The following is a 55,250-nucleotide window of genomic DNA, read 5'->3' as shown; positions in this document are numbered from 1 at the left end:
TTTCTGCCAGAAGATCCCTTCGGGGTCCCTGAGAGGAAAGGCCCGGCCATGACCGCCGTCACGACCACGAACCCCGTCCTGCGCGTCGCCCCCGCGCCGCCCGCCGAGGCCGCCGCGTACTTCCGCGCGAGCCTCGCCTTCCACACCGACGTGTCCGACGTCGCCGCCGCGCTCGCGGGCGGCGGCGACCCGGGGTTCGTCCTCGTGGACATCCGCTCCACCGCCTCCTGGGACCAGGGCCACGTCCCCGGCGCCGTCCACCTGCCCACCGACCTCGTCCCCGAGCAGGCGCGCCGGTTCCTCGACCCGGCGGTGCCGGTCGTGACGTACTGCTGGGGCCCCGCCTGCAACGGCGCCACGCGCGCCGCCCTCGCCCTCGCCGAACTCGGCTACCGGGTCAAGGAGATGCTCGGCGGCTTCGAGTACTGGGCTCGGGAGGGCTTCGCGTACGAGACGGCGGACGGCACCGAGCATCCCGCGGCCGACCCCCTGACCGTCCCCGTGGACGCGGCCGACTGCGGCTGCTGAACCGCGTGCAGGTGCCGGCCGGCGTGCCCGCCGCGCTCGACACCGCCGAGTGGGAGCCCGAGGTGTCCTGGCGCGTGCCCGGCCCCGTGCTCCGGCCGAGGTCCGCCCCGGGCCGGAGACCTGGCTGGACTTCGTACGACTGCGGCGGCTCGCGGTCCGGTGGCCGGCCCGGAGGGTCCCGTGGTGGCGGAGTGATATCCGAGTGCGGCGTGGCGGCCGGGCGGCCATCATGGGTGCCCATGCCACGACTTCCGCACCCCGCACCCGAGGAACTGCGCCGCGACCCCCTGCCCCTGCGCGGGCGGACGGCCCTCGTCACCGGCGCCAGCCGGCGCGGCGGCATCGGCCACGCGGTGGCCCGGCGGCTCGCCGCGTACGGGGCGAGCGTCTACCTGCACCATCACGTCCCGCACGACGCCGCGATGCCCTGGGGCGCCGACCGGACCGAGGACGTGGTCGCCTCCGTGCGCTCGGCGCTCGGCGACCCGGAGGCCACCGTGCTCGCGGGTCCCGGCGACCTCGGGGATCCTGCCGCCCCCGGCGAGCTGATCGCCACCGCCGCCGAAGCGCTCGGCGGGCGGCTGGACATCCTCGTCGCCAACCACGCCCTCAGCGGCGGCGACGGCACCCTCGACACGATCGACGCCGCCATGCTCGACGCGCACTGGCGGGTCGACACCCGCTCGGTCCTGCTGCTCGTCCAGGCGTACGCCCGGCTGCGCGCCGCGCTGCCGCCCCGCACGCCCGGCGGACGCGTCGTGATGATGACCTCCGGGCAGGACATCGCCGGCGGCATGCCCGGCGAGATCGCGTACGCGCTGCAGAAGGGCGCGCTCGCCTCCATCACACGCTCCCTGTCGACGGCCCTCGCCGAGCACGCGGTCACCGTGAACGCCGTCAACCCCGGGCCCGTGGACACCGACTACATGACCGGCGCCGACTACGACGCCGTCGCCGCGCTCTTCCCCGCCGGACGGTGGGGCATGCCCGACGACCCGGCCCGCCTCGTCGCGTGGCTGGCCACGGACGAGGCGGAGTGGATCACCGGCCAGGTCGTCGACTCGGAGGGCGGGTTCAGGCGGTGACCCCGCCTCAGAGCCGGGACAGCTCGTCCACCAGGTCGTCCAGGCCCAGCGAGCCCTGGGAGAGGGCCGCCATGTGCCAGGCCTTGGCGTCGAAGGCGTCACCGTGCCGCCTGCGGGCGTTCTCCCGGCCCAGCAGCCACGCCCGCTCACCGAGCTTGTAGCCGATCGCCTGGCCCGGGATGGTGAGGTACCGGGTCAGCTCGCTCTCCACGAAGTCCGCCGGACGGCTGCTGTGCGCGCCGAAGAACTCCTGCGCCAGTTCGGGCGTCCAGCGCTCGCCCGGGTGGAACGGCGAGTCCGCCGGGATCTCCAGCTCCAGGTGCATGCCGATGTCCACGATGACCCGGGCGGCCCGCATCATCTGCGCGTCCAGGTAGCCGAGCCGCTCCTCCGCGTCGGTGAGGAAGCCCAGCTCGTCCATCAGCCGCTCCGCGTACAGCGCCCAGCCCTCGGCGTTGGCGCTGACCATGCCGACCGACGCCTGGTAGCGCGAGAGGTCCTCGGCGACGTGCGCCCACTGGGCGAGCTGGAGGTGATGGCCCGGGACGCCCTCGTGGTACCAGGTCGACACCAGGTCGTAGACCGGGAAGCGGGTCAGGCCCATCGTCGGAAGCCAGGTGCGGCCGGGGCGGGAGAAGTCCTCCGACGGGGGCGTGTAGTAGGGGGCCGCCGCGCTGCCGGGCGGAGCGATCCGCGACTCCACCTTCCGCACCCGCTCGGCGAGTTCGAAGTGCGTGCCGTCCAGCGCCTCGATCGCCCGGTCCATCAGGCCCTGGAGCCAGTCGCGGACCTCGTCCACGCCCTCGATGTGCTTGCCGTGCTCGTCCAGGTGCGCCAGCGCCACCCACGGCGTCTCGGCGCCCGGCAGGATCTTCTCCGCCTCCTGCCGCATCTCGGCGAGCAGGCGGTGGTACTCGGCCCAGCCGTACGCGTACGCCTCGTCCAGGTCCAGGTCCGTGCCGTTGTAGTAACGGGACCAGCGGGCGTAGCGCTCGCGGCCCACCGTGTCCGGGGCGCCCTCGATCGCCGGCGCGTACACGTCGCGCATCCAGTCCCGCAGCTCCACCACGGCGGCACTCGCGCCCCGGGCCGCCTCGTCCAGCTCCGCGCGCAGCGCGTCGGGGCCGGCGGACGCGAAGTCCTCGAACCAGCCGCGGCCCTCACCCGTGTCCGCCCACTCGCCGAGCTGCTCGACGAAGGTGGCGGTCGGGCGCGGCGACGCGTACAGCTTGCGCTCCAGGCCGAGCGCCAGGGACTCGCGGTAGCCCGCGAGCGCCGCCGGCACCGCGCGCAGCCGCTCGGCGATCCGTGCCCAGTCCTCGTCCGTCGCCGCCGGCGTCACCGTGAAGACCTCGCGCACCGCGTGCACGGCGGTACCCATGTTGCCGACCGAGCGCAGGCCCTCCTCCGCCTCGTGCACGGCGAGTTCGGCGGTCAGGCGCTCGCGCAGCAGCCGGGCGCAGCGCCGCTCCACGTCACTGTCCCCGCCGGGCCGGCGCTCCGCCTCGTCCAGCCGGGTCAGCGTGGTCCGCGCCAGCTCCGCGAGGGCCTCCTGCCCCGCGGGTGAGAAGTCGGGCAGACGGCTGGAACTCTCCTCCACACCGAGGAACGTACCGGTGACCGGGTCGAGGGCGATGAGTTCGTCGACGTAGGCGTCGGCGACCTCGCGGGGCAGCGGGCTCTTGGTCTGTGACATGCGGACATCCTCGTACGGATGCCGGTGCCGCGTCAGCCCGCTTCGTCCGGCCCGGTACGGCGGGCGGCCGGATTTCGCTCAGGGCGTGGCCGGGGGCCCGGCGGGCGGCGCTGGGGGCGACGTGGCGGGCGGCAGCAGGGGGCCGCACTCCCACTGCTGGAAGATCAGCCGCGTCTCGACGCGGGCCACCTCCCGCCGGGACGTGAACTCGTCCAGGACCAGCCGCTGCAGATCCGTCATGTCCGCGACCGCGACATGGACCAGGTAGTCGTCCGGGCCGGTGAGATGGAAGACGGTGCGCGACTCCGGCAGCGCCCGGATCCGCTCCACGAACGGGCCGACCAGTTCCCGCCGGTGCGGTCGCACCTGCACCGACAGCAGCGCCTGGAGGCCGCGCCCGAGCCGGGCCGGGTCCAGCTCGAGACGATGGCCGAGGATCACACCCGCCCGCCGCAGCCGGGTCACCCGGTCCAGGCAGGTCGACGGGGCGACCCCGACCTGGGCGGCGAGATCGCGGTAGGTGGTCCGGGCGTCGTTCTGCAGCAGCCGCAGCAGATGCAGGTCCACCGGATCCAGTACGACGGATTCGGCCATGCGCCGAACGTAACACGGGCCCCGGCCGCGTCGGCCCGGCCGGTGTTCACTCTTCGGGCCATGGACTCCGCGCGCACGCACACGTCACCGTCCGACGACGGACGCCCCACCCCACCCGCGGGCAGGGCACTGGCCACCGAGGCCGTGCACGCCGGCCGCGACGATCTCGCCGGCCAGGGACTGCACGCCCCGCCCATCGACCTGTCCACGACCTACCCGTCGTACGACAGCCGCGGCGAGGCCGCCCGCATCGACGCGTTCGCCACCACCGGCGCCGACCCGGACGGCCCACCGGTCTACGGCCGCCTCGGTAACCCGACCGTCGCCCGCTTCGAGACCGCGCTGGCCCGGCTGGAGGGCACCGAGGCCGCGGTCGCCTTCGCCAGCGGGATGGCCGCGCTCAGCGCCGTCCTGCTGGTCCGCGGCTCGATGGGGCTGCGGCACGTGGTCGCCGTACGGCCCCTGTACGGCTGCAGCGACCACCTGCTGACCGCCGGACTGCTCGGGTCCGAGGTCACCTGGACCGACCCGGCGGGCATCGCGGACGCGCTGCGCCCGGACACCGGGCTGGTGCTGGTCGAGTCACCGGCCAACCCGACGCTCGCCGAGGTCGACCTGCGGGCCGTCGCCCACGCCTGCGGATCGGTGCCGCTGCTCGTGGACAACACCTTCGCCACCCCCGTCCTCCAGCGGCCGGCCGAGGACGGCGCGCGGCTGGTACTGCACAGCGCCACCAAGTACCTCGGCGGGCACGGGGACGTGCTGGCCGGAGTGGTGGCCTGTGACGAGGAGTTCGCGGGGCGGCTGCGGCAGGTCCGCTTCGCCACGGGCGGTGTGCTGCACCCGCTGGCCGGCTACCTCCTGCTGCGCGGGCTGTCGACGCTGCCCGTGCGGGTGCGGGCCGCCTCCGCGAACGCCGCCGTACTCGTCGAGCGGCTCGCCGCCGACCCGCGCGTCGCCCGCGTGCACTATCCGCGGATCGGCGGCGCGATGGTCTCCTTCGAGGTCCACGGCGACCCGCACGACGTGATCGGGCGGGTCCGCCTGATCACCCCGGCCGTGAGTCTCGGCAGCGTCGACACGCTGATCCAGCACCCGGCGTCCATCAGCCACCGCATCGTGGACGCCGACGACCGGCGGGGCGCCGGGGTCGGCGACCGGCTGCTGCGGCTGTCGGTCGGCCTGGAGGACGTCGACGACCTGTGGGCCGACCTGGACCGTGCGCTGGGGGAGCGGGCCGCCGAGGCGATCCCGCTGCGGGAGGCGCTGGCGCGGGCCGAGTGAGCCGAGTGAGCGGACCGCACCGGGTGGCCTCCGGGGGGCAGGTGCCGGCCGTGCCGGCCTTCATGCACCGGCCGGCCGTGCCTCGCCGTGCCGTCCGTCGGCTCACTCCCTGCCGATCCGCTCCCCGTGCGGCAGCCCCGCCGCCGCACGGGCCGCCGGGTCCAGGCGGGCCGTGACGACCAGGGTCCCTTCCTCGATCTGGTAGTCGAGGGGGAGGCCCAGGCCGCGCATCGCCGCGATCATGCCGGTGTTGGACGCCTGGGTCACGGCGTACACGCTCTCGCAGCCCGTCTCCGCCGCCATCGCCACCAGTCGGCCCAGGAGTTCGCCGCCGATGCCCCGGCGCTGCCACGCGTCCTCGACGAGCAGCGCGACCTCCGTCTCGTCCCCGTCCCACAGCAGGTGCCCCAGCCCGACGATCCGCCCCGAGGCCGTCTGCACGGCGAGGGTGCGGCCGAAGCGCGGGCTGAGCAGGTGGTTCAGGTACCGGTCGGCGTCGCCGACCGGGCCGTGGTACCGCAGGCCGAGCGTGCGCGCCGAGCACCGCTCGTGCATCGCCTTCGCCGCCGGGACGTCACGCGGGTGGGCCCGGCGGACCGTGATGTCGCTGCCCTCGGGGAGCGTCAGGACGTCCCGGCCGCGCGGGACGCGCGGACCGAGCCGGGCGTCCAGCTCGACCAGCGCCCGCGCCCGCGCGAACTCCGCCGGGGTGAACGGCAGATACGGCCGCTCCACGCTGATCACGCCGCCTTCCGGCGCGCGCAGCCGCAGCACGGTGTCCTCCAGCACGCCCTCCGGCGGCACGTCCCGCGCCGTGCGTGCGCCGACGGCGGCGGGCAGCGACCGGATGGTGCACCGGCCGAGCAACTGCCGCAGGGCCAGCGGGAGTTCCGCCGTGTCCAGCGCGGTGCGCGCCGCCAGACCCAGGACTCGGGTCGGCGCGTCCACCAGATCGTGGGCGTCCGCCCGCTCGGTCCAGGTGTCCATGCCGCCGGCCGCCGACACCACGCCGGCCAGCTCGGACCCCGTCAGCTCACCCGGGGCGCGGAGCAGGAACTCGTCCACCGTGCCCTCGGCCAGCGGGTGTGTCTGGAGGCTCAGGATGTCGACCCGCCGGTCGGCGAGGGCCGCGCAGAGCACGGCCAGCGACCCCGGCGCGTCCCGCACCGTCGTCCGCATCCGCCACAGCGCGCTGTCCCCGGCCTCGGCGCGGGCGTCGGCGCCGGTCGCGGAACCGGTCGCGGAACCGGCGGTGGTGCCGGTGGCGGAACCGGTCGCCGAACCGGCGGTGGTGCCGGCTTCCGTTCCCGCTCCCGGGGCCGCCTTGCCGCCGCGGTCGCGCTGCCCGGCCCACCGTGTGACGGACGGCGGCCGGGCGCCGGTATCGTCCGCCGGCGGTGCGTGCCCGTGGCGCCGTGACCACCAGGTGTGGAAGCCCGCCGTGGCGAGCAGGGCGGCCACCGAGGCCAGCAGCATCGCGGGCACCCCCGGACCGTGCTCGGCGAGGACCGCCACGGCATCCGTCACATCAGACATGTCTCGACTCATGCACCCACTGTGAAGGAACGGTGTTGCGTGATCACGAACGCTCTGTGACCGATGGGTAAAGAAGGCTTCCCGGACATTTGTTGCTTTTTCTATCAGGGTGACGTCAGGCCGCGGCCACCTCCTGGTTCAGCGCGGTCCGCAGCCGCCCGGCCTGGGTGACCAGCCGTGAGGAGCCGCGCCGGTCCGCCACCCCCGACAGATGCGGCAACTCCCCCCGGGCGCCCGTCCGCTCGGCGCACTCCGCCGCCACGGCCAGCAGCTCACCGAGCCCGCGCGTCGAGAAGGCCGCCGTGCCGGTGGCGAGGTCGGCGAGCAGGACGGGCAGCGCCTGGCGGAGCACACCCCAGATGGTGGCGTTCGCCCCCGTCGCCGCCGCCGTCCGCACGGCGTCGGCGAGCCGCACCGGCTTCACCGCCCCGCGCCGCACCAACTGGCCCAGGTCCGCGCCGAGCCGGTCGGTGTCGAGTCCGCCGCGGGCCGCCAGCACCAGCAGGGCGTCCACGGCGGCGAGCCGGTCCTCCGCGTGCCGGGCCCCGAGCCCGTACGCCACGCACAGATGAACGGCCTCGCCCGCCTCACCGTCCGCCTCGGCGAGGTACGGCAGTACGGCGGCGGCTCCCCGTTCGTCGTCCACGGCCACCGTGGACAGGTCCCGCAGCAGGCGCGCGGCCACCAGCTCCGGCCGTTCGGGAAGCAGCGCGAGCCAGTGCTGCCGCATCCCGCCGTTCCAGTGGTCGCAGTACCAGTGCCCCCGGTACACGCTCACCGGGGACCCCAACTGCCGCAGTCCGTCCGGAAGGCCGTCCCGCAGCGCCGGCACCTCGTCGAGCTCCACGAGGACGCGGGTGTTCGTGGTCCGCCGGGAGACGGGCGGACCTGTCTCCTCGGAGGTCAGCCAGCGCCCGAGCCGCTCCCCTTCCCGCGTGCCCAGCGCGGACGCGCGCCGGGCCGCCGCCACGGCCGACGCGCCCTCGCCCCGCCGCACGCGCAGCAGCGCCTGCCCGAAGTCCACCGCCGAGACCCGGGCGCCCAGGCGCCGGTAGGCGTCCAGCCGGTCCACCAGCTCGTCGGCGTCCAGCAGGCCCGTGCCCCAGGTGGGCGTGGCCAGCAGGAACGGCTGCGGATCGGTACGCAGCCGGTGCGCCACCTCCCATACGCGGGCCGAGAAGGACCGGGCCAGAGCGCTGTGCACACAGCCGTGGCCCGCCGCACCGTCGTCGACGATCCGGCTCGGTCCGGTGGTGCGCACCCTTCCCCGCAGGGTGGCGAGCAGCAGGTCGAAGGCGCTCGCGCCGTCGCGCAGCTCGCGGTGGCCGTCGAAGTAGTCGCCGTAGCCGACGTGGTCGCCCTGGTGACGGCCGTGGAACAGGTCCTCGGCGGCCCACCAGCGGCGGGCGATCACCGGTTCGAGCGCCGCCAGCAGGGTGTCACGGCTCCGGTGGGCGTGCCGGACCAGCCCGTCCAGCGCCCGCTCGAACGTGGCCACGTCGCCGCCGGACGCCAGCAAGGCGCTGATCTCCTCGGCGAGTTCGTCCGCCGACTCGGGCGCGGGTGCCACGCGCACCGGCTCCGGCGGAGGAGGCAGCACCTCCTCGTGGACCGAGGGCTCCGCCGTCGCGGGGAGCGCGCCCAGTGACCGGACCGCTCGGGCCCGCAGGGCGGGAATCAAGTGTGCCGCCAGGTCGGCCAGTTCGTCGCGGACGGCGGCGGTGGTGACCTTGCCTGCGTGGCGCTCGACCAGCTTCAGGGCCCGCTCCTGCACGTCGGAGTCCTCGTGCCCGAACGCCTGTGCCGCGGCCGGGAGCAGGTCGTCGGCGGTGGTCGCGTCCCGTGCCAGCACCTTGCCCAGCAGGACGAGCTGGGCGCGCACGAGCTTCTTCTCCGGGCGGAAGAGCACCGCCTCGGTCGCCTCCGCCAGCTGTCGCGGTGGCAGGGCTCGGTCCAGGGCCAGCGCGGCCAGCACCGACTGGGCGTGGGACGCCACCGCGGGCCCCGCGTCCGAGGCGAGCGCCGTCCAGTCGGCGGTGCGCTGCCGCTCCTCTTCCCGGGTGGGGGCCAGATCGCGCAGCACGCGCAGGAACACCCTCAGTTCGGCGGGTGCGCCACCGCGCAGCAACCGTGCCACACAGGCGTCGATCATGGTCTTCCGGTCGAGGACGCCCTCGGCGGTCAGCTGTGCCAGGGCCCTGGTCCAGCTGTCCGGTCCGTCGCCGGCGAGCCGGCCCAGCCGGACGCCGATGCCGTCGACGCGGAACACGGCGGCGACCAGCTCCGGCAGGTGCGGGTCCCGGCGCAGGCGGTCGCGGACCGTGCCGCCGCGCTGCCAGGTGCCCCCGATGTGGTTCAGCCAGCCCTGGACGTACGCCTCCGTCGTCGGGACCGGGCAACCGGACAGCCGCACGAGGCCGGCCATCAGCTCGTAGGAGACGTTGGACGCGGGTGGGCGCTGGGCGAGCCGCCGCACCACGTCGGCCAGCCAGCCGGGATCCCGGTCGCCCAGGACGTGCAGCAGGAGCGCCGGTGACGCCTGCGACCAGCGCATGTCCACGGCCGCGAGCCAGTTCGTCACGGCCGCCGCGCCGGTCTGGCACGCCGCTCCCGCCGCGTGCAGGGCGGGATGTGCCCGCCGGGACTCCGCGGACCAGCGAGCCGACCTCAGCTCCCCCCGGACCTCCTTCAGCCCCGGGAAGCAGGCGCGCCGTTCGGCGTCCGTCATGCCGTCGAGCAGCGACACGACATCGGACGTGCGCCCCGCTCGCACCGCCCCCACCAGCACACTCGCCGTGGCCGCCGTGGCCGCCGTGGCCGCCGTGGCCGCCGTGGCCGCCGTGGCTGTCGCGGTCGTCGCGGTCATCGTGCGCCCCCGTCGTGCCGAACCGTCCCCCGCGCCGCCGCGGTGCCCCGCCGTGCCATCCGTACCGCCAGCGCGTGCTTGCACGGCCCGCGCCCGCCCCGGTACCTGGCCCACCACAGGCAGCTGCACGAGAGCACCCCCGCCTCGTCACGCACCCGGTGCGCGTGCCCGTCCTCGGCCGTCACCGTCCCGATCGCACCGTCCAGCGCCACCGAACCCGCGGCCAGCAGGGCGCGCGCCGAGCGCAGCCGGGGATTGTGCCGCTCCACCCGCTCGGCGTCGTAGGGCAGTTCCCGGTGGAAGTACGCGGCCTCCGCCGTGTCGTACCCGACGCGCCCCGACGTGCCGAGTCGGACCAGGGCCGCCCGCACCCGCTGCGCGGTCAGGCCGGAGGAGCCGGCCAGGTCGGCGATGTCGATCCGGGGCTCCCAGGCCAGGAGGACCGAGATCAGTTCGGCGTCCGCGCCGGCCTCGTCGGTGGCGAGCGCGTCGAGGACGCCGCCCTCGCCGGAGAACCCGCGAGCGGCGTCGGGGGAGAGGGTGAGGGTGAGGCGCATCCCCGGCAGCAGCACCTCCCAGGCGGACGCCGTGGCGGCGGTGCCGGACGCGACCACGGGCCCGTACACCCGCAGGGACGTGGCGTGCCGCAGCACCCGCTGGAGCGCGACGAGCCGCTCCGGGCCGGGCAGGCAGACCGCGCCGGGCACCGCCCGGGTCGTCGGGCGCAGCGTGTGCCCGGACGGCACGACCCACCGGGGACCCGCGGCCCCGCTCCTGCCGCCGCGGGGCAGCGAGCGCAGGAAACGGACCGCCTCGCCGGCCTCCAGCTCGGCCCGCAGGTCGAAGCCGGACGCGATGACCTGGGCCTCGGCGAAGCCGCGCAGCCACCGGTCCGGCAGCGGCACCTTCTTCTCCACGACCGGGCCGTCCAGGGTGGTCACGGCCAGCTCCTCGGGGCCCACCCGCAGGTGGAGCGGGTCGTCCGCGCCGATTCGGGACAGGGACTCGCGCAGCGGGTCGTTGACGTCGACGTTCGTCGTACCATGCCCGACCTCGCCGCCGTCGAGGCCGGCCTCCAGCACGTCCAGCCGTGCGTACACGCCGCCGCAGCCGGAGAACGACTCGAAGCGCAGCCGGTCGCCGTTGCCCGTCACCACCGGGTCCAGCGAGGCCCGCAGCTGGGGCTGGTAGTACCGGGCGGCGGCCACGTCGGCCACCGCGAGCAGCGCCGCGGACGCGGGCCGGGGCGAGGTCAGGAAGCCCTCGAAGAACCGCGGGTGGTCCACCGCGCCGACGGGCGTCGCCCCCTGGGAGGTCTCCAGCCCGAGCCGCTGTGCGCCCGCTGCGGATTCCAGCACGGAGGGTCGTCGATAGGCCACGGCCTGCACAGATCGCGTCATGGGAAAAACCGTAGAGGCGACCACTGACAATCGGCCTGACCTGCGCAATCACCCCCGAACGGCGGGAAGTTGGCCGGTGCGCCGCAGGGGGACGCGGGCCGCGCACCGGGGGATGACGCCGGTGCGCGGCACGGGTCACAGGCTATACGGGACTACTGGCCGACCCGGCCCGGCTGGAGCACCTTCGTGAACAGCACCGTGCCGTCCTGCTCACGCAGCCGCACCGTCATCTCGGCGCTGTCGCCGTCGATCTCGACCTCGCCGAAGAACTGGTAGCCCTCGGCGGGCGAGACGTTGGAAGCGGTCGGCGCCTTCACGAACACCCGCTCCGGACCGAAGGTGGCGTCGAGGGCGCTGGCGGGGAACGCGCCTGCGTTGAGCGGCCCGGACACGAACTCCCAGAACGGCTCGAAGTCGGTGAACGCGGCCCGCGAGGGCTGGTAGTGCTGGGCCGACGTGTGGTGCACGTCCGCCGTCAGCCACACCGTGCCGGTGATCCGGCGGTGCTTGACGAACCGCAGCAGCTCGGCGATCTGCAGCTCACGGCCCAGCGGCGCGCCGGGGTCGCCCTGCGCGATCGCCTCGATGTTCGGCTTGCCCTCGCCGCCGTCGGGCACGACCAGACCGAGCGGCATGTCGGCGGCGATCACCTTCCACACCGCACGCGACCGCGACAGCTCCCGCTTCAGCCACTCCAGCTGCTCGCGGCCCAGGATGCCCTGGGGGTCCACCTTCTCGGTGCCGGGGGAGTTGGCGTTGCGGTACGTGCGCATGTCGAGCACGAAGACGTCCAGCAGCGGTCCCTGGCGCAGCACGCGGTGCACCCGGCCCTCCCGCGCGCCGGGGCGCAGGGTGGAGATCGGGTAGTACTCGGCGAACGCGCGCCGGGCCCGCGCGGTCAGGACGTCCACGCTCTTCTCGGTGTAGCGGCTGTCCGTGTCCGCGATCACCTGCCCCGGGTACCAGTTGTTGCGCACCTCGTGGTCGTCCCACTGGATGATCGAGGGCACTTGGGCGTTGAAGCGCCGCAGGTTCTCGTCGAGCAGGTTGTAGCGGAAGTTGCCGCGGAACTCGGCCAGTGTCTCGGCGACCTTGGACTTCTCCTCGGTGGTGACGTTGCGCCAGGTGCTCCCGTCGGGCAGGGCGGCCGTCTCCTGGATGGGGCCGTCGGCGTAGATGCTGTCGCCGCTGCACAGGAAGAAGTCCGGGTCGAGGGCGCCCATGGCGTCGTAGATGCGGTAGCCGCCGAGGTCGGGGTTGATGCCCCAGCCCTGGCCGGCCAGGTCGCCCGACCACACGAAGCGCACTCCCTCGCGACGGCGGACCGGCACCGTGCGGAAGGTGCCGGGGACCGGCTCGCCCGTACGGCGCGGGTCGTCCGGGTCGGCGAGGAGCACGCGGTAGTGGACCTGCTCGCCGGGCGGCAGGCCGCGCAGCCTGGTCGTGCCGGTGAAGTCCGTGTCCCTCCCGAGGAGCGGGCCGTGCCATCTGCGCGGGTTGCGGAACGACTCCGTCGCGGACGTCTCGACGATCATCCGGGCCGGCCGGTCGGAGCGCACCCACACCAGGCCGGAGTGGGAGGTCACGTCTCCTGTCTGCACGCCCCAGCCCGCCGACGGCCGCCCGGAACGGGCGAACGCCGGCGCCGCACCGAGCGCGGTGGGCAGGGTCAGGGCCGCCGACGCGGCGAGGGAGCCGCGCAGCACACTGCGGCGGCCGGGCAACGGACGGTGTGACATGGATGCGCCTCCAGGGACGTCCAGGGACGGGATCCGGCCAGTGTCGCGACCGGTGTGCGGAGCCAGACCTACTGGTGCGGCGCGGCGGCCACGGAAATTCCGGGTGAACAGCGCGAACGCCCGTGCGCCCGCGCGGGAGGCGGGCGGTCTGCCTTCCCCACCCGAGCGCGGGAGGCGGGCGGCCGTGCCCCCGCGCGCCCCGCCGGCACGTCACACGGCCTCCGCCATCCGGCCCACCCCCGCGCGGATCCGCCCCGGCGTCAGGTGCGCGTACCCGAGCACCAGCCGCACCCCCTTCCCCGCAACCACGTCACCCTCCACCGCGCGCCCGTACGCGGCGAGTGGGCGGACCGCGACCCCGGCCTCCGCCACGCGCGCGAGGAAGCGCTCCTCGGGACCGAACCGCTCGGGAAGCGTGGCGATGGCGTGGAGGCCGGCGGCGATGCCGGTGACGCGGGAGCCCGGGAAGTGCTCCGCCAGGGCGGCGACCAACGCGTCCCGCCGCTCGCGGTAGGCGCGCTGGCAGCGGCGCAGTTGGCGGTCGTAGTCGCCGCGCTCCACGAACCGGGCGAAGAGGGCCTGGTCGAGCGTCGGATGACCGAGGTCCACCGTGCGTTTGCGCTCGATGACGTCGTCCGCCAGCCACTGGGGAACCAGCAGCCAGCCGAGCCGCAGTCCCGGCGCGAGGGACTTGCTGACCGAGCCCGTATAGGCGACGCGTTCCGGATCGAGCCCCTGGAGCGCGCCCACCGGGGCACGGTCGTAGCGGAAGTCGCCGTCGTAGTCGTCCTCGAGGACAAGGCCGTCCACTGTCCGCGCCCAGTCCAGTAGTTCGGCGCGCCGCCGCGCGGAGTAGGCGATCCCGGTGGGGAACTGGTGGGCCGGCGTCGTCACCACCACCCTCACACCCGAGGCGCGCAGCGGGCCGACGGCGAGTCCCTCGTCGTCCAGGGGCAGCGGCACCGTGTCGACGCCCGCCGACGTGTACAGGGCCTCGTGCTGCGGGCTGCCGGGGTCCTCGACGCCGGCGGTGCGCATCCCGCGCGCGTGGAGCACGTCCGCGAGCAGTGCCGTCGCCTGCGCGACCCCGGAGACGACCACGATCCGTTCCGGGTCCGCCACCACGCCCCGGCGCCGCGCGAGCAGCTCGGCGAGCGCGGTCCGCAGCCGGGGCAGCCCGCGCGGGTCGGGATAGCCGAGGCTCTCGTGCGGCAACTCCGTCAGCACGCCCCGCTGCGCGGCGGCCCACGCCGCGCGCGGGAAGAGCGACAGGTCGGGTGTCCCCGGCACGAAGTCGGCGTGCTCGCCCGGGGACCGGGGGGCGAGATCCCGCACACGGGGCCGTGCCGCCCGTACGGCGTCACCCACCCAGGTCCCCGCGCCGCGCCCGCTGCGCAGGTAGCCCTCGGCCGTCAGCTGCTCGTACGCCTCCGTCACCAGCCGCCGCGACACACCGAGGTCGCGCGAGAGGTCCCGGCTCGACGGCAGACGGGTGCCCGGCGTGAGCCGGCCGGAGCGGACCGCGTCCCGCAGCGCCGCCTGGAGGGAGCGGCCACGCGCGCGTGCCGGAGCCGAGACGGCGGGCAGCAGCAGCTCCCAGGCGGCGCTGCGCGCGGTCCCGTCGTCCGCAGCGTGGTCCGCGGTGTGGTCGGCCGTGCGGCCGGCCGTGTGGTCGGCGGTGCCCGGACGGACGCCGGGGCGGGCGCCCGGACCGGTCGACGACGTCATGAAAAGTGGCCCCCCGAGCCTCACGTCTCCTCAATCGTCCCCACTTTACGAGGGGTTGGCCCGCCCGGTGCGTAAACCGGAGTGACAGACCACAGCGAGGGGGCACGCAGATGCCGCGCCCCGGAATCGTACGCGCAATCCAGGAGCGCCCGTGGACGCCAAGAACCGTTTCGAGACGAAGACCACCTTCGCTCTCTCCCGACTCGAATGGCTGGGCTTTCTCGCCGTATCTCTCGTGCTCGCCTATCAGCATCTCGCGGAAATCCGCTGGGGTGTTTTCGTGCTGCTGTTCCTGGTGATCGACGTCATCGGTTATCTCCCCGGCGCGATCGCTTACCGGCGCGGCCCGGACCGACGCGTTCCGCGTGGCTGCTACGTGGCTTACAACACGATGCACAGCCTGGTCACGGCGGGTGTGCTGGCCGGTGCGTGGGCGCTGTTCGTCCGGCCCGAATGGGCCCTGCTCGCCCTTCCGATCCATCTCATGGGCGACCGGGCCCTGTTCGGCAACTCCCTCAAGCCCTTCGGGGTCTCCTTCGAACCGGAGACCGACCCGGCGTTCAGGGCGTTCGAGCAGCGGTATCGCACGGCGCCGGACGCCGGTCCGAGCACCGCCGCGCCGGCCCGCGGGGAGGACGCCGATGCCGTCCGTGCTTGACACGCTCGCCGCGCACAGCGACAACCCCAGTTCCTTTCTCGCTCTCAACAGCGGCAACGAGTACTTCCACGACGACCGGTTCGAGGGCGCCTGCGCCTATCGCACCTCCGGCCGATACGTCCTGCAATTCGGTGGCCCGTTCACCGCGCCCGAACACCGCGCCCGGCTGCTGGACGCCTTCGTCGCGCACGCCGGACGCCGCCTGGTCGCCGTGCAGTTGCAGCGGGCGGACGCCGAGCTGTACGCGGCGCACGGCTTCACGGTCAACCAGATCGGCGCGTCGTACGCCGTCGATCTGAGCCAGTTCACGCTGCGCGGCTCGCGCTTCGTCCGGCTGCGCAACAAGATCTCGCGCGCCCGGCGGGCCGGCCTGGAGATCACCGAGATCCTCGACGGCGACGACTGCGCCGAACTGGACCGGATCGACCAGTCCTGGCTGCGGCAGAAGGGCCGGCACGTCAAGGAGCTGCGATTCCTCGTCGGCCAGCGCAGCGGGAGCCTCCAGAAGCACCGCCGCCTGTTCTGCGGCCGGATCGACGGCGAGGTCGTCGGGTACATCAACTACTCGCCGGTCTACGGCAGCCGGCCCGGCTGGCTGCACGACCTCAGCCGACGCCGGCCCGACGCGCCGCCCGGCGTGATGGAGGCGCTCAACGCCACCGTCATGGAACGGCTGACCGCCGACGGCGCCGGCTGGCTGCACTTCGGCTTCACCCCGTTCACCGGGCTCGACCCGGAGCACGAACTACCCGGTGCCAGCCGTAGGTTCGCCCGGTTCGCCCGTTTCCTGGCCGAGCGCGGCGACATGATCTATCCGGCGGCCTCCCAGCTGGAGTACAAGCAGAAGTGGGCCCCGCACGTGGTCCTGCCGGAGTACATCGCCTTCCGCGGCAGGCCCCGCCCCGGCGCGGTCTGGCAGTTGCTGCGCGCCACCAACGCCCTCTGAGTCACCGCGTCCACGGCCGCGCCGGTGCCGCGCCGATTCCGTATTCACCCCACCCTGGAGGACCGCACGTCCATGAGATTCCTCGAGCGTGAACGCACCACCCTCGCAAAGCTGCTGCCTGAACTGGATCCCGCCCTGCGCGAGGTCCCGCTGATGGAACTGGAGCGGCCGGGCAGCCCGGGCATCCGGCACTTCCGGGACAGCGGCGGTCCAGGACTGCTCGTCCCCGAGTCCCACCAGGGCCGGGGCGCCACCGCGCTCGATGCCCTGCGCGTACAGCGGGCCATCGGCAGCCGCTCGCCGTCCCTGGCCGTGGCCACGACCATGCACCACTTCTCCATGGCCACCCTTGTCGGGCTCGGCGGCCTCGGCGACGGCCTGGAGTGGATGCTGATCGAGGGCGTGGCCTCGTCCAACCGCGTGATCGCCTCCGGCTTCGCCGAGGGCCGCAGCGGCGCGGGCATCCTCGACCCGTCGATGACCGCCACGGTGACCGCGGACGGCGTCCGGATCAACGGCGTCAAACGGCCGTGCAGCCTGGCCCACTCCATGGACGTGCTCACCGCCAGCGTGATGATCCCGCGCGAGGACGGGCAGGGCGACGAACTCGCCGTAGCCGTCGTGCCCGCGGAGAGCGAGGGGATGAGCGTCAGCGGCTTCTGGTCCAGCGCCTTCCTCGCCGGGGCCGAGAGCGAACAGGTCACGCTCACCGACGTCCTCGTCCCGCCGGAACTCCTGCTGCGCACCGGGACGACCTCCGGCGAACAGCTCGACGAACTGCAGACGGCCGGTCTGATCTGGTTCCAGACGCTGATGACGGGCAGCTACCTCGGCGCCGCGAGCGCGCTGGTGGAGCGGGTGCTGCTGAACGACCGCATTCCCGAGCACGAACGCGTACGCCTCTTCGTGGAGACCGAGGCCGCCATGGCCACCGCCGAGGGCGTCGCCCGGCGTATCGACGCCGGTGATCTCGACGAGTCGGCGCTCGCGCAGGCGTTGTACGTGCGCTACGGCGTCCAGGACGCCATCGCCCGGGTCGTCCCGCGCGCGGTCGAACTCCTCGGCGGACTCAACTTCATGACGTCCGACGAGGTGGGCCACCTGGCCGCCTGCGCCAACGGGCTCTCCCTGCACCCGCCGTCGCGCTCCCGGATGACCGCCCCGTTCTCCGCGTACCTGGCGGACCGGCCACTCGCCATCGCCTGACTCCGCCCCCCACCGTCCATCGGTGGGCCGAGACCCGTTGGGAGAACACACCCCCCATGCCGTCAGACAACCAGCGTCTCGCCCTCCTGCCCGTCGGCCGTACGGGACGGCGCGACCGTCCCTCCCTGCTGCTCACCGGCGGTTCCGGAGTGCTCGGGCGTGCCCTGATCGACGAGCTGTCACCCGACTTCGACCTGCTGTGCCTGCGCCGCAACACACCGTTGCGCGATCCGCGGGTGCGCGAGCTCCAGGGCGACCTGGTCGCTCCCCGGCTCGGCCTGAGCCCACTGGCCTGGCACGAACTGGCCCTCGAGGTGGACGTGGTGCTGCACTGCGCCGCCGAGACCAACTGGCGTACCCCGCCGCAGGACATCACGCGCACCAATCTGCGCGGTGCCGACAACGTGCTCGACCTGGCGGCCCGGGCCGATGCCCCGCTGTACCTGGTGAGTACCGCGTTCGTGGCCCACACCCCCACCGAGGAGGACCGCCGGCGCTTCCCGGGCGCAGCCGCCTACCTCGCCTCCAAGGCCAGGGCCGAACAGATGACACGCGAGGCGGGCGTGCCCGGCGCCATCGTCCGGCCCTCGGTCGTCATGGGTGACTCCGTCAGCGGGCGGATCGCCGGTCAGCAGGGGCTGACCAGGACGATCGGCTCGATGCTCCTGGGGCAGGCCCCGGTGCTGCCCGGAGCCCCCGAGACCCGGATCGACATGGTGCCCCAGGACTACGTCTCGCGGGCCATCGGCGACCTGGTCCGGGGCGGTGTGGCCGACGGCGAGTACTGGCTGACGGCCGGCAAGGAAGCCATGGGCCTGCGGGAGTTCGCCGACGTCTGCGCGGACGTCGCCGTACGCCACGGCCTGCCCCGGCCCCAGCGGCCCCGGCTCATCCCCGCCGATGCGGTGCACCGGCTGCTCCTGCCCATGCTGGAGGGCACCTCCTTGCGCGCGTCCCTCCGGCGGCGGCTGGAGTACTACGCGGAACTGCTGCTGGTGTTCCAGCGGGAGCTGCCGTTCGACACCTCCCTCGGCGAACCCGACTGCGGCACCCGCCTGACCCGGACCGACATCAGGGCCGCGCTCGTGCGCAACGCGGAGAGGTGGGCGGGGGACAGGGCCGGCCTGCTCACCCGGTACCGGACCGCCGCGGCCGCTCCGATGGAGGTGGCGTCATGACCGTGTCGCCCCCGTCCACCGGGCCTGCCGGACCGAGCTCCGACACCGCCACGCCGTCCTCCGCGTCCTCCACTCCGTCCTCCGGGTTCTCCACCCCGCGCGGCGGGACCGCCGCCCCGGCCGACCGGCCCGACATCGCGGACCTCTACCGCAAGCACATCGGCTCCGGCCGCGCCGTCATGGGCCGCGTCATGGGCGGCATGGCCGAGATCCGCTCCGAGGGCCCTTGGATCCACGCCGACGACGGCCGCCGCTTCCTGGACTTCGGCGGCTTCGGCGTCTTCATCATGGGCCACCGCCACCCGGCCGTCGTCGCAGCGGTGCACCGGCAGATCGACACCCATCCGCTGGCCAGCCGCGTCTTCCTCGAACCCGTCGCCGCCCTGGCTGCCCAGGCCCTGGCCGCCCGCACCCCGCCCGGCCTCGACTACGTCCACTTCGTCAACTCCGGCGCCGAGGCCACCGAGGCGGCCCTGAAACTGGCCCGCGCCCACGGACACACGTCGGTGATCACCACCCGCGGCGGCTTCCACGGCAAGACCCTCGGCGCTCTGAGCGTCACCGCCAACGCCACGTACCAGACGCCCTTCCAGCCCCTGCTCCCGGACGTCACCCAGGTGGCCTACGACGACCCGGCCGACCTCGAACAGGCGCTGGCCGCCCGCCGCGACCGGGCCTGCGTCATCGTCGAACCCGTCCAGGGCGAGGGCGGTGTACGCATCCCCCGCCACGGCTACCTCAGTCAGGTGCAGGCGCTGTGCCGGGAGTACGGCGCCCTGCTGGTCGTCGACGAGATCCAGACCGGCATGGGACGGCTGGGCACCTGGTGGGGCGTCGACGCCGAGGGCGTGCGTCCGGACGTGCTGCTCGTCGGCAAGGGACTCAGCGGCGGTGTCGTACCGGTCGCCGCGATGGTCGCCACCGCGGAGGCTTACGCCCCTTTCAGCAGGGACCCCTACCTGCACACCTCCACCTTCGGCGCCTCGCCGATCGCTTGCGCCGCCGCCCTCGCCACCCTACTGGCCATGGAGGAGGAGGACACCGTGGCCCGGGCCGCCGCGCTCGGCCTGCGCGTCCTCACCGCCGTACGGGACGTGTGCGCGCCGTACGAGGGTGCACTGGTCCGCGAAGTGCGCGGCCGGGGACTGCTGATCGGAATCGAATTCGCCGAAGAACAGGCGGTCGGCGAACTCCTGCTGGAGCTGATCTCCCGCGGCGTGCTCGTCAACAACTCCCTCAACTCGACCCGGGTGCTGCGGCTGACCCCGCCGGCGGTGATCGAGGACGCCGCCCTCGACCTCTTCCTCACCACCCTCGGCGCCGCCCTGCGCAGCACGGCCGACCGCATGACCGGCTGACACCGGCTCCCGGCGCCTGCTCCTGACACCGACGTCTGCCACCAGCTCCGGACGCCAGCGTCCGGAAACCCTCCTGGAAGGAACCGAACGACCCATGCGCCACGTGGTACTGCACGCCCTCGCCGACGGACTGGCACCCGCCGACGTCTACAGCCGCATCAGCGACTTCCGCCGCTTTCCCGAGTACAGCGACACCTTCCGCGAGGTGCACGTCGAGCCCCCGCTGCCCGACGGCTCCACGGTCTCGAACTGGACCGTCGAGTTCCGGGGCGGCCTGATGCGGTGGCGGGAACGCGACACCTACTCGCCCGAGACATGCACCATCGCCTTCGAACAGATCAGCGGCGACTTCCATGCCTTCGAGGGGAGCTGGCGCTGCGAACCGAGGGACGGCGGCACGCTCGTCGTCTTCACCGCGGCCTTCGACCTCGGCATCCCTTCCATGGCCGAGATGCTCGACCCGGTGGCCGAGTCGACCTTGCGTACCAACATCGCCCGCGTGCTGCGGGGCCTGGCGAACGCGGAGGTGATCGATGAGCGCGCGACTGCGGATCGTGACTGACCGGGCGGCCGTCGCGGGCGCCCCGCCTCCGGCCGCCGATCCGCCGCACGAGGAACCGCTGCACGAGGAACCGGGGCCGGGCGCCGCGCGCTGCCTCGGCCTCTACGCCAAGCTGGCCGCCGGGGTGACCGTCGTGACCGCCCGCGGCGCGGACGGCCCGCTCGGTATGACGGTGTCCGCCGTCACCTCGCTCTCCGCCCGCCCGCCGCTGCTGCTGGCCTGTCTGCGCGACGGCTCCCGCACCCTCGCCGCCGTCCGCGGCCGGCGGGCCTTCGCCGTGCACCTGCTGCGCGAGGAACAGCAGGAGCTCGCGGGCCGGTTCGCGTCCCCGGCGACGACCGCGGCCGAGCGGTTCGCCGGGACGGACACCCGGCAGGTGCTGGGCGTCCCCGTGCTGGCCGGCGCGCTCGCCTGGTCGGTGTGCCTGACCGAGGACGTACGCCGCTACGGCGACCACCACCTCGTCGTCGGCCGGGTCGCCGCCGTGCACGTGGGCGGCGGACGCCCGCTGCTGTGGCACGACCGCCGGTTCGGTGCGCTGACCGAGCCGGTGCCGGACGCCGCCGGATGACCGGGCCGCCGGCCGGAACGCCGTACTGGGACCCCGCGGAACTGCCGACGCAGCCCCAGTTGCACGGCGTGGTCACGGCCGACGTGGCCGTCGTCGGGGCCGGCCTGGCCGGGTTGTCCTGCGCCTATCACCTGGCGGAACGCGCCCCCGGGCTCGACATCGCGGTGGTGGACGCCGAGCACCCGGCCGCCGGCGCCAGCGGCCGGGGCACCGGGCTGCTGGGCCCCCGGGCCGGCCCCGCCGTCGACCGCGCGGTGCGCCGCTTCGGCCCGCAGGCGGCGCGCAGGATGCACCGGGCCAGCGAACGGGCGGTGCGGGACGTCCTCGCCCTGTGCGCCCGGCTCGACGTGCCCTGCGGGCTGCGGCCCGGTGAGCAACTGGTGGCCACGCGTTCGTCCGCGGGCCTGGTGGCACTCGCCCGCCAGGCCCGCGCCTGCCGCGAACTCGGTCTGGACGTCCCGGTCCTCTCCCCGGCCGGCATCCGCGACCGGGTCGGCGTGCCCTACCGGGCGGCACTTCTGCACCGCCCCGCCGCGACCCTCGACCCGGCCGCCCTGACCTGCGCCCTCGCCCGCGCCTGCGCCGACAAGGGCGTGCGGTTCTACGGCCGCAGCCCGCTGCTCGCCCTCCGCCCCGGCGACCTGGTCGGTCCCGAGCTGGTCCTCCCGCACGGCAGGCTGTACGCCGGTCAGGCGGTGCTGGCTGTCAACTCGGCCGCGCAGGCACTGGACCTGCCGGTCGGCACCGTCCTGCCGCTCGAGGTGTACGCCGTCGCCACCGAACCGCTGAGCGCCCCGGCCTACGAGGCCCTGGGCGGGCGTGCCGGACACTCCGTCGTCGACGCCGTTCCGATGGCGCCGTACTTCCGGCTGCTCCCGGACCGGGGCCTGGTGGCGGGTGGCGGCACCGTCACGGTCCCGGCGGGTGTCGGCGCTCCCCGTCTCCAGGCCGGCAGAGAGCGTGCCTGGGCCCGGCTGGAGAGATGGCTGCGGTCCCTGCATCCGGACCTCGCCCGGGTACGGGTCACGCACCGCTGGTCCGGCCGCATCGGCATGACGGGCGACGACCTGCCGGTGGTGGGGCCGGTGCCGGGCTTCGACGACGTCTGGTACATCGGCGGCTGCTGCGGACACGGACTCGCCCTGTCCGTGGCGCACGGCGCGCACGTGGCCGCGGCCCTGCTGGGTGAGCCGGAACCCGGTGAACCGCTCCCGTGGCACCGTTCCCGTGCCCCCCGCCTGCCCGCACGCGGGCCCGTTCGGCCCCTGCTGCGGGCGTACGTGGACGCGATGGGACGAATCGCGAGGCGCACATGCTGACGGCGGGCGCGGCCCGCATCCGTACCCCGGCTCCGCGGACCGCAGCCCCACAGACCCTCAGAATCCGACCAGGAGGTTCCACCATGCGACCCGACTTCGGTACGGACGGCCGCCTGCCGTCGTCCCCGTCCATGGGAACCGCAGATGTCGCCTTCCACCTGGCGGCGGGCGGCAGCCCCATCCCCCTCGCGCTCACGTTCGGGTTCGAAGGCCGTGCCCCCACCCTGGACTCCGTACGCGCGCGGGTCGCCGAACGCTCCCACCACGTCCCGACGTTGCGCTACCGCATCGCACGTGACCGCAAAAAGTTTCGGCGCGTGGACCGGATCGCGGTGGACCGGCATGTGCACGAGGCGTGGCTGCCCGAGGACACCGACGGGTCGGCGACCAGCCGCCTGATGCTGTCCCGGCCGATGAGTGAGGACGACCGGCCGCCGTGGGACGTGTGGCTGGTCCACGGCCCGGCGGGCCACCACACCCTGGTCTACCGAACCGACCACACCTTCCAGGACGGCATGGGCGCCGCCTACACGGCCCGCGCCCTCCTCGGAGACCACCCCGGGGGCGGACCGGCCCCACAGCATCCCGCCCGGCCCACCGCACACGGCCTCGCGGACGCCCTGGGCGAGGTGGTGGCCGCCTTCCGGGCGCCCACCCCGAAACCCGCGTTCGACGGAGAATTCACGGGCCGCTTCGACGTCTGCCACGCCGAAACCCCGCTGGCCCGGCTGCGCGCCATCGCCCGCGCCCACGGCGGCACGGTCACGGACGTCTACCTCGCGGCTCTGTCCCACGCCGTCCGCACCTGGTACCTGAAGGACACCGGCTCGGCCCATCCGCCGCTGCCCGTGTCGATCCCGATGTCGGTCCGGGCCCCGGGGGAGGAGTACGCCCCGGGCAACCGCATGGTCACCGCCCGGCTGCTGCTGCCCTGCGACGAGGAGTCACCCCAGCGGGCCCTGGCCCGGGTCGTCGCCCGCACGGGCCGGCTGCGGGAGAGCCGGCGGCGCGACGCCATGCGCCTGCTGCTGGCCGCGACCCCGCGGACGCTCGGTGCCACCGTCGGAACCCGCCTGGTCCGCGGGGCGTTCGTGGCCGGCCCGGTGAGCAGCGTGAACTTCGGCACGGCCCTGGTCCACCAGGGGGTCACGGCCCGTCGCGTGGCCGCCTTCGCCGGCGTCGCGTCGGGCATCCGGTGTGTGACGACGCTGACGAGCCAGCACGACACCGCGTGCCTGACCGTCGTTCACGACGAGGCCCTGGCGACCGCGGACGAACTTCCCGACCTGTGGCTCGCCGCGCTGCTGGAGTTGGAGCGGCCGTAGCCACGGCACCACGCGCAGGCCCCGGACGCATCGTCCGGGGCCTGCGCGTGGTGCCGTGTCAGAGGGTGCCGCGCAGCGTTCCGGTGATGAGGAAGACGCTCTCCGCGGCGGCCGTGCCGATCAGCGGCAGATACGGGGAGAGGCGCTCGACCGCGTACGGCAGCGTGAACAGGTCGGCGACCCCCGCGTCCCAGCCGTGCTCCGCCCACCAGCGCTCCGGCTCGGCGAGCTGCCAGTTCCAGGCCAGTCCGATCGTCGACAGGGCGTCCATGAAGGGCGCGACGAGCGGGGAGGACATGGTCGCGGAGTTCACGCACTCGGCGCCGAACATGCTGCCGGGCGCGGAGAGTTCGGTCATCGCGGCGACGACGGCCTCGACCTCCGGGGGCCGGAGGAAGTACAAGGGTGCCTCGCAGAGCCATGCGGTGGGCCTGCCGGGATCGAATCCCGCCGCCCTGAGTTCCTCTCTCCAGGATGCTGTGCCGTCGGCGTCGACGACGGTGCGGCGTCCGCAGGAGGGCCGGCTCAAGTCCAGTACCCGTTCCTTGAAGGCATGTACGGTCGCGTCCTCCACCTCGAAGACGTGCACCCCGGTCGGCCAGTCGAGCCGGAAGGCACGGGCGTCCAGGCCGGCGCCGAGCAGCACCACCTGGCGGCAGCCCGAACGGGTCGCGGCGAGAAGGTAGTCGTCGAAGAAGCGGGTGCGTACCACCTGATAGTCGGGCAGCAGGCGCTGCATCGGTCCGTCACCGGGCGGGCCCCCGTCGAACCCGGCCGAGTGGAGGAAGTCGGCGGCCCACGGGTCGCGGACGAGCGGCGAGGGCCGGAGGCTTTCCGCCGTGTGCGCGGCGGCCGTCCAGAGCGCCGCGCGTGGAATGCCGCCCGGGGCCGCGGCGGGCGGCGCGAACGGCGACTGCGGACGTGTGGATTCCGGCATGGGATCTCCTTGAGGTGGGGCGGGGTGGCTGTGCGGGCCCGGATCATCCGGAGCGGCGACGGCCCAGCAGGAAGGCCGCGGCACCCAGCGCGAGCAGGCTTCCCGAGGGGCGGGTGGGCCGCTGGCCGCCCATCGCGGCGGGGGTGCGCGGCTCGTGGATGTTCAGTGCGAACTGACGGTTGGCCACGTCGGAGAGGACGCCCCGGAGCTGTTCGGGACTGGTGACGGCGGCCAGCAGCAGCTCCATGGAGTTCCGGGCGAACTGGTTGCGGCCGAGGAACTCGCGGCCCAGCGCGAACAGGATCTTCGGTACCTCCCCCTGGAACACCTCGGGCAGCGTGATCTCGGGAGCCAGGCACCGCACCGAACCGTCGAGGTTCGCGAAGGACTTGCCCAGCAGTGAGACGGCCGGCGGCGAACCGATCCCGCGCTTGGTCGCCTTGGCCAGCACGGTGGTGAGCGCGACGCCGAAGTTCATGTCCTCCAGTGAGAGGTGGGAGACCTTGGGCACGAACGCGGCCATGTCGGCGGCGAACGCGGGCATGTTGGCCCACGGCGTCATCCGGCCCATCTCCGCCCAGTGCTGCGCCACCCCGGCCCCGTCGTTCTGCGCCAAGGTCATGAACAGCGGCAGCAGCTGAAGACTGGTCCTGCGGTCCAGGCGGCCGACCATGCCCCAGTCGATCAGCGTCGCGGGTCCGCCGGGAGCGGCGAAGACGTTGCCGGCGTGCGGGTCGGCGTGGAAGAAGCGATGGACGAAGTACCCGTGGTACATGAACCGCAGCAGGTCCTTGCCGATCTCCACGCGCTCGTCGTCCGTGAAGTGGGCGCGGTCGACGTGCCGCACCGACTTCCCGTCGGCCAGCGACTGGACGAGGACACGGGGGCTGGCGTGCAGTACGCGGGGCACCTCCAGCGAAGGGAACGACCGGACGTGCCCGCGGGCCTCGTCCATGTTGCGGGCCTCGCCGGTGAAGTCCAGCTCCGGCTCCATGGCGTCGAAGACCGAGCCGAGCATCGCCTCGATGTCGATGACCTCGTTGAACCGGGGCGCGACGCGGGCCACGATCTTCGACGCCCGGCGCATCAGGGCCATGTCCGCGAGTACGCCCTCGCGGATGCCGGGCCGCTGGATCTTCACCACGGCCGCGCGCCCGCCGGGCAGCGTCACGCGGTAGACCTGGGCGAGGGACGCCGCCCCGAGCGGTGCGACGGTCTCGATGTCGTCGAAGCGCAGCTTCCAGTTCGGCCCGAGGTCCCGGGCCAGTACCGGCTCGAACTCCGAGAACGGCTGGACGTCGACCTCGTCGTGCAGGTTCTGCAGTTCGTCCCGGATGGACTGGGGGACCATGTCGGGCCGGGTGGAGAGGACCTGGCCGAGTTTCACATAGAAGGGACCGAGGCTCTCCAGGGCGTGCCGGACCGCCTTGGCGCGGCGCTGCTCCGCCCCGGCGGTGGCGGCCGCGGACCCGGCGGAGACATCGGTGTCCTCCGCCGGGGACCGCGTGTCCCGCTTCGTACGCCTCCGCAGCCGGGCCGCCTGTCCCACCTCGTCGGCCACGAGGCCGCCCAGGACCCTGACCACGAGACGCAGCCGATCGCCGACGACAGACGTCATCGTGTGTGATCCTCCTCAGATCGGGACCCGGGTACGGAACGGCGGTCGGCGTGCACCGCGAAGACGGCCGGACGGGACGGTGGCACGGCCGGTCAGCGCGAGGTCGAGGACTGTCCGCCCTGGGACGGCTTTGCGCCCTGCCCCTGCTGACCGGTCAGACCCTGCAGGGCCGCCAGCCCCTGCTGACCGGCCTGGGCCGGCAGGTTGGTCAGGTTCTGCAGGCCCTGCACCGCCTCCAGGAGCTTGGGGAGCACCTGGGTGAGCTGGGCGAGCTGGGACGGGAGGGCCATCAGGTCGCCCGCCCCGCTCGCCGCGTGTCCGAGGCCTCCGGCGAGCTGACCGAGCCCGCCGAGCGCACCGGCCGCGCCGCCGACCGCGGCGAGTGGATTGGCCGCCCCGCCCAGCGCGGCCAGGGGGTTGCCCGCCCCGCCCAGCGCGGCCGCGAGCGGGTTGCCGCCGCCCGCGGCCCCGGTGAGCGCGGCCAGGGGGTTCTGTGCCGCGCCCGCGATGTTCCCCAGCGGGCCCGCGGCCCCCGAGGCGAGGCCGGCGAGCGGGTTGCCGGCTGCGCCGATCCCGCTGAGGGCGGCCATCGGATTGGCGACACCCGCGAGCGCGGTGGCCGGGTTGACGGCCCCGGCCAGTGCGGCGAGGGCGTTCGGGGGCAGCCCGGCCAGCGTGTTGACGGCATTGCCGGAGCCACGCGACGATCCCGAGTCGTCGTCTCGGTTCAGGAGGTCGTCGAAAGCCTCCTTCCAGCTGTCGGTCATATCACCGACCAGATCCTTGAAGATGTCTTGGATGTTCTTGCTTTTGCCCATGAGTGTGGTCCTCTTCCGTTTCTCTGTGATGGAGGTGCGTGGGTTCCGGGCGTTATGGGGCGCAGCCTTCCAAGGCTTTCGCGCAGACGTTCTTCAATCGTGCGCGGCCCCTGGTGAAGGCGGCTTCGGCCGCCTTGACGGAGATGTCGTTTATGCGGGCGAATTCTGCGGTGGAAATACCCTTGGCGCGGGCTAGTATGACCTCCTGCTCCCGCCCCCGCAGGTGTTGGACCTGGCCGAGCAGCCATCTGCCGAAGTCCTCGTCGCAGACGTCATCCTCGGTCGTGCCGGGGGTGTCCGCGAGCGCCGCGCGCTGGATGAGCCTGCTGCGACGCTCCAGGTCACGGTAGAAGTCGATGCAGAGGCGAAGCGCCACGGACGTCAGAAAGGCACCGAGTCGATTCCTGTCCAACGCGGCGTGTGCGGCTGCCCGGGCCATGGTTTCCTGAACGCAGTCCTCGGCGTCCTGAAAACTTGGTAGTCTTCGCCGAACCAGCCGCATGAGGCGGTCCTGATGCTGGAAGATTTCTTCCCAGGAGCATTCAGCGGGCGATTGGCAGGTGGAATGTCGCACCATCGTGGATTGCAGCCCGTTGTCTCTCGGATTGAGCAGGGAGAACCGCGGCCGACTTTTCATTTGTCGGCCATGTGGTTTTCCTACCCGAGACCCTGGAGCGGCAAACCGGAGTATGCGCCTCCGTCAGTCGGCAGGAATGCTTTTCCGTGCTCATTTCCGAGGGGCGGGCCGCCGCGTCCAGTCGCGGTTCCAGTTGAGCCACATGTCCCGTACGGTCTGCTGCACTTGGGAGCCGCCGGCGCTCAGCTCGGTGGTGAACGCCTGGACCGCTTCCTTGCCCACCAGCCGCGCCCCGCCGGTGAAGTAGGAGCCCCGGACGTGCCGCGGTGAGCGGTACTTGCCCCACAGCAGGATCTTCATCAGCGGCCAGAGGGTGAACACCCCGGCCGGACAACGGTCCTCGGGGTCCAGGGTCCCCCACACCGCCGGGACGAGGCCGCTGCCACCCAGCACCTCGTAGATGCGCGCGATCGCCTGCTCCTTCGTCAACTCGCCCGCGCGGTAGGCCAGTACGGCGTCCCGCGACTGGTCGAACATCCGCTCCACCCAGGGGTTGTCCATACCCTGCAGACCTCGGTACGGCGGCTGCTCCAGCATGTCGAAACAGGCCGGGTCGTGCGTCTTCTCGAACGTCACGGCGACCTGGTTCTGGGCGTTCGTGCCGTACAGCGTGGTGATGGTCCACACGCGGTTCCAGGCGTTCCACAGGTCGAAGTCGTCGAACGCGATGTAGCTGCAGGACACCAGGTCGTCGTAGAACCGGAACATGCGCTTGGTCCAGTGGTCCAGGTACGCGAACCGGGAGGTGTCGAAGTCGTTCTGGCGCACCGCGTCGATCAGCCGGTGGCTCAGCGCGTTCAGTGCCATCACGGTGACGGCGAGACCGCTGGAGAAGAGCGGGTCGATGAAGTCACTGGCGTGCGGCAGCAGACACCACCGGTCGCCGACCACCTTCTGCGAGGCGAACTGGGTGCGGTCGGTGGACACGTACGGCCGGACCGCCCGCGCCCGCTCGAACTGCCGGGCCACACTGGGGAATCGGCGCACGTACCGCCAGAACTCCTCCTCCGCCGAGATGTCCTCCGGCCGGGGGTGCTGGTCGAGGTCGAGATTGATGCCGACACTGCACAACTGGTTGGTGCTGGTCGACTGGTTGTCGAACGGGATGACCCAGAACCATCCGCCGGGGAACATGTGGTGGAGCGTTCCCTGGCTGAACGGGCTGGGCATGCCGTGCTGTTCACGCGACGGAGCCACGGCGTCGAAGGGGCGCACGTCCACCATGTGCGTGAAGATCGTGCGCGACCTCGTGCGGTAGGGCGGTTCCTGCCGCAGCCCGAGGCGCTCGGGCAGGACCGCCCGCATGCCGCCGGCGTCGACCACGTACGAAGCCCGGAAGGTGCCCCGGTCCCGGGTGACGAGAGTGGCGCCGTCCTCCTCGAACTTCACGTCGTCGACCATGGTGTGGGTGTACGCGGTCACGCCGTAGGACACGGCGACGTGGAACATGTACGCGTCCACGTCCTGCCGGAAGTAGTGCGAGTCGGGACCGAGCGGAGGCCCCCAGGTGGGGTACTGGGTGCACTCGTCGGGCCGGGTGGGCTCACCTTCCCGGTGGTAGATGAAGCTGAAGTTTCGCTTGACCCCGCTGTTCGACGACACGTGGCGGCGCAGTGCCGCGTTGGTCGCCAGGTGCTCGAGCTCGGGGACGTCGTAGCGGCGGGCCAGGACCCGGAGCCCGAACGTGGTCTCGGGGACGGTGGACTCTCCGATGGCGAACCGGGGGTGGCCGCTGCCTTCGAGCAGCAGTACTCGCACGCCGTGACGTGCGAGTACGGTCCCCAGCATCGTCCCGCCGATGCCGCCTCCGACGATGGCGACATCGAAAACACGCTGGTCTTCTTGCATGTCTGCGGTTCCTTTCGCGACGGGAAGGGCGAGTCGCCGGGTTCCCTGGTCACCGGTGGGTGACCGGTGAGCCCGGCAGCACCCGGCGCAGCCCGCAGGCCAACACCCGGGCGGAGAAGGACATGGCGAACCCGGGGGTGGGCGCCAGCTGGGCCAACAGGTGACGGTCACCGGGCACTTGCCGATCGCCGCGCCCGGTGACGTCCAGCCACACGCCGAAGTGCAGCAGCCGCGCCTCGGGTCGGGCGTCGCGAGCGGGGAACGGCCGCATGTGCTCGCGCACCGCACGCGTGAGGGTTGTGCGCCGCACCGCGCCCACCTGGTGCCGGGTCAGGAAGTGGTCGAGCAACTGGGCGGATCGGTAGGGGAATCCACCGCGACCGAGTGGAGTGCGCCCTACCAGCCCGGTGTCGTGGAACGCCGCGGCGGCCAGCAGGCCGACTCGGTCGTAGGCGGTCCCATGGGCCCGCGCACAGGCGTCGGCCAGCAGGAATGTCCGCAGAGAGTGCACGGCGACGTGGGGTGGCAGGAGCCGGCACATCTCCTTCAGCGCGGCGCCCGCGAGGGGGTGCCCGAGCAGCTCCGCGAGGGCCGGGCGGCCGAGCAGAGGCTGCCATGCCTCGGGCAACCCCTCCGGTGGAGCGGAGTGTGAACTCGCCCCGCTTGCAGCGGGATCGGGGACCTCCGGCATCTCGGGCCCTGCGGCCATGAATCAACCACCTTCGCCTCACGACCTGTTGGCTGTGTCCGTCTCATCTGTCTTTACGCTCGGGCCGCCCGCGCCCCCCGCCTCCCGTTTGGCAACGCCGTTCCCGTGTAGGCACGTTGGCGTGCACCCGGCGGCGCGCGATACCGGCAACGCGCTCCGGGCGTACGTCCCGGCCGTCCATTCGGAGCCGTGCCCTGTTCGAATGAATGAGCCCTACTCACCCGTTGTGGGGGTGCGGGCGCGGGTGACGGCCAAGAGGATGCGCCCTGCGCTCCCACTGGTGGAAGATTTCTGTAATAGACCTCGTGAGGTGTGGGGAGTGTTCAGCGCAGGACCGAATCTCGCCTGTGCTGAAATGCGGTGTTGGTATGGCCAGTGTTCCGATCAGCGACGATTTGCGACTTCCGGCGGAAATCGATGCGTCGGCTCTGACGGATGTTTCTGAAGGGCCGCCGAAGAGAATTCTGCTGACGGGAGCCACGGGATTCCTCGGCGGTTTCCTGCTCGCCGACCTGTTGGATGCAACCGACGCTCGAATTCATTGCCTGGTAAGAGCGGAGTCGGCGGCTCAGGCCCGGGAGCGGCTCGCCGGTCAGTTGCGCGCCCGGAATGTGCCGGAGCACCACATGTCCCGGATCGACGTTGTGACCGGTAGCCTGGCGAAGCCGCGGTTCGGCCTGACCGACGAGGCGTTCTCGGACCTCTCGCGCGGCATCGACGTCATTTACCACTGCGGCGCTTGGGTCAATCTTCTGGCGAGTTACCAGATCCTGCGCGGCTGCAACGTGTCGGGGACCCTGGAAATTCTGAGACTGGCGACCCGGACCCGCCGAATTCCCGTGCATTACATCTCGACGATGGGGGTGATCCCGGCGGCCCGAGAGGCCGGGACCGGTGTCTCCGGTTACTCCGCCACCAAATGGGTCGCCGAGCAGTTGGTCACGCAGGCCGCGGACCGTGGATCGCCCACGATGGTGCACCGGCCCGGTGTGATCCTGGCGGACTCGCGTACCGGCCTGGTCGGGAGGTCGGACTGGTTCGTCCACCTGACGACGGCGAGCATCCGCGCCGGCTGCGCCCCCGACCACCCCGGTCTCCTGCCGGTGGGCACGGTCGACTTCACCAGCCGCGCCATCGTCGACCTGTCCCTGAGCCGGCGTGCCCGAGGACAGGTGTTCCACGTGATCGATCCCGAGCCGCTGCCCTTCCGGTCGTACTTCCAGGGCTTCGCGGACGCGGGTGTCGACCTTCCGCTCGTTCCGTTCGACACCTGGCTGGAGCGGCTTCGCGACCTGGGCGACGAGGTCCCCCGCAGCACCCTGCGGCTGGCCGGCGAGACCCTCCGGCAGATGATCCCGGGTCCGGGGCAGGACACCACCGGCCCCACCGCGGCGTCCGTGCACCGCGCCCCGCCCGTGCTCGACTCCGACTACTTCCGCAGGATGCTCGCCTACCTGAGCCGCGACACCATGCTGCCCGCCCGGTGACCCACGCGCGGTCCTCTTTTCCCGTTCCCTCCCGTCACCTCACCCCGCATCTCATCAGCTGGAGTTTCCGCATGTCCCCTTTCACCCTGGAAGACCTGGCGGCGATGGTGGCCGAGATCGCCGGCGCCGAAGCGGCCCGGGCGCTCTCGGAGCAGTCGGCCGACGCGCCTTTCACATCGCTGGGGTTCGACTCGATGGCCGTCATCGAACTGGCCGAGCGGATCCAGGAGCGCTACGGCGTTCCCATCCCGGACGAGGCGGTGCACGACCTGCGCACCGTCCGGCGGACCCTCGACTACGTGAACGGCCAGGCAGCCGTCGCCGCGGCGGACGGAGCCCGCTGATGGCCCGGGGCGCGGGACGGCTGACCGGCATCGGCGTCTACCGCCCCGGTGGTCTGCTCACCAGTGCCGAACTCGACACCAGGTTCGGTCACGAGGACGGCTATATCGAGCAGATCACCGGGATCCGGGCCAGGCTGAAGGCCGACCCCGACGACACCTTCGTCGAGATGGCCGCGCAGGCGGCGGACAAGGCCCTGGCGCACGCGGGAGTGCTCGCCGAGGACCTGGACTGTGTCGTGTTCTCCTCCGCCAGCAGCGTCGGCCAGGCATCGTGCCGGGCCGCCAGTCTCACCCACCGCATCGGAGCCGGCCGAGCCGGCGGGTTCGACGTCAACGGCGGTTGCGCCGGGTTCGGTTACGGACTGACCCTGGCCTCCGGACTCATCACCGCACAGCAGGCGCGGCAGGTCCTGGTCGTCGCCGCGGAACGGCTGAGCGACATCACCGACCCCGACGACTGCGCGACCGTCATGGTCTTCGGCGATGCCGCCGGGGCCGCGGTGGTCAGCGCCGCGGAGCACGCCGGGATCGGACCGGCGGTGTGGGGCACCCACGGCCCCGGTGAGCCCTGGATGACCAGCGCCCCGCCCAAACCCGGCGCCGCCCGCCCGTACATGCACATGGACGGCACCCGGGTGGTCCGCTGGTTCGGTTCGCACATGCCGCAAGTGGCCCGGGACGCGCTCGACGCGGCCGGGCTCACCTGGGACGACATCGCCGCCTTCGTGCCGCACCAGTGCAACGGGCGGCTGATCGACGCGATGGTGCGCCGACTGCGCCCCCCCGCGCACGTGGCGATCGCCCGCAGCATCGTGACCGACGGCAACACCAGTTCGGCGTCCATCCCGCTGGCTCTGGAGTCGCTGCTCGCCTCGGCCACCGTACGGCCCGGCGACAAGGCGCTGCTCCTGGGCTTCGGTGCCGGGCTGACCTGGTGCGCCCAGGTGGTCGAACTTCCGTAAGGAGCACCTCATGAACGTCACGTCCGCGTCCCCAGCGGTCGATCTCGGGCCCGCCGGCGAACCCGAAGCCGGTGTCGTGGCCCGTCCCCTGTCCCGTCTGTCCGACGACGATCTCGGCACCCTGCTGATGATCCGCCACTTCGAACTGGCCGTGCTGGAGCTGTTCTCCCAGGGCCGGCTGCACGGCACCACGCACACCTGCCTCGGCCAGGAGTACATCCCCGTCGCGCTCTACCCGCTGCTGGACGAGGGCGATTACGTCTTCAGCAACCACCGCGGGCACGGCCACTACCTGGCCCGTTTCCACGACCCGCACGGTCTGCTCGCGGAGATCATGGGGCGGGCCGGTGCCGTCTGCCACGGCGTGGGCGGCAGCCAGCACATCTACCGCGACCGCTACCTGTCGACCGGCGTACAGGGCCAGAGCCTGCCCGTCGCCGTGGGAGTCGGCCTGCACCTGAAGCGGGCCGAGCCGGGCCGGATCGCGGTGGTCCACATCGGTGACGGCACCTGGGGCGAGGGCGCCGTGTACGAGGCGCTCAACATGGCGCAGCTATGGCAGGTCCCGGTGCTCGTCGTGGTGGAGCACAACGGGATCGCCCAGTCGACACCGACCGAGCGGCAGATGTCCGGCACCGTCGCGGCCCGGGCGGCGGCCTTCGGCGTCGGGCACCTGCGGATCGACTCCGTGGACGTCACCGATGTACGGGCCGCCCTCGCCCCCGTGGTCGAGCAGGTCCGCGACCGGCACCGGCCGTACGTGGTCGAGTGCGTCACCCACCGCGTCGGCCCGCACAGCAAGGGGGACGACACCCGCCCGCCCGAGGTCCGGGAGCGAGCCGCCCGGCACGACTGGTACCGCCGCTACCGACAGGACCATCCCGCACAGTTCGCCGCCGCCGACCAGGCACAGGCCGAGGCCGTCGACGCCGTCGTCCGAGAGGTCGGCGCGCGTCCGGCATCCCGTTGGGAGGCCCGATGACCAGGCGCCAGCGCGTGGCAGAGAACCTCAACAGCGCACTGCACCACCTCCTCGGCGCCCACCCCGGCACTTATCTGATCGGCGAGGACGTCGCCGACCCCTACGGCGGGGCGTTCAAGGTGACCCGGGGGCTCTCCGACCGCTTCCCGGACCGGGTGCTCTCCTCACCGCTGAGCGAAGGCGGCATCGCCGGCGTGGGCGCGGGCCTGGCCCTGGCCGGCAACCGGTCCGTGGTCGAGATGATGTTCTCGGACTTCGCCGCACTGGCCTTCGACCCGCTGCTGAACTTCGCCGCCAAGTCCGTGTCGATGTACGGCCGCAAGGTCCCGATGAGCATGGTCGTCCGCTGCCCCACCGGCGGCAACCGGGGGTACGGCCCGACGCACAGCCAGAGCCTGCAGAAGCACTTCCTCGGCATTCCCTCGCTGCACCTGCGGGAAGTCTCCCCGTTCCACGACAACCAGCGCGTACTGACCGCGATGCTCGACCGCGAGGAGCCCGGCGTGCTCTTCGAGGACAAGGTGCTCTACACCCGCGCCATGTACCAGGCGGGGGTCGTGGACGACCTCTTCCGCTACGAGGTGCTGGCCGATCCCTGCGAGACCGCCCGGGTGTTCGCGCCGGATTGCGGGCCCCCCGACTGGATCGTCCTGGCCCCGGGCGGGCTCACCGAACGGGCCGTCACCGCCCTGCGCACCCTGCTCCTCGAAGAGGAGATCACGTGTGAACTGCTGGTGCCCTCCCAGCTCTACCCCTTCGACTGCAAGGCGCTGCTCCCGGTGCTGTCCCGTGCCGACCGCATCTGTGTCATGGAGGACTCCACGGCCGACGGGACGTGGGGCGAGCTGCTCGCACAGCAACTCCACGAGCAGCTGTGGAGCCGGCTGGCCCGCCCGGTACTGCCGCTGAGCGCCGAGCCGAGCATCGTACCGACCGCGGCACACCTGGAGCACGACGTGCTGCTCCAGCCGTCCACCATCCACCGCGCGATCATGGAGGCGACGAAGTGATCGGCATCGAGCTGCCCACGCTCAACACGAACGACTCCAGCTACACCCTGGTCGAGTGGCTCGTCCCCGACGGCAGCAGCATCGAGGGCGAGGAGCCGCTGGCGCTCGTGGAGACCTCCAAGGCCAGTGAGGAGATCGAGAGCACCGGCCGCGGGATCCTGCACGTCCTCGTCGGTGACGGCCAGGACTGCAGGCCGGGGCAGACCATCGCCTACCTCTTCGAGTCGGCCGAGGAACGCGACTGCTACCGGGCGTCGGCCGCCACCCCGGCGGCGACATCCGCACCCTCCGGCGCGGAGCTGAGCATCACCAACGCGGCCCGTGCGCTCGCCGACCGCCACGGCGTGTCAGAGGCCGAGCTGCGCGGTCTCGGGCGCACGGTCATCCGTACGGCCGATGTCGAGGCCCTGGTGCGGCGGGCCGTGTCCGCGCCCGCCTCCCCCGAGCGTCAACTGTCCAAGCGACAGCGGACGGTGGGGGCGGTGGTGACCGAGTCGATGCGGACCGTTCCGGCCGCGGCCGCCTACGCCAAGGTCGACGTCGGTAAGGCGGAGGAACTGGCCCGGCAGCTGTCCGAGCGCACCGGCAGCTTCGTCTCCCTGCCCGTCCTGCTGATCAAGGCGGTGGCGCGCCGGCACGCGGCACATCCCCTGATGTTCGCCGCGCTCACCGACGACGGCGTGGTACGCGAGAGCGAACGGGCCCATGTGGGCGTCACCATGGACGCGGGCCGAGGCCTGTACACCCCGGTGGTGCACGACGCCGCCGAGCTGAGCGGCGACCGGATCGCCGACCTGCTGACCGGCTTCAGGAGCAAGGCGTTCCGGGGCACGTTCCAGGCCGCCGAACTCGCCGGGGCCAACATCATGGTCGCCCCGCACACCACCGAGGGCATGGTCCTGGCCACCCCCATCGTCTTTCCGGGCCAGACCTGCGTGATCTCCATCGGCGCGGTCGACGACCAGGTGCTCCTGGACGCGCAGGGCACTCCTCGCACCCACCGGTTCGTCCACCTCGGTCTGGTCTACGACCACCGGGTGGTCAACGGCAGGGACGCGATGGCCCTGCTCAAGGACGTCAAGGCTGAGCTGGAGGCACCGGCCGCGCTCGGCTGACCGCCTACCCGCCACCACGGCCCCCCCGCCACCACGGCCCCCCGCCACCACGGCCCCCCGCCACCACGGCCCCTCACCACCACGGACCCCCACCACCCCGGGGGTACCGCCCGTCGGACCGGAAAGGACACCCCTGACATGACCACCGACACCACACCCCACAGCCGCGCCTACGACCTGCTCGCCTCGGTGCTCAGCAACAAGTTCGAAGTGCCCCCCGAGGCCATCGTCCCCACCGCGACCTTCGAGCAGCTGGACCTCGACTCGCTGGCGGTGGTGGAGCTCTTCGTCGTACTCACCGAGGAACTCGGCATCGAGGTACAGGACGGCGAGGCCGACCCGGACCTCACCCTGGACGGCGTGGCCGCCCTCATCGCCGAGGCCGTCGAGCGGTGACCGGCGCCCGACCCGACGTCGCGGTCACCGGGATCGGCCTGGTCACTCCGGCCGGTACCGGCCGCGAAGCCACCTGGGACGGCGTGTGCGCGGGCCGCCCCACCGCCCGGCGCGTCCCGGAACTCAAGGGTCTCCCGGTCGACTTCGCCTGCCTGGTACCGGACTTCTCCCCCCGCGGTCATGTCCCCGGCTCACGCCCCTGGCAGTACGACCGCTTCACCCAGTTCGCCCTCTACGCCGCCCTGGAAGCGGTCTCCGACGCCGGTCTGGACCCGGCCGACTGGGACGCGGACCGCGTCGCGGTGGTCTTCGGCAGCTCGGCCGGCGGCACCGGCACCATGCTGGAACAGCACCGCAAGCAGCTCGAACTGGGCGCGGCACGCGTCTCTCCGCTGCTGCTGCCGATGTTCCTGCCCAACATGGCCACCGGACAGCTCACCATCCACCTGCGGGCCCGGGGCCCGGCGCTGTGCACGGTCACCGCCTGCGCCTCCGGCGCCACCGCCATCGGCACCGCACTGCAACTCCTGCGCTCCGGGGCCTGCGACATCGCCGTCGCGGGGGCCTCCGACGCGGTCGTACAGCCCTTCTGGGTCACCGGCTTCGACCGGATGGGCGCACTGTCCCGGCGCGGCCACGACCCGCGGGCCGCCTCCCGGCCCTTCGACACCGCCCGGGACGGCTTCGTCATGGCGGAGGGCGGTGCGGCCCTGGTCCTGGAGCCGGCGAGTGCGGCCAGGGCCCGCGGACGCCCCGGCTACGCCCTGCTGGCGGGCTACGGAGCATCGTCCGACGCCCACCATCCCGTGGCACCCGACCCCGAGGGCAAGGGCGCCGCCCTCGCCGTGCGGCGGGCCCTCGACGACGCCGGCGCCCGCCCCGCGGACGTGCAGCACATCAACGCGCACGGGACCAGCACCCCGCTCAACGACGCCGCCGAGGCCCGTCTGATCCGTCGCCTCTTCCCGCACCAGCCCTCCGTGACCTCGGTCAAGGGCACCCTGGGCCACCTGCTCGGCGCGGCCGGGGCGGTCGAGGCGGCGATCACCGCCCTGTCCGTGGCCCACGGCCGGGTGCCTCCCGTGGCCAACCTCGAGAAACAGGAAGGAGACACCGAGATCAACGCCGTCACCGGCACCAGCCGGGCGCAGCCCGTCGACCTCGCCCTGAGCCATTCCTTCGGCTTCGGCGGCCACAACGCCGTACTCGCCTTCAGAAGCTGCCCCACCGAACCGGCCCGGGAGCCGGCCGCTCCTTCACCGGCAACCGTGCCCGCAGACCCCCCGCCATCTCGCTGACCAGCTTCAACACACACCGACGAAAGCGAGAAGACCATGAGTTTTCTCAACCCCCGTATCCCCGGTGCCAACTCGGACGACGTCGTCACGGACATCACCGAGGCACCGCACCGCGCGGGCGCGGTCGTCCAGGCCGGTGGCGCGCAGGTCATCGCCACCGTCGACGTCCAGGCGGGAGAGGACGACTGGAACGCCCCGTCCACCGAGGAGCACCCGCGTCCGGTGGTGCTCGTGCACGGCACCTTCGGCAACCGGGGCTACACCTGGAACACGGCAGCACCGCTGCTGCGGCAGCACGGTCACCGGGTCTTCCGGCTCGACTACGGCCACCACGGCCACCCCGTGATCTTCGGCCTGGGCGACATCAAGCACTCGGCCCGCCAGCTCGCCGAGTTCGTCGACGAGGTGCTGCGCCGCACCGGCGCCCAGCAGGTCGACCTCGTCGGCTTCTCACAGGGCGGCATGATGCCGCGCTACTACCTGAACGCCCTGGGCGGCGGCCCGAAGGTGCACAACTTCGTCGGCATCGCGCCCAGCAACCACGGGGTCACCGCCCAGGGCCTGATGAACCTCGCCCGCCAGATCCCCGGGGCGGTGGAACTGCTCGAACAGGGCGCGGTCGGGGAGGTCGTGCCGGCCTGGCCGCAGCTCCAGCACGACCACCCCTTCCAGCGTGAACTGGCCGATCTCGGCGAGACGACGGAGGGCGTCCGCCACACCGTCATCGCCACCCGGTACGACGACGTCGTCACCCCGTACACCTCGTGCGCGCTGGAGGCGGCGGAGGGCCGCTACGTCCACAACATCGTCCTCCAGGACATCGACCCGGACGACCACACCCCGCACGTGAGCATGCCCTACAACGCGACCGTGCTGAGCGAGGTGCTCAAGGCCTTGGCCGACTGAGCGCGGCTGCCGTCCAGCAGGACGCGGGCGACCAGCGCCGGGTCGTCGTTCATCGGGACGTGACCGCAGCCGCGCAGCCGCACCAGCCGCGCGCGCGGAAGGGTGCGCTTGGCGCGCACTCCCTGCCGGGGCAGCAGCAGCCGGTCCCGGTCGCCCCACGCCAAGGTGACGGGGATGCCGGGGACGTCGTCGCCGAACAGCACGCTCCGGCCAGCCCGCAGTGTCTCGTCGAACCCCTCGGCGTGCGCGAGCGCGAGCGTCTCGGCGACCACGGCGTCGGGGGAGCGGCGGGCGGGACGGGCGTAGATCGTACTGGTCAGCGCCGTGCGCCCGGCGGCCGTACGGGACAGTCGCTCGACCAGGGGCAGGGGCAGGCTCCGGGCGGTCCGGCGCATGCCCATGAGGACGCCGAAGGCGTAGCGCCGCTCGGCCTGTGACCAGAAGCCGGCCGGGGACAGCGCCGTCACCGACCGCACCAGGCCCTGCCGGCCCAGCTCCAGGGACAGCAGGCCGCCCAGCGAGTTGCCGGCCACGTGCGGGCGGTCGATGCCCAGCTCCGCGCAGAAGGCGGCGAGTACGGCGGTCGTGCTCGGCAGGTCGTGCGGGATTCCCTCCGGCAGCGCGGACGACTGTCCGAACCCGGGCAGGTCCAGGGCTATCACGTCGCGCTCCGTCGCCAGGATGTCGACCACCGGGTCCCAGGCCTGCCGGTGGTGGCCTATGCCGTGCAGCAGGAGCAGCGGTTCGCCGGCGCCCGCGCGCGCGTAGGAGAGGGTGATCCGCCGCGGACCGTGTGCGGTGGGGGCCGTGAAGGAGAGCGTTGCGGACATGGGGCTCCTTGTCGGGAACACGCGTTCACAGGAACGCGTGAACGATGACGGCATGACGTAGACAGACTGTCAGTAAGAGCTACCGACGGGTAGCCCCCGGCCGCCGCTCTTCCGTCCGGCGCCCCGGGGCTGGGCGATTCCGCCTGGACACCGGTGGGCGCGTCCGCTGGGATGGAGCGGTGACCACCGAAACCGTGACCGACGTCTTCGAAGAGCACCGCCCCGTCCTCCTGGGGGTCGCCTACCGCATGCTGGGCCGGCTGGCCGACGCGGAGGACGTGGTCCAGGAGGCGTGGCTGCGCTGGTCCGGCGCCGACCGGTCCGGCGTCCGCGAACCGCGCGGCTACCTGGTGCGGGTCACCACCCGCCTCGCCATCGACCGGCTGCGCCAGATCAAGTCGCGGGGCGAGACGTACGTGGGCCCGTGGCTGCCCGAGCCGTACGTCACCGACTTCGGGGACACCGTGCCGGACACCGCCGAGCGGGCCGTCCTGGCCGACTCGGTGTCCCTCGCCGTCCTCGTCGTCCTCGAATCGCTCTCACCTCTGGAGCGGGCGGTGTTCGTCCTGAGGGAGGCGTTCGGCTACCCGTACGCCGAGATCGCCGCGATGCTGGACCGCGGTGAGCCGGCGGTGCGCCAGCTCGCCGGCCGGGCCCGCAGGCACGTCGAGGAGCGGCGGCCCCGCTACGACGTCGACCCCGTCCAGCGCCGGGACCTCACCGAGCGCTTCCTCGCCGCCGCGTCCGGCGGCGACCTCGAGGGGCTCATGGCGCTGCTCGCCCCGGACGTCCGGCTGGTGGGCGACAGCGGCGGCAAGTCCAAGGCCCCGCTGCGGGTACTGGAGACCTCCGACAAGGTGGCCCGGTTCCTGCGGGGCGCCGCCCAGAAGGGCATCCCGGACGCTTCGTTCCGCTTCCTGGAACTCAACGCCGGCCCCGCCCTGCTGGTGCTGTCCGGGGGCAAGCCCGACTCCGTCTTCCAGCTGGACGTGGCCGACGGGCGCGTCCAGTCGGTGTACGTCATCCGCAACCCCGACAAGCTGCGCTCCCTGGCGGACCTCGTCTAGTCCCGCCCCGCCTTCCCCCTGGTGACCGGCCCGAGCCCTCGTCCCGCGACGAGGGCTCGGGCCGTCCTGTCGCGGGATTGGTCTTGACCAAGGGGGTGGGCCGACCTATGGTCGCAGAGAACTGCAACAACCTTTAATAAACAAGGGCGTCAAAAGGCCGCCGGACCACGGCGATTGCGGAGGACAGGGTGGGGACCACGCAGTTGGAACCGGTGCCGGAACCGAAGTACTGGCACCTCAGGACCGTGCTCAGCGAGGCCCTGGACTCGGAGTTCGCGGTGGGCGAGATCCTGCCCAACGAGCGCGACCTCGCCGCCCGCTTCGGCGTCGCCCGTGCCACGCTCCGCCAGGCCCTGGAGCAGCTCGAACTGGAGGGCAGGCTCCAGCGCCGCCGCGGCGTCGGTACGACCGTCGCCCCGCCGCGCGTGGGCGTCGCCGTCGGCACCGAGCGGCACGCCTGGCCGGGAGGGGCCGACGACGCGTGGGAGCCGGCCGGCTGCGTGCTGGCGCCCCCGCCCGCGACCGTCGCCGACGCCCTGGGCACCGGCCGGGACGAGCCCGTGCACACCGTCCGCCGCTCCCGCACGACGCACGGCCAGCCCGTCGCGGCGGAGCTGCTGTACGTCCCGCCGTCCTCGGTCCCCGACCTCACCGCCATCGACGCGCCGTCCGGCGCGGCACGCGCGCGGACCGTGCTGCGCGAACTCCAGCGCGGTGAGCTGGAGCGGCGGGAGAACGCCGTGGAACTCGGGTCGGCCGGCACGGAGGACGCCAGGGAACTGGACCGCCTCCCGGGAGCCCCCGTCCTCGTGGTCACCACCCGTTACCTCACCGCGGGCCGCACCGCCGCGCTGTCCGTCGCCACCTACCGCGCGGACACCTGCCGGCTGACGTTCGGGGACACCGGCGACGTGGAGATCCACCACGGCCCCCAGACCCGGGCCTCCTGACCGACCGCCCCGGACCGGTCCTTCGGGCTCGTGCGGGCCCCGCCGCCGGCCGGTCAGCGGCGGGCCGTCGCGCCCTCCACGGCGAACAACTGCTCCTCCACGTGGTCGAGGGCCAGCCGCAGCGCGCCCGTCGCCACGGCCGCCTCGCCGAGCAGCGACAGGGTGACCCTCGGCGGGCGCAGGCAGTACCGGGCCAGCTCCCGCCGCAACGGATCCAGCACACCGTCCAGCCCGGCCGCCCAGCCGCCGACGACCACCAGCTCCGGATCCAGGGCCAGCACCAGGGCCGCCACGTCGTGGACCAGCCGCTGGATGAAGCGCTCGACGGCCGCGCGGGCCCGCCGGTCGCCGTCCCGGGCCTCGGCGAACACCTTGGCCACCGCCTGCTCGTCCAGCGGGTGCAGCGGCTCGTCCGTGGTGGACAGCAGCGTCTCCGGCGTCACGTCCCGGCCCAGCAGGTGCAGCGCACCGATCTCACCGGCCGCCCCGCCGTACCCCCGGTGCAGCCGCCCGCCGATCAGCGCCCCGGCTCCCGGACTCAGCCCGGCCAGGACGAAGACGACGTCGTCGGACTCGGTGGCGGAACCCTTCCAGTGCTCGGCGACCGCCGCCGCGTTCGCGTCGTTCTCGACCAGCACCGGGCACTTGAAGGAACGGCCCAGCCGCTCGCCCAGCCGCAGCCCCGTCCACTCGGGCAGCGCGGTGCTCAGCCGGACCGTGCCGTCCGCCTCGACGATCCCCGGCGTGGCCGCCCCCACGGCGCGCAGCGACCCGCGCGCCACCCCGGCCCGGCGCAGCAACTCGGCGACCGCCGTGCGCAGCCGCTCCAGCCGCTCGTCGGCCAAGGCCGTCTCGGAGACGTCCTTGGCCTGGGCGCCGATCACTCGCCCGTCCAGGTCGGACAGGAGCGCGGCGACGCGGTGCGGCCCGATCTCCAGGCCCAGCAGATGACCCGCCTCGGCCCGGAACCGGAACCGCCGCGCGGGCCGCCCCTGCCGCCGGGCCGTGCTGTCGTCGGCCGCCGCCTCGACGACGAGACCGGCCACGATCAGCCCCTCGACGACACCCTCGACGGTCGGCCGGGACAGCCCCGTCACCCGGGTGATCTCGGTGAATGTCGCGCAGTCCGTCGAACGCAACGCGTGCAGCACCACGGCGGAGTTGATCCTCCGCAGCAGCGACGGATCCCCGCCGGTCAGCCCTGCCAACGTGCGTCCTCCCAGCTCGTGCGCGTGTTGGCCGGATCGTACTCGGCCCGCTCCGCCCCGGCGAGTGCCGGTGGGGCCCTTCCCGGGCCCGCGGGGCGTCTCAGCCGGGTCCCACGAACCCGGACTCGTACGCCGTGATCACCGCCTGCGTGCGGTCGCGCGCCCCCAACTTCGCCAGTACGGCGCTCACGTGCGTCTTCACCGTCTCCGTGCCGACGATCAGCCGGGCGGCGATCTCCGCGTTCGACAGCCCGCGGGTCATCAGCCGCAGCACCTCGCCCTCCCGCTCGGTCAGCCGCGCCCGCTCCAGCCGGTCGCGGGCGGCGCGGTTCCCGCCGCCCTCGCCGTACTCGGCGGCGAGCTGCCGCACGGAGGCGGGGAACAGCAGGGACTCGCCCTCCGCGATCAGCCGCACCGCGTGCACGATCTCGGCCGGCCGGGCCCGCTTCAGCAGGAATCCGTCGGCGCCCGCGCGCAGCGCCTCGTACACGTACTCGTCGTTCTCGAAGGTCGTCACCACGAGGATCTTCGGCGGGTCGGCCACCGTCCGCAGCAGCGCGCGGGTGGCCTCGATGCCGTCCAGCAGCGGCATCCGGACGTCTATGGCGACCACGTCCGGCCGCACCTGCCGCACCAGCGGGATCACCGCCGCCCCGTCGGCCGCCTCCCCGACCACCTCGATGTCCGGCTGGGCCTCCAGCACGGCCCGCAGACCCGCGCGTACGAGGGGTTCGTCGTCGACGAGGAGCACTCTGACCGGCATCCGGTCAGGGTAGATCAGCCCGCGGGCAGCTCGACGCGCACCTGCCAGTCACCGGCGCCGTCGGGTCCCGTGTGCGCCCGTCCGCCCAGCAGCGCGGCCCGCTCGCGTATGCCGCGCAGCCCGCTGCCGCGACCGGCACCGGCTCTCCCGTCCGGCAGCGGATTGCGTACCTCCAGCGTGAGCGCGCCGTCCGCCACCTCGACGCGGACCCGCGCCGGCGTCGCGCCCGCGTGCCGCAGCACGTTGGTCAGCGCCTCCTGGAGGATGCGGTAGCCCTCACGGGAGACGGGGCCGGGCAGGGTCTCCAGCGGCCCCGTGACCTCGGCGTCGACCTTGGTCCCGGAGGCGCGGGCGGACTCCAGCAGCCGGTCCGCGTCCGCGAGGGTCGGTCTGGCGCTCACGGGCTTCTCCGCCTCCCGCAGCACGCCGAGCACCCGCTCCAGGTCCTCCAGGGCGGCCCTGCCGGTCTCCTCGATCGCGGCCAGCGCCCGGTCGGTGAACTCGGGGCTGTTCGCCGTGCGGGCGGCCCCCGCCTGCACGACGGCGACGGTCAGCGCGTGGCCGATGGAGTCGTGCAGCTCGCGGGCGATGCGGTTGCGCTCCAGGAGCTGCTCGGTGCGTTCCTCGAGCGCGGTGAGGCGCTCGGCGGCGGAGGGGCCGAGGAGCGCACGGGCGCCCGCCGTCGCCAGGGCACCGAGGCCGAGCACGCCGCCGTACAGGCCGAGGAGGGGGAGCGGCGCGAGCAGCGCGTACGCCCAGTGCGGCGCGGCATCGCGCAGGACCGGTATGTCGTCGATCCGGTACCCCAGGGCGAGCCGGACCAGTTCGACGCCGAGAATGGGCAGCCAGACGCAGACGCCCGTGGTCAACGCCCCCAGCAGCATGCGCAGTTCCAGCCACACCACGGTGCGCACCCGGTCCCGCCAGGTCGCCGAGGGCGCGACCGAGAAGGCGGAGTCCCCGGGGCCGGACGTGAGAAGCAGCCGGGCCTGCACCCCCTCCCCGGTCCGCACCGCCGGGATGAAGCCGACCGGGACCAGCACCGCCGCGGGCACCCACAGCGTGTGGTCGTCGATGAGCGCCCACACGCTCACCACGAGCATGGGCACCCACAGGTGCAGCAGCCGTGTGTACGTCGTCCCCCGAATCAGCGGGCGCAGAAAGCGGACCATTCCGTCATCCTGCCAGCCGCCACTGACAGCGCACCTCCCCCGCCCGGGGGAGACGATCTCCTCCGGCGGGGGAGGACCCGCCCCCGTACGCTCCGGCACGCTGGTGCCATGACCAGCATCGACGTCCAGAACCTCACCAAGGAGTACGGCACCCGACGAGCCGTCGACGACCTCACCTTCACCGTCCGCCCCGGTCGCGTCACCGGCTTCCTCGGCCCCAACGGCGCCGGAAAGTCCACCACCATGCGGCTGGTGCTGGGCCTCGACCGGCCCTCCTCCGGCACCGCGACCCTCGGCGGACGCCCCTACGCCGCCCTCGACGAGCCGTTGCGGCACGTCGGCGCCCTGCTCGACGCGCACGCCGCCCACGGCTCGCGCACCGCCCGGGACCACCTGCGCGTCCTGGCGGCGAGCAACCGGATCCCGTCACGCCGGGTCGACGAGGTGATGGAGGAGACGGGCATCGCGCCGGTGGCCCGCCGCCGGGTGAAGACGTACTCCCTGGGCATGCGCCAACGGCTCGGCATCGCCGCCGCGCTGCTGGGCGATCCCGAGGTGGTGATGCTCGACGAGCCCTCCAACGGCCTGGACCCCGAGGGCATCATCTGGATCCGCGGGCTGCTGCGCCGGCTCGCGGCCGAGGGACGCACGGTCCTGGTCTCCAGTCACCTGATGAACGAGACCGCGTCCTTCGCCGACCACCTGGTCGTCCTCGGCAGGGGCCGGCTGCTCACCGACACGCCGATGCGCGAGTTCATCGACGCGCGCGTGCGGCCCCGTGTCCGCGTCCGCACGTCCGACGCCGCCGCCCTGCGCGGCGTCCTCGCCCGGCACGGCCATGAGGCCGTGGAACACGCCGACGGGTCCTGGACCGTGCTGGACGCGCGCGTGGACGACATCGGCAGGGCGGTGTCCGGCGCGGGCGTCCCCGTCCTCGAACTCGCCGCCGACCAGGGGACGCTGGAACAGGCATACCTCGACCTGACGGCCGCCGAGACCGAGTTCACCGCACAGCCCCAGGAGGCCTGACCATGCACCTCACGCCCGTACTGCGCTCCGAGGCGCTCAAGGTCCTCACCCTGCGCTCCCTGTGCGGCGCCCTGCTGGCCGTGTTCGCGGTCACCACCGCCTTCTCCGCGCTGGCCGGGGCCTCCGACACCTCCGACCCGGACTTCGACCCGCTGTTCATGGCCCTGTCCGGCGTCATGCCCGGCCAGATCGCCGCCGTCGCCTTCGGGACCACCGTCGTCTCCTCCGAGTACCACGGGGGCGGGATCCGGCTGTCCCTGGCCGCCGTGCCGCGCCGCGGACGGTGGTTCGCCGCGAAGCTCGTGGTCGTCGCCGTACCCACACTGGCCGTGGGCCTGGTCTCCGCGTGCACCGCGCTCGTCGCGGCCCGGGCGGGCCTCGGCCCGGCGGCGAGCGGACTCACCGTCGGCGACCAGGTGCGCGGCGTCGTGGGCTGCGCGCTCTACTTCACGCTGATGGCCCTGCTCGCGGCCGGCCTGACCGCCCTGTTCCGCAGCGGAGTGGCGACCCTGTCGACCCTGATCCCGTTCCTCCTCATCGTCTCCTTCGTGGTCGGGGACGTGGCGGGCGGCGCCACCGACTTCCTGCCGGACAAGGCCGGTCAAGTCGTCCTGTACCAGACGCACGACGGAACTCTGGGCCCCTGGGCCGGACTCGCGGTGACCGCGCTGTGGGCGGCGGCGGCCGTCCTCGCGGGGACCTGGCGGCTGCGCGGCCGGGACGCCTGACGCCGACGGCCGGCTGACGCCCCGCCAATTGTCAGTGGCGGCCGGTTTACTGGACGCATGGACATCGCGCGGCACCTCTCCCTCATCGACGAGCTGTGCTTCCGGCCCTTCCCGGCGGAGCACGGCTCGTCGGACGGGGGCACGGCGGGGCCCGGTCACTTCACGGCGGTGCTGGAGAGCAGCCACGGTCCGCGCGACGGCGACCGGGGCGAGCGCGCGGTCGCGGTGGAGCAGTACGAGAAGGAGCGGGACGCCCTTTATGAGCGTCTCGCCCCGCGCTGGGGAGACACGGACCCCTGGAACCTCCAGACGGTCCTGCTGCGGACCGAGCGGGAGGAGATACCCGAACCGTGGGCGGCCCTGAGCGCCCACGCGCGCGTGGCCTACCTCTGGGAGGCGCCGGGCACCGGCCGCTGGGTCGCGGTGGCCGTCGCCGACCGGGACGAGGAGGACGAGGTGCGGCTGCTGGCCGTCGTCACGCGAGAGGCGCCCCCGTGACCGCCGCACACGCCCACGCCTAGACCTAGTCCGCCTCCGCCTGAGCGGCGACCCGCAGCCGGGCGAACTCCTCCGCCATGGTCTGCGCCGTCCAGTGGGCGTTGAGCCCGCTGGGGTTGGGGAGCACCCAGACGCGCGTGTCCCCGATCGTCCGCTCCTGGGGACCCACCTGGGCCTTCCGGTCGTCGAAGGCCGCCCGGTACGCGGTGACCCCGACCACGGCCAGCCAACGGGGCCGCAGCCGCGCCACCTTCAGCGCCAGCAGCCGGCCGCCCTCCCGGTACTCCTCGGCGGTCAGCTCGTCCGCCCGCGCGCTGGCCCGCGCCACCACGTTCGTGATGCCGAGCCCGTACGACGGCAGCTCATCCTGTTCCGACGGTTTCAGCAGCCTCGGCGTGAACCCGGACAGGTGCAGCACCGGCCAGAAGCGGTTGCCGGGGCGGGCGAAGTGGTGGCCCGTCACCGCCGTCATCAGGCCCGGGTTGATGCCGCAGAACAGCACGCGGAGACCGTCCGCGACGACGTCCGGCACGAGACGGTCGCGGGCGGCCTCCAGCTCGGCGCGGGTGAAGCGCGTCAGAGGATCGCTCCCGGGGTGTAGCCCGCGGCCGCCGGGTGCTGCTTGACGATCTCCTCGATCCGGCCGACGACGGCGCCGACCTGGTCGGCCGCGGCACCGGTGAAGGACAGCTTGTCGGCCATCAGCGCGTCCAGCGCGGCCCGGTCCAGCGGGATGCGCGCGTCGGCGGCCAGCTTGTCGAGCAGTTCGTTGCGCTCGGCGCCCTGCTCGCGCATCGCCAGCGCGGAGGCGACCGCGTTCTCCTTGATCGCCTCGTGCGCGACCTCGCGGCCCACGCCCGCCCGCACCGCGCCCATCAGGACCTTGGTGGTCGCGAGGAACGGCAGGTAGCGGTCCAGCTCCCGGGCGACGACGGCGGGGAAGGCACCGAACTCGTCGAGCACCGTCAGGAACGTCTCCAGCAGCCCGTCGAGCGCGAAGAACGCGTCGGGCAGGGCCACCCGGCGCACCACCGAGCAGGAGACGTCGCCCTCGTTCCACTGGTCGCCCGCCAGCTCGCCGGTCATCGAGGCGTAGCCGCGCAGGATCACCATCAGGCCGTTGACGCGCTCGCAGGAGCGGGTGTTCATCTTGTGCGGCATCGCCGAGGAGCCGACCTGGCCGGGCTTGAAGCCCTCGGTGACCAGCTCGTGCCCGGCCATCAGCCGGATCGTCTTCGCCAGCGACGACGGCGCCGCCGCCAGCTGCACCAGCGCCGTGACGACCTCGTAGTCCAGCGAGCGCGGGTAGACCTGGCCGACCGAGGTGAACGCCTGCGAGAAGCCGAGGTGCCCGGCGATCCGCCGCTCCAGCTCCGCGAGCTTGCCCGCGTCCCCGCCGAGCAGGTCCAGCATGTCCTGGGCGGTGCCGACCGGGCCCTTGATGCCGCGCAGCGGGTAGCGGCCGAGCAGCTCCTCCACCCGGCCGTACGCGACGAGCAGCTCGTCGGCGGCGGTGGCGAACCGCTTGCCCAGCGTCGTGGCCTGCGCGGCCACGTTGTGCGAGCGGCCGGCCATGACCAGCTCGGCGTACTCGCCGGCCAGCTTGCCCAGGCGCGCCAGGACGGCCACCGAACGGTCCCGGATCAGCTCCAGCGACAGCCGGATCTGCAGCTGCTCGACGTTCTCCGTCAGGTCGCGGGAGGTCATGCCCTTGTGCACGTGCTCGTGCCCGGCGAGGTCGTTGAACTCCTCGATCCGCGCCTTCACGTCGTGCCGCGTGACCTTCTCGCGCTCGGCGATCGAGGCCAGGTCGACCTGGTCGAGCACGCGCTCGTAGTCGGCGAGCGCGGCGTCGGGCACGTCGATGCCCAGGTCCTTCTGGGCCCGCAGCACGGCGAGCCAGAGCCGGCGCTCCAGCCTCACCTTCTGCTCGGGCGACCAGAGCGTGGCGAGCTCGGCGGAGGCGTAGCGTCCGGCGAGGACGTTCGGGATGCGGGGCTTGGCGGGAGCGGAAGTCACGTGTACGGATTCTACTGGCGATTCGTGCAGGTCCGCGTCGCGGGGTTGTTCGTCGGAAGCTACGAGGGCCGCGTGCGGCGGAGGGGGATGCCGCGCGCGGCGGAGAGGGATCAGGCCAGATCCTCGTACGGGAGCAGCTCCGGGCGCTTGGGCGGCAGGCCGTCGCCGGACGACCGGCCCGTCAGCCTGCGGCCGATCCAGGGCAGCAGGTGCTGCCGGGCGAACCGCACGTCCGCGGTCCGGCGCGCGACCCAGCCGGGCGGCGGCGTCGCCGGGACCGGCGCGTGCCAGTCGGGGTCCTCGGGCTCGTAGCCGAGCGCCTGCCACACGGCCTCCGCGACCCGGCGGTGCCCCTCCGCGGTCAGGTGCAGTCGGTCCACGTCCCACAGCCGCGGGTCGGCCAGCGACTGGGCCCCGTACAGGTCGACGACCACCGCGCCGTGCTGCCTGGACAGATCGTCGATGATGGCGAAGAGGGCCTCCATGCGGGGCCGGAACTTGTCCAGCACCGGACCCTGCCGGCCCGGGCTGCGCATCAGCACCAGCTGCTCGCAGCTGGGGGCGAGCCGCTCCACGGCCTGCGTCAGCAGGTCCCGCACCCGGGCCATGTCGCACTTGGGGCGCAGCGTGTCGTTGAGCCCGCCGACCAGGGTGATCACATCGGCACCCATGGCCGCGGCCACGTCGACCTGCTCGTCGACGATCTGTCCGATCAGCTTGCCGCGCACCGCGAGGTTCGCGTACCGGAAGCCGGGGGAGCGGGCCGCCATCCGGGTGGCCAGGAGGTCGGCCCAGCCCCGGTAGGAGCCGTCGGGCAACAGGTCCGACATGCCCTCGGTGAAGGAGTCGCCGACGGCGACGAGACTGGTGTGGGTGGGATGCGTGTGCATGGCGACAGAAATGGTAGCCCCTGCACATACCCGCCGGTCGGTCACCCTCGGACGTTCGGCCGGCGGGGCTCAGGGCCGCCGGCCGAACAGCTCCCGCAGCACGTCCTCCATCGTCACCAGCCCCGCCAGCCGCCCGTCGGACCCGAGCACCGCCGCCACGTGCGTACGGCTGCGCCGCATCGCGGTGAGCACGTCGTCCAGCGGGGTGCTCTCCCGCACCCGCGCGATGGGCCGCATGTCGTCCAGCCGGAACGGCAGCTCCCGCGGGGAGGCGTCCAGGGCGTCCTTCACATGCAGGTAGCCGACGATCCGCCGCCCGTCGTCCACCACCGGGAAGCGGGAGAACCCGGACCGGGCCGACAGCCGCTCCAACTGCTCCGGGGTGATGCCCACGCGCGCGTGCACGACGCGTTCCAGCGGCAGCACCACGTCCCGCACCGGCCGCCGGCCCAGCTCCAGGGCGTCGTGCAGCCGCTCCTGGGCCCGGTCGTCGATCAGCCCCGCCTCGCTGGCGTCCTTGACGATCTCCGCCAGCTCCGCGTCCGTGAAGGTCGCCGAGACCTCGTCCTTGGCCTCCACCCTGAGCAGCTTGAGCAGCACGTTGGCGAAGGCGTTGACCGTGAAGATCACCGGACGCAGTGCCCGGGACAGTGCCACCAGCGGCGGCCCGAGCAGCAGCGCGCTGCGCACCGGCTCGGCCAGCGCGATGTTCTTGGGGACCATCTCGCCCAGCAGCATGTGCAGGTACGTGGCCAGCGCCAGCGCGATCACGAAGGACACCGCGTGTCCCGCGCCGGACGGCACGCCCATCGCGTGGAACACCGGCTCCAGCAGATGGGCGATCGCCGGTTCCGCGACCACACCGAGGACCAGCGTGCACAACGTGATGCCGAGCTGGGCCGCCGCCATCAGCGCCGACACGTGCTCCAGGCCCCACAGCACGCTCCTGGCCCGCCGGTCGCCGTCCGCGCCCGCCGCCCCGGCCTCCACGTGCTGTTCCACCTGACTGCGGCGCACGGAGATCAGCGCGAACTCGGCGCCGACGAAGAACGCGTTCACCACCAGCGTCGCCAGACCGATCAGCAGCTGTACGGCGGTCACCGGCCGTCCCCCCTGTCGCCGTCGCCGTCGCCGTCGCGGCCGTCGTCCCCCGGGCCGCCCGCGCCGGAGCCTTTGAAGCCGTGGGAGCCCGCGTCGTCGAGCGGCGCGCGCAGCAGCACCCCGGCCGCCCTGCGCCCCGTGGCGTCCACCACGTCCAGCCGCCAGCCGGCGACGTCCAGACGGTCACCGACGACCGGAATGCGTCCCAGCCCGGCCGCGACCAGCCCGGCGACCGTCTCGTACGGCCCTTCGGGCACCCGCAGCCCCACGCGCGCGAGCCGGTCCACGCGCGCCGCGCCGTCGGCCCGGTACAGCGCGTGGCCCTGCTCGTCGGTGCCGGCCGGGTCCAGTTCGGGCGTCTCGTGCGGGTCGTGCTCGTCCCGCACCTCGCCGACGACCTCCTCGACGATGTCCTCCAGGGTGGCCACGCCCGCAGTGCCGCCGTACTCGTCGATCACGACGGCCATCGTGCGCCGACCGGAGAGCCGGTCCAGGAGCCGGTCGACGGTCAGGGACTCCGGGACCAGCAGCGGTTCGCGCATCAGTTCGGCGACCGGCATCCGGGGCCGCCGCTCGGCGGGCACCGCCAGGACGTCCTTGACGTGCGCCGTTCCGACGACGGCGTCGAGACTGTCCTGGTAGACGGGGAACCGGGACAGTCCGGTCGCCCGCGTCGCGTTCGCCACGTCCTCACACGTCGCCCGGGCGTCGAGGGCGACGACCTGGACCCGCGGGGTCATCACGTGCTGCGCCGTCAGGTCGGCGAGGTTCAGGGTCCGCACGAACAGCTCGGCGGTGTCCGGTTCCAGCGCGCCCTCCTTGGCCGAGTGCCGGGCGAGCGCCGCCAGCTCCTGCGGGCCGCGCGCGGACGCCAGCTCCTCGGCGGGCTCCATGCCGAAGCGGCGCACGATGCGGTTGGCGGTGTTGTTCAGGTGGGTGATGAACGGGCGGAAGACCGCGCTGAACCACCGCTGCGGACCACCCACCCGCTTCGCGACGGCCAACGGCGAGGAGATCGCCCAGTTCTTCGGCACCAGCTCGCCGACGATCATCAGGAAGACCGTCGACAGGGCGGTGCCCAGCACCAGCGCCAGCGAGGAGGCCGTCGAGCGCGACACCCCCACGCTCTCCAGCGGGCCCGCGATCAGCGCCGCGATCGACGGCTCGGCGAGCATGCCGACCACCAGGTTGGTGACCGTGATGCCGAGCTGTGCCCCGGAGAGCTGGAAGGTCAGGTTCCGTACGGCCTTCAGGGCGCTCGCCGCCCCCCGCTCGCCCCGTGCCGCGGCCCGCTCCAGCTCACCGCGTTCGACGGTGGTCAGCGAGAACTCGGCCGCGACGAAGGCACCGCACGCGAGCGAGAGCGCGATCGCCACCAGCAGCAGGAGCACTTCGGTCATCGGGTCACCTCGGATCCATGATCGGCCAGGAGGCCGGGGTCCGCGCGGTGTCGTGCGCCGCGGCGGACACCGGCCTCCGCGCGATGCCGACGGGCGCCGGGAGGATCAGCGGGGCGGACTCTCTCATGCGCCGGTGCCCACCGCCCCTCAGCCGGTCAGTGGCTTGACCCAGCGTCGCCACTGCTCCTCGCGTACGTACCCGGCGGCCCGCCACGCATGCTGCGCCCGCTCGTTGCGCTCCAGCACCATCGCGTCCCCGCGTCGCCCGCCGAGCCGTACGAACCGTTCCTCCGCGGCCGTCAGCAGGGCCGAGCCGATGCCCCGGCGCCGGTGGTCGGGGTGCACCGCCAGCCGGTACAGATGGCAGCGCCAGCCGTCGAAGCCCGCGATCACCGTGCCCACCAGCTCCCCGGCGCGCTCGGCCAGGATCAGCACTTCGGGATCGCGCGCCACCAGGCGCTCCACGCCGCCCCGGTCGTCGCTGATGCTCGTGCCCTCGGCGGCCGTCTTCCAGAAGGCCAGCACGGCGTCGAGGTCCTCGGGCCCGGCGGCCCGTATGTTCAGGTCGGTCATGCCGCGATCCCACCACGTGCGGCGGTCGGTCAGGCGGCTGTTCCGGCATGCGGACCGTCAGTCGTCGCGCAGCGCCCGCATCACCGGGGCGAAGGCCTCCATGTACGGCTCCAGCACCGTCAGATAGGTGAACCCGTACCGCTCGCGCTGCGCCCGTAGCCGCGCGGTGATCCGCTCCAGGGGCCCGGCCAGGAAGAGAGGCAGCTCCAGCACCTCTTCGACGCTCAGGTGCGGCACGTACTCCAACAGGGGGCGGACGGCGGCTTCGGGGTCCTCGGTCACGGCGACCATCTGCAGGAGCAGGTTCAGCTCCGCGGGTTCCGCGCGGCCCGCCGCCAGCTCCCGGTACCGGGCCACGCGACCGTCGAGCTCCTCGGCCGTGAGGGGGACCGGCTGCCCGGTCGTGCTGCCCGGCACCGTACGTCCGCCCGTGAACGCGGCGATGTCGGCGTGCCGGGCCGTCAGCTCCAGCATCCGGTCGCCGTTGGCGCCGATCAGCAGCGGCACTCTGGGCCGTTGCGCCGGCCGCGGCAGGTGCTCCTCGTCGCCGAGCAGCCGCTCCAGCTCCTCGACGGTGCGCCGCAGGTGGTCCACCCGTTCGCCCGGCGAGCGGAACGGCAGCCCCGCCGCCTCGTGCTCCGCCGGCAGGTAGCCGGTGCCGAGGCCCAGCTCCAGGCGCCCGCCCGTGAGGGCGTCCGTGGTCGCCACCTCCCGGGCCAGCAGGGCGGGGTTCCAGAAGCCGGCGTTGAGCACGAAGGTGCCCAGCCGGGGCCGGGAGGTGGCCCGGGCCGCGGCGACGAGCGCCGGGAAGGGCGCCGGCATGCCGAGGTGGTCCGGGACCAGGATCACGTCGTAGCCCAGTTCCTCGGCGCGCCGGCACTTGGCGCTCCACTCCTCGGCCGGGGCGAGGGTCGTCAGGTTGACACCGAAGCGGTACGGCCGCGGCATGGGCGCTCCTCAGGGACCAGGGACGGCGGGGCTCCAGGGTGCCGAGTCAACCACCCCTGGGCGACGGCCGCCCCCACTTTCCCGCAAGCGCGGCGCGACGCCGGCCGCCGCGCTTCCCAGGCGCCCCGGGAGCTTCGCGGGCCGCCCTCGTCGCCTTGCCACTGCTAGCGTTCCGGCGCTAGCTTCGAGGTATGGCGAAGACCCGGAAGGCCCAGCTGAACGTGCGGGTGGACGAGGGCACCGCCCAGGCGGCCCGCGAGCGCGCGCTGGCCCGGGGGATGAGCGTCAACCGCTACATCGAGGAACTGGTCCGGCAGGACACCGGCGAGGTGGGCCGTACCTTCGTGGACGCCGCCGCGGACTTCATGCGGCAGTACGAGAAGGTGTTCGCGGAGGAGGTCGGCGAGGGCCGCGGCTGAGCCTTCGCGCACGTCCCGGATGAAAGACCTCAGCATCGATCTCGCCTGGCTGCTGATGCTCGCCGAACAGCGCACCCCGGGTGACCCGCAGGTCACCGACTGGGGAGCGCTCGTCGCGGCCGTCGCCCGCCACAGCGCCGAGATATTCGACACCCCCGTCTACGAGGGCCCGCACGCGCGCGCCGCCGCGCTGCTCCAGATCCTGATCCACGTCCCCGCGCTGGAGCGCTCCAACGCGCTGTTCGCCTCCGCGGTCGCCTACGCCTACCTGGTCGCCAGCGGAGTCCGGGTGACCACCACGCCCGAGCGGGTGCGGGACCTGGCGCTGCTGGTCAAGCGCGGTGCGGCCTCGGTCGACGAGATCGCGGACGAGCTGCGCCGCTGGGGCGTGTGACGGCGCCCCGGCAGCCCCCTAGGCCCCGGTCGCGGTCCCGGCCCCGCCCCCGACTCCGGGCTCGGTGTCGCGCCACGCCGTGCCGAGCACGCAGTACGAACTCGGCAGCGCCGGCCCGTTCTCCGGCATCATCACCCGCCGGTAGGGGCCGAGCGCGAACCCGGCGTCCCGCAGCGCCGCGACCGGCTCGCGGGACAGGTGGCAGCCGCCGGACAGCGGCGGCCACAGCGTCCGGTCCAGCGCGCGCTGGGTGAAGGTCATCACCCGGCCGCCGCCCCGGCCGTGCTCGAAGAACCGCACCTGGCCGCCGGGCCGCAGCACCCGCCTCAGCTCCCCGAGCGCCCGCGGCACGTCGCGGACGCTGCACAGCACCAGGGAGACCACGGCCGCGTCGAAGGCCTCGCTCTTGACCGGCAGCGCCTCCGCCGCGCCGGGCGCCACGTCGACCGGGACCTCGGCGCGCAGCGCCGCCTCCACGGCCAACTGCCGCAGCACGCGTTCCGGTTCGATGGCGACGACCTCGGAGACGGTGCCCGGGTAGTGGGAGAAGTTCAGGCCGTTGCCCGCGCCGACCTCGATGACCCGGCCGGACAGCCCGGCGAGCAGCCGCTCGCG

The 55,250-nt window shown here is 73.2% G+C and carries 53 protein-coding genes (1 of these 53 running past the window's edge); 28 read left to right on the top strand and 25 right to left on the bottom strand.

Going from position 1 to position 55,250, the window contains the following annotated elements:
* Positions 1-48 precede the first annotated feature (48 nt).
* Together ACFIF2_RS11260 and ACFIF2_RS11255 are read left to right on the top strand one after the other, a co-directional pair.
* Positions 49-528: a rhodanese-like domain-containing protein gene (locus ACFIF2_RS11260; RefSeq protein ID WP_395572421.1), complete on the top strand. Its 480-nt coding sequence runs from the start codon at positions 49-51 to the stop codon at positions 526-528.
* 239 nt (positions 529-767) lie between these two features.
* Positions 768-1,613, top strand: coding sequence for an SDR family oxidoreductase (locus ACFIF2_RS11255; RefSeq protein WP_395572420.1), 846 nt, complete (start codon positions 768-770; stop codon positions 1,611-1,613).
* 7 nt (positions 1,614-1,620) lie between these two features.
* On the opposite strand, the gene ACFIF2_RS11250 is transcribed toward ACFIF2_RS11255, so the two are convergent.
* Entirely contained in the window at positions 1,621-3,309 is a 1,689-nt protein-coding gene (locus ACFIF2_RS11250) for a DUF885 domain-containing protein (protein ID WP_395572419.1), read from the bottom strand.
* 78 nt (positions 3,310-3,387) lie between these two features.
* Entirely contained in the window at positions 3,388-3,903 is a 516-nt protein-coding gene (locus ACFIF2_RS11245; protein ID WP_395572418.1) for an Lrp/AsnC family transcriptional regulator, read from the bottom strand.
* Positions 3,904-3,963: 60 nt separating this feature from the next.
* Here ACFIF2_RS11245 and ACFIF2_RS11240 point away from each other — a divergent pair, with 60 nt between their 5' ends.
* On the top strand, positions 3,964-5,187 hold the full coding sequence (locus ACFIF2_RS11240; RefSeq protein WP_395572417.1) for a trans-sulfuration enzyme family protein: 1,224 nt from the start codon (positions 3,964-3,966) through the stop codon (positions 5,185-5,187).
* A gap of 102 nt (positions 5,188-5,289) precedes the next feature.
* On the opposite strand, the gene ACFIF2_RS11235 is transcribed toward ACFIF2_RS11240, so the two are convergent.
* From ACFIF2_RS11235 to ACFIF2_RS11215, 5 genes are all read right to left on the bottom strand, one after another.
* Positions 5,290-6,723, bottom strand: a complete 1,434-nt coding sequence (locus ACFIF2_RS11235; RefSeq protein WP_395572416.1) for a GNAT family N-acetyltransferase — start codon at positions 6,721-6,723, stop codon at positions 5,290-5,292.
* A gap of 115 nt (positions 6,724-6,838) precedes the next feature.
* Positions 6,839-9,589 carry a DUF6493 family protein gene (locus tag ACFIF2_RS11230; RefSeq protein ID WP_395572415.1) on the bottom strand — a complete coding sequence of 917 codons (2,751 nt, stop codon included), beginning with the start codon at positions 9,587-9,589 and terminating at the stop codon, positions 6,839-6,841.
* Positions 9,586-10,989, bottom strand: a complete 1,404-nt coding sequence (locus tag ACFIF2_RS11225) for an SWIM zinc finger family protein (RefSeq protein ID WP_395572414.1) — start codon at positions 10,987-10,989, stop codon at positions 9,586-9,588. The genes ACFIF2_RS11230 and ACFIF2_RS11225 overlap by 4 nt, the downstream gene beginning before the upstream one ends.
* Positions 10,990-11,141: 152 nt before the next feature.
* Positions 11,142-12,728: an alkaline phosphatase D family protein gene (locus ACFIF2_RS11220; protein WP_395572413.1), complete on the bottom strand. Its 1,587-nt coding sequence runs from the start codon at positions 12,726-12,728 to the stop codon at positions 11,142-11,144.
* A 210-nt stretch (positions 12,729-12,938) separates the two neighbouring features.
* Positions 12,939-14,456, bottom strand: a complete 1,518-nt coding sequence (locus ACFIF2_RS11215) for a PLP-dependent aminotransferase family protein (protein ID WP_395572412.1) — start codon at positions 14,454-14,456, stop codon at positions 12,939-12,941.
* A 151-nt stretch (positions 14,457-14,607) separates the two neighbouring features.
* Between ACFIF2_RS11215 and ACFIF2_RS11210 the strand changes: the two genes are divergently transcribed.
* The 9 genes from ACFIF2_RS11210 to ACFIF2_RS11170 all read left to right on the top strand — a co-directional run bounded on the left by ACFIF2_RS11210 (position 14,608) and on the right by ACFIF2_RS11170 (position 23,579).
* A complete protein-coding gene (locus ACFIF2_RS11210) occupies positions 14,608-15,114 on the top strand; it encodes a hypothetical protein (RefSeq protein WP_395572411.1) in 507 nt (168 codons plus the stop codon).
* On the top strand, positions 15,098-16,060 hold the full coding sequence (locus ACFIF2_RS11205) for a bifunctional lysylphosphatidylglycerol flippase/synthetase MprF (RefSeq protein ID WP_395572410.1): 963 nt from the start codon (positions 15,098-15,100) through the stop codon (positions 16,058-16,060). Before ACFIF2_RS11210 ends, ACFIF2_RS11205 begins: the two co-directional genes overlap by 17 nt.
* Positions 16,061-16,132: 72 nt before the next feature.
* A complete protein-coding gene (locus ACFIF2_RS11200; protein WP_395572409.1) occupies positions 16,133-17,266 on the top strand; it encodes an acyl-CoA dehydrogenase in 1,134 nt (377 codons plus the stop codon).
* A gap of 56 nt (positions 17,267-17,322) precedes the next feature.
* Positions 17,323-18,444, top strand: coding sequence for an SDR family oxidoreductase (locus tag ACFIF2_RS11195; protein WP_395572408.1), 1,122 nt, complete (start codon positions 17,323-17,325; stop codon positions 18,442-18,444).
* Positions 18,441-19,802, top strand: coding sequence for an aspartate aminotransferase family protein (locus ACFIF2_RS11190; RefSeq protein ID WP_395572407.1), 1,362 nt, complete (start codon positions 18,441-18,443; stop codon positions 19,800-19,802). The genes ACFIF2_RS11195 and ACFIF2_RS11190 overlap by 4 nt, the downstream gene beginning before the upstream one ends.
* A 94-nt stretch (positions 19,803-19,896) precedes the next feature.
* Positions 19,897-20,364: an aromatase/cyclase gene (locus ACFIF2_RS11185; protein WP_395572406.1), complete on the top strand. Its 468-nt coding sequence runs from the start codon at positions 19,897-19,899 to the stop codon at positions 20,362-20,364.
* On the top strand, positions 20,336-20,935 hold the full coding sequence (locus ACFIF2_RS11180; protein ID WP_395572405.1) for a flavin reductase family protein: 600 nt from the start codon (positions 20,336-20,338) through the stop codon (positions 20,933-20,935). The genes ACFIF2_RS11185 and ACFIF2_RS11180 overlap by 29 nt, the downstream gene beginning before the upstream one ends.
* Entirely contained in the window at positions 20,932-22,254 is a 1,323-nt protein-coding gene (locus ACFIF2_RS11175) for an NAD(P)/FAD-dependent oxidoreductase (RefSeq protein WP_395572404.1), read from the top strand. Before ACFIF2_RS11180 ends, ACFIF2_RS11175 begins: the two co-directional genes overlap by 4 nt.
* Before the next feature lie 83 nt (positions 22,255-22,337).
* Positions 22,338-23,579: a wax ester/triacylglycerol synthase domain-containing protein gene (locus ACFIF2_RS11170; protein WP_395572403.1), complete on the top strand. Its 1,242-nt coding sequence runs from the start codon at positions 22,338-22,340 to the stop codon at positions 23,577-23,579.
* Positions 23,580-23,637: 58 nt separating this feature from the next.
* Here the strand turns inward: ACFIF2_RS11170 and ACFIF2_RS11165 are convergent, their stop codons facing one another.
* The 6 genes from ACFIF2_RS11165 to ACFIF2_RS11140 all read right to left on the bottom strand — a co-directional run bounded on the left by ACFIF2_RS11165 (position 23,638) and on the right by ACFIF2_RS11140 (position 30,146).
* Positions 23,638-24,516 (bottom strand): SAM-dependent methyltransferase, encoded by an 879-nt coding sequence (locus ACFIF2_RS11165; protein WP_395572402.1) that lies wholly within the window; start codon positions 24,514-24,516, stop codon positions 23,638-23,640.
* Positions 24,517-24,559: 43 nt separating this feature from the next.
* Positions 24,560-26,134 (bottom strand): ABC1 kinase family protein, encoded by a 1,575-nt coding sequence (locus ACFIF2_RS11160; RefSeq protein ID WP_395572401.1) that lies wholly within the window; start codon positions 26,132-26,134, stop codon positions 24,560-24,562.
* A gap of 92 nt (positions 26,135-26,226) precedes the next feature.
* Entirely contained in the window at positions 26,227-26,952 is a 726-nt protein-coding gene (locus ACFIF2_RS11155; protein WP_395572400.1) for a hypothetical protein, read from the bottom strand.
* A gap of 52 nt (positions 26,953-27,004) precedes the next feature.
* Positions 27,005-27,589: an RNA polymerase sigma factor gene (locus ACFIF2_RS11150; RefSeq protein ID WP_395572399.1), complete on the bottom strand. Its 585-nt coding sequence runs from the start codon at positions 27,587-27,589 to the stop codon at positions 27,005-27,007.
* Between the two features lie 90 nt (positions 27,590-27,679).
* Positions 27,680-29,437: an NAD(P)/FAD-dependent oxidoreductase gene (locus ACFIF2_RS11145; RefSeq protein WP_395572398.1), complete on the bottom strand. Its 1,758-nt coding sequence runs from the start codon at positions 29,435-29,437 to the stop codon at positions 27,680-27,682.
* A gap of 49 nt (positions 29,438-29,486) precedes the next feature.
* The gene (locus ACFIF2_RS11140) at positions 29,487-30,146 is read right to left on the bottom strand and encodes an HD domain-containing protein (RefSeq protein ID WP_395572397.1); all 660 of its coding nucleotides are present in this window, start codon (positions 30,144-30,146) and stop codon (positions 29,487-29,489) included.
* Between the two features lie 368 nt (positions 30,147-30,514).
* On the opposite strand from ACFIF2_RS11140, the gene ACFIF2_RS11135 reads away from it, so the two are divergent.
* The 9 genes from ACFIF2_RS11135 to ACFIF2_RS11095 all read left to right on the top strand — a co-directional run bounded on the left by ACFIF2_RS11135 (position 30,515) and on the right by ACFIF2_RS11095 (position 38,646).
* A complete protein-coding gene (locus tag ACFIF2_RS11135) occupies positions 30,515-31,633 on the top strand; it encodes a thioester reductase domain-containing protein (protein ID WP_395572396.1) in 1,119 nt (372 codons plus the stop codon).
* Between the two features lie 71 nt (positions 31,634-31,704).
* Positions 31,705-31,977 (top strand): acyl carrier protein, encoded by a 273-nt coding sequence (locus tag ACFIF2_RS11130; protein ID WP_104636098.1) that lies wholly within the window; start codon positions 31,705-31,707, stop codon positions 31,975-31,977.
* A complete protein-coding gene (locus ACFIF2_RS11125; RefSeq protein ID WP_395572395.1) occupies positions 31,977-32,939 on the top strand; it encodes a ketoacyl-ACP synthase III in 963 nt (320 codons plus the stop codon). The genes ACFIF2_RS11130 and ACFIF2_RS11125 overlap by 1 nt, the downstream gene beginning before the upstream one ends.
* 10 nt (positions 32,940-32,949) lie before the next feature.
* The gene (locus ACFIF2_RS11120) at positions 32,950-33,921 is read left to right on the top strand and encodes a thiamine pyrophosphate-dependent dehydrogenase E1 component subunit alpha (RefSeq protein WP_395572394.1); all 972 of its coding nucleotides are present in this window, start codon (positions 32,950-32,952) and stop codon (positions 33,919-33,921) included.
* Positions 33,918-34,931 (top strand): alpha-ketoacid dehydrogenase subunit beta, encoded by a 1,014-nt coding sequence (locus tag ACFIF2_RS11115; RefSeq protein WP_395572393.1) that lies wholly within the window; start codon positions 33,918-33,920, stop codon positions 34,929-34,931. Before ACFIF2_RS11120 ends, ACFIF2_RS11115 begins: the two co-directional genes overlap by 4 nt.
* Complete coding sequence (locus ACFIF2_RS11110; protein ID WP_395572392.1) at positions 34,928-36,046, top strand: 2-oxo acid dehydrogenase subunit E2; 1,119 nt, start codon at positions 34,928-34,930, stop codon at positions 36,044-36,046. The genes ACFIF2_RS11115 and ACFIF2_RS11110 overlap by 4 nt, the downstream gene beginning before the upstream one ends.
* A 138-nt stretch (positions 36,047-36,184) precedes the next feature.
* Positions 36,185-36,442, top strand: a complete 258-nt coding sequence (locus tag ACFIF2_RS11105) for an acyl carrier protein (protein WP_395572391.1) — start codon at positions 36,185-36,187, stop codon at positions 36,440-36,442.
* The gene (locus ACFIF2_RS11100; protein ID WP_395572390.1) at positions 36,439-37,740 is read left to right on the top strand and encodes a beta-ketoacyl-[acyl-carrier-protein] synthase family protein; all 1,302 of its coding nucleotides are present in this window, start codon (positions 36,439-36,441) and stop codon (positions 37,738-37,740) included. The genes ACFIF2_RS11105 and ACFIF2_RS11100 overlap by 4 nt, the downstream gene beginning before the upstream one ends.
* Positions 37,741-37,776: 36 nt before the next feature.
* Positions 37,777-38,646, top strand: a complete 870-nt coding sequence (locus tag ACFIF2_RS11095; RefSeq protein WP_395572389.1) for an esterase/lipase family protein — start codon at positions 37,777-37,779, stop codon at positions 38,644-38,646.
* Here ACFIF2_RS11095 and ACFIF2_RS11090 read toward each other — a convergent pair.
* The gene (locus tag ACFIF2_RS11090; RefSeq protein ID WP_395572388.1) at positions 38,598-39,476 is read right to left on the bottom strand and encodes an alpha/beta fold hydrolase; all 879 of its coding nucleotides are present in this window, start codon (positions 39,474-39,476) and stop codon (positions 38,598-38,600) included. The two genes, ACFIF2_RS11095 and ACFIF2_RS11090, sit on opposite strands and share 49 nt — an antisense overlap.
* 179 nt (positions 39,477-39,655) lie before the next feature.
* On the opposite strand from ACFIF2_RS11090, the gene ACFIF2_RS11085 reads away from it, so the two are divergent.
* Positions 39,656-40,543 carry an RNA polymerase sigma-70 factor gene (locus ACFIF2_RS11085; protein WP_395572387.1) on the top strand — a complete coding sequence of 296 codons (888 nt, stop codon included), beginning with the start codon at positions 39,656-39,658 and terminating at the stop codon, positions 40,541-40,543.
* Positions 40,544-40,731: 188 nt separating this feature from the next.
* Positions 40,732-41,493, top strand: coding sequence for a GntR family transcriptional regulator (locus ACFIF2_RS11080; protein WP_395572386.1), 762 nt, complete (start codon positions 40,732-40,734; stop codon positions 41,491-41,493).
* Between the two features lie 53 nt (positions 41,494-41,546).
* On the opposite strand, the gene ACFIF2_RS11075 is transcribed toward ACFIF2_RS11080, so the two are convergent.
* The 3 genes from ACFIF2_RS11075 to ACFIF2_RS11065 all read right to left on the bottom strand — a co-directional run bounded on the left by ACFIF2_RS11075 (position 41,547) and on the right by ACFIF2_RS11065 (position 44,636).
* Positions 41,547-42,701 (bottom strand): ROK family protein, encoded by a 1,155-nt coding sequence (locus ACFIF2_RS11075; RefSeq protein WP_395572385.1) that lies wholly within the window; start codon positions 42,699-42,701, stop codon positions 41,547-41,549.
* A 100-nt stretch (positions 42,702-42,801) separates the two neighbouring features.
* Complete coding sequence (locus ACFIF2_RS11070; RefSeq protein WP_395572384.1) at positions 42,802-43,464, bottom strand: response regulator; 663 nt, start codon at positions 43,462-43,464, stop codon at positions 42,802-42,804.
* Between the two features lie 14 nt (positions 43,465-43,478).
* Positions 43,479-44,636 carry a sensor histidine kinase gene (locus ACFIF2_RS11065; RefSeq protein WP_395572383.1) on the bottom strand — a complete coding sequence of 386 codons (1,158 nt, stop codon included), beginning with the start codon at positions 44,634-44,636 and terminating at the stop codon, positions 43,479-43,481.
* Between the two features lie 108 nt (positions 44,637-44,744).
* On the opposite strand from ACFIF2_RS11065, the gene ACFIF2_RS11060 reads away from it, so the two are divergent.
* The 3 genes from ACFIF2_RS11060 to ACFIF2_RS11050 are packed head-to-tail and all read left to right on the top strand — an operon-like array spanning position 44,745 to position 46,891.
* Positions 44,745-45,665 (top strand): ABC transporter ATP-binding protein, encoded by a 921-nt coding sequence (locus tag ACFIF2_RS11060; RefSeq protein WP_395572382.1) that lies wholly within the window; start codon positions 44,745-44,747, stop codon positions 45,663-45,665.
* A gap of 2 nt (positions 45,666-45,667) precedes the next feature.
* A complete protein-coding gene (locus tag ACFIF2_RS11055) occupies positions 45,668-46,393 on the top strand; it encodes an ABC transporter permease (protein WP_395572381.1) in 726 nt (241 codons plus the stop codon).
* 57 nt (positions 46,394-46,450) lie between these two features.
* Complete coding sequence (locus ACFIF2_RS11050; RefSeq protein WP_395572380.1) at positions 46,451-46,891, top strand: hypothetical protein; 441 nt, start codon at positions 46,451-46,453, stop codon at positions 46,889-46,891.
* A 25-nt stretch (positions 46,892-46,916) separates the two neighbouring features.
* Here the strand turns inward: ACFIF2_RS11050 and mug are convergent, their stop codons facing one another.
* The 7 genes from mug to ACFIF2_RS11015 all read right to left on the bottom strand — a co-directional run bounded on the left by mug (position 46,917) and on the right by ACFIF2_RS11015 (position 53,822).
* On the bottom strand, positions 46,917-47,423 hold the full coding sequence (gene mug / locus ACFIF2_RS11045) for a G/U mismatch-specific DNA glycosylase (RefSeq protein WP_395572379.1): 507 nt from the start codon (positions 47,421-47,423) through the stop codon (positions 46,917-46,919).
* Between the two features lie 44 nt (positions 47,424-47,467).
* Positions 47,468-48,910: an adenylosuccinate lyase gene (gene purB, locus ACFIF2_RS11040; protein WP_395572378.1), complete on the bottom strand. Its 1,443-nt coding sequence runs from the start codon at positions 48,908-48,910 to the stop codon at positions 47,468-47,470.
* Between the two features lie 110 nt (positions 48,911-49,020).
* A complete protein-coding gene (locus tag ACFIF2_RS11035; protein WP_395572377.1) occupies positions 49,021-49,800 on the bottom strand; it encodes an SGNH/GDSL hydrolase family protein in 780 nt (259 codons plus the stop codon).
* 69 nt (positions 49,801-49,869) lie between these two features.
* Complete coding sequence (locus ACFIF2_RS11030) at positions 49,870-50,901, bottom strand: hemolysin family protein (RefSeq protein WP_395572376.1); 1,032 nt, start codon at positions 50,899-50,901, stop codon at positions 49,870-49,872.
* Positions 50,898-52,301, bottom strand: a complete 1,404-nt coding sequence (locus ACFIF2_RS11025) for a hemolysin family protein (protein WP_395572375.1) — start codon at positions 52,299-52,301, stop codon at positions 50,898-50,900. The genes ACFIF2_RS11030 and ACFIF2_RS11025 overlap by 4 nt, the downstream gene beginning before the upstream one ends.
* Before the next feature lie 147 nt (positions 52,302-52,448).
* The gene (locus ACFIF2_RS11020; protein ID WP_395572374.1) at positions 52,449-52,874 is read right to left on the bottom strand and encodes a GNAT family N-acetyltransferase; all 426 of its coding nucleotides are present in this window, start codon (positions 52,872-52,874) and stop codon (positions 52,449-52,451) included.
* A 57-nt stretch (positions 52,875-52,931) separates the two neighbouring features.
* Positions 52,932-53,822 (bottom strand): LLM class F420-dependent oxidoreductase, encoded by an 891-nt coding sequence (locus ACFIF2_RS11015; RefSeq protein ID WP_395572373.1) that lies wholly within the window; start codon positions 53,820-53,822, stop codon positions 52,932-52,934.
* A 191-nt stretch (positions 53,823-54,013) separates the two neighbouring features.
* Between ACFIF2_RS11015 and ACFIF2_RS11010 the strand changes: the two genes are divergently transcribed.
* Together ACFIF2_RS11010 and ACFIF2_RS11005 are read left to right on the top strand one after the other, a co-directional pair.
* Positions 54,014-54,241, top strand: coding sequence for a toxin-antitoxin system HicB family antitoxin (locus ACFIF2_RS11010; RefSeq protein ID WP_395572372.1), 228 nt, complete (start codon positions 54,014-54,016; stop codon positions 54,239-54,241).
* Positions 54,242-54,260: 19 nt separating this feature from the next.
* The gene (locus ACFIF2_RS11005) at positions 54,261-54,635 is read left to right on the top strand and encodes a fic family toxin-antitoxin system, toxin component (RefSeq protein WP_395572371.1); all 375 of its coding nucleotides are present in this window, start codon (positions 54,261-54,263) and stop codon (positions 54,633-54,635) included.
* Positions 54,636-54,653: 18 nt separating this feature from the next.
* Here the strand turns inward: ACFIF2_RS11005 and ACFIF2_RS11000 are convergent, their stop codons facing one another.
* Positions 54,654-55,250, bottom strand: the 3' portion of a protein-coding gene (locus ACFIF2_RS11000; RefSeq protein ID WP_395572370.1) for a class I SAM-dependent methyltransferase. 123 nt of this gene lie beyond the right edge of the window; only the last 597 of its 720 coding nucleotides appear in the window; the start codon falls outside the window, past its right edge — the gene reads right to left on this strand; it ends in the stop codon at positions 54,654-54,656.

Source organism: Streptomyces sp. BK79 (assembly GCF_044142145.1).
Classification (GTDB): domain Bacteria; phylum Actinomycetota; class Actinomycetes; order Streptomycetales; family Streptomycetaceae; genus Streptomyces.
The sequence above is the reverse complement of the archived record's forward strand: the minus strand, read 5'-3'. Positions and strand labels throughout refer to the sequence as shown.

Bases quoted from the DNA above. Each gene is read 5' to 3' on its own strand.
- ACFIF2_RS11155 (WP_395572400.1), bottom strand. From the start codon at position 26,952: ATGGGCAAAAGCAAGAACATCCAAGACATCTTCAAGGATCTGGTCGGT.
- ACFIF2_RS11200 (WP_395572409.1), top strand. From the start codon at position 16,133: ATGAGATTCCTCGAGCGTGAACGCACCACCCTCGCAAAGCTGCTGCCT.
- ACFIF2_RS11105 (WP_395572391.1), top strand. From the start codon at position 36,185: ATGACCACCGACACCACACCCCACAGCCGCGCCTACGACCTGCTCGCC.
- ACFIF2_RS11165 (WP_395572402.1), bottom strand. From the start codon at position 24,516: ATGCCGGAATCCACACGTCCGCAGTCGCCGTTCGCGCCGCCCGCCGCG.
- ACFIF2_RS11215 (WP_395572412.1), bottom strand. From the start codon at position 14,456: ATGACGTCGTCGACCGGTCCGGGCGCCCGCCCCGGCGTCCGTCCGGGC.
- ACFIF2_RS11125 (WP_395572395.1), top strand. From the start codon at position 31,977: ATGGCCCGGGGCGCGGGACGGCTGACCGGCATCGGCGTCTACCGCCCC.
- ACFIF2_RS11195 (WP_395572408.1), top strand. From the start codon at position 17,323: ATGCCGTCAGACAACCAGCGTCTCGCCCTCCTGCCCGTCGGCCGTACG.
- ACFIF2_RS11005 (WP_395572371.1), top strand. From the start codon at position 54,261: ATGAAAGACCTCAGCATCGATCTCGCCTGGCTGCTGATGCTCGCCGAA.
- ACFIF2_RS11095 (WP_395572389.1), top strand. From the start codon at position 37,777: ATGAGTTTTCTCAACCCCCGTATCCCCGGTGCCAACTCGGACGACGTC.
- ACFIF2_RS11010 (WP_395572372.1), top strand. From the start codon at position 54,014: ATGGCGAAGACCCGGAAGGCCCAGCTGAACGTGCGGGTGGACGAGGGC.
- ACFIF2_RS11035 (WP_395572377.1), bottom strand. From the start codon at position 49,800: ATGCACACGCATCCCACCCACACCAGTCTCGTCGCCGTCGGCGACTCC.
- ACFIF2_RS11015 (WP_395572373.1), bottom strand. From the start codon at position 53,822: ATGCCGCGGCCGTACCGCTTCGGTGTCAACCTGACGACCCTCGCCCCG.
- ACFIF2_RS11260 (WP_395572421.1), top strand. From the start codon at position 49: ATGACCGCCGTCACGACCACGAACCCCGTCCTGCGCGTCGCCCCCGCG.
- ACFIF2_RS11115 (WP_395572393.1), top strand. From the start codon at position 33,918: ATGACCAGGCGCCAGCGCGTGGCAGAGAACCTCAACAGCGCACTGCAC.
- ACFIF2_RS11070 (WP_395572384.1), bottom strand. From the start codon at position 43,464: ATGCCGGTCAGAGTGCTCCTCGTCGACGACGAACCCCTCGTACGCGCG.
- ACFIF2_RS11145 (WP_395572398.1), bottom strand. From the start codon at position 29,437: ATGCAAGAAGACCAGCGTGTTTTCGATGTCGCCATCGTCGGAGGCGGC.
- ACFIF2_RS11055 (WP_395572381.1), top strand. From the start codon at position 45,668: ATGCACCTCACGCCCGTACTGCGCTCCGAGGCGCTCAAGGTCCTCACC.
- ACFIF2_RS11205 (WP_395572410.1), top strand. From the start codon at position 15,098: ATGCCGTCCGTGCTTGACACGCTCGCCGCGCACAGCGACAACCCCAGT.
- ACFIF2_RS11025 (WP_395572375.1), bottom strand. From the start codon at position 52,301: ATGACCGAAGTGCTCCTGCTGCTGGTGGCGATCGCGCTCTCGCTCGCG.
- ACFIF2_RS11065 (WP_395572383.1), bottom strand. From the start codon at position 44,636: ATGGTCCGCTTTCTGCGCCCGCTGATTCGGGGGACGACGTACACACGG.
- ACFIF2_RS11120 (WP_395572394.1), top strand. From the start codon at position 32,950: ATGAACGTCACGTCCGCGTCCCCAGCGGTCGATCTCGGGCCCGCCGGC.
- ACFIF2_RS11250 (WP_395572419.1), bottom strand. From the start codon at position 3,309: ATGTCACAGACCAAGAGCCCGCTGCCCCGCGAGGTCGCCGACGCCTAC.
- ACFIF2_RS11160 (WP_395572401.1), bottom strand. From the start codon at position 26,134: ATGACGTCTGTCGTCGGCGATCGGCTGCGTCTCGTGGTCAGGGTCCTG.
- ACFIF2_RS11255 (WP_395572420.1), top strand. From the start codon at position 768: ATGCCACGACTTCCGCACCCCGCACCCGAGGAACTGCGCCGCGACCCC.
- ACFIF2_RS11090 (WP_395572388.1), bottom strand. From the start codon at position 39,476: ATGTCCGCAACGCTCTCCTTCACGGCCCCCACCGCACACGGTCCGCGG.
- ACFIF2_RS11190 (WP_395572407.1), top strand. From the start codon at position 18,441: ATGACCGTGTCGCCCCCGTCCACCGGGCCTGCCGGACCGAGCTCCGAC.
- ACFIF2_RS11180 (WP_395572405.1), top strand. From the start codon at position 20,336: ATGAGCGCGCGACTGCGGATCGTGACTGACCGGGCGGCCGTCGCGGGC.
- ACFIF2_RS11230 (WP_395572415.1), bottom strand. From the start codon at position 9,589: ATGACCGCGACGACCGCGACAGCCACGGCGGCCACGGCGGCCACGGCG.
- ACFIF2_RS11235 (WP_395572416.1), bottom strand. From the start codon at position 6,723: ATGTCTGATGTGACGGATGCCGTGGCGGTCCTCGCCGAGCACGGTCCG.
- ACFIF2_RS11140 (WP_395572397.1), bottom strand. From the start codon at position 30,146: ATGGCCGCAGGGCCCGAGATGCCGGAGGTCCCCGATCCCGCTGCAAGC.
- ACFIF2_RS11150 (WP_395572399.1), bottom strand. From the start codon at position 27,589: ATGAAAAGTCGGCCGCGGTTCTCCCTGCTCAATCCGAGAGACAACGGG.
- ACFIF2_RS11240 (WP_395572417.1), top strand. From the start codon at position 3,964: ATGGACTCCGCGCGCACGCACACGTCACCGTCCGACGACGGACGCCCC.
- ACFIF2_RS11050 (WP_395572380.1), top strand. From the start codon at position 46,451: ATGGACATCGCGCGGCACCTCTCCCTCATCGACGAGCTGTGCTTCCGG.
- ACFIF2_RS11175 (WP_395572404.1), top strand. From the start codon at position 20,932: ATGACCGGGCCGCCGGCCGGAACGCCGTACTGGGACCCCGCGGAACTG.
- ACFIF2_RS11225 (WP_395572414.1), bottom strand. From the start codon at position 10,989: ATGACGCGATCTGTGCAGGCCGTGGCCTATCGACGACCCTCCGTGCTG.
- ACFIF2_RS11170 (WP_395572403.1), top strand. From the start codon at position 22,338: ATGCGACCCGACTTCGGTACGGACGGCCGCCTGCCGTCGTCCCCGTCC.
- ACFIF2_RS11245 (WP_395572418.1), bottom strand. From the start codon at position 3,903: ATGGCCGAATCCGTCGTACTGGATCCGGTGGACCTGCATCTGCTGCGG.
- ACFIF2_RS11135 (WP_395572396.1), top strand. From the start codon at position 30,515: ATGGCCAGTGTTCCGATCAGCGACGATTTGCGACTTCCGGCGGAAATC.
- ACFIF2_RS11130 (WP_104636098.1), top strand. From the start codon at position 31,705: ATGTCCCCTTTCACCCTGGAAGACCTGGCGGCGATGGTGGCCGAGATC.
- ACFIF2_RS11185 (WP_395572406.1), top strand. From the start codon at position 19,897: ATGCGCCACGTGGTACTGCACGCCCTCGCCGACGGACTGGCACCCGCC.
- ACFIF2_RS11220 (WP_395572413.1), bottom strand. From the start codon at position 12,728: ATGTCACACCGTCCGTTGCCCGGCCGCCGCAGTGTGCTGCGCGGCTCC.
- ACFIF2_RS11020 (WP_395572374.1), bottom strand. From the start codon at position 52,874: ATGACCGACCTGAACATACGGGCCGCCGGGCCCGAGGACCTCGACGCC.
- ACFIF2_RS11060 (WP_395572382.1), top strand. From the start codon at position 44,745: ATGACCAGCATCGACGTCCAGAACCTCACCAAGGAGTACGGCACCCGA.